A 57,199-nucleotide genomic window follows, 5' to 3' on the forward strand; every position below is an offset into this window, starting at 1 on the left:
AAGTCGACGGCGGCCTGGAGACGATTGCACTGCAGCTGCCGGCGATCGTCACCACCGACCTGCGCCTGAACGAGCCGCGCTATGTGACGCTGCCCAACATCATGAAGGCCAAGAAGAAGCCGCTGGACACGGTCAAGCCGGCCGATCTGGGTGTGGACGTGACGCCGCGCCTGAAGACCCTGAAAGTGTCCGAGCCGCCCAAGCGCTCGGCCGGCATCGTGGTCAAGAGCGTTGAAGAGCTGGTCACCAAGCTCAGGAACGAGGCCAAGGTCATTTAGCAACCTGCTCCCTTCTCCCGCAGGTGTGGGCGATGGCTGGGATGAGGGACACAAGCTTCTTCTGTCTTGGCGATCGCCCTCACCCCCGGCCCCACTCCCCTCTCCCGCCTGCGGGAGAGGGGAGTGGAGCATTTGCGCAGATTTTCGGTACCCCATTTAGGAATCCATCATGACTGCACTCGTCATTGCTGAACACGACAATGCCTCCCTGAAGGGAAGCACCCTCAACACCATTACCGCCGCCGCTGCCTGCGGCGGTGACGTCCATGTGCTGGTTGCCGGCGCCAACTGCGGTGCTGCCGCCGAAGCCGCCTCCAGGATCGCCGGCGTGTCCAAGGTGCTGGTTGCCGATGCGCCTCACTTCGCCGACGGCCTCGCCGAAAACGTGGCCGAGCAGGCACTGGCCATCGCATCCTCCTATTCCCACATCCTGGCCCCGGCCACCGCCTACGGCAAGAACATCCTGCCGCGCGTGGCCGCCAGGCTCGATGTCGGCCAGATCTCGGAAATCACCAAGGTCGCCTCGCCCGATACCTTCGAGCGTCCGATCTACGCCGGCAATGCGATCGCCACCGTGCAGTCGGCCGATGCGGTCAAGGTCATTACCGTTCGCACCACCGGCTTCGACGCGGCAGCCACCGGCGGCAGTGCCGCGGTGGAAACCATCACCGCGGCGGCCGACTCCGGCAAGTCGGCGTTCGTGTCGCGGGAAGTGGCCAAGTCCGACCGTCCGGAACTGACGGCGGCCAAGGTGATCGTTTCCGGCGGGCGCGGCATGGGCTCGGGCGACAACTTCAAGATCCTGGAGCCGCTGGCCGACAAGCTGGGCGCGGCGATGGGCGCGTCGCGCGCGGCGGTCGATGCCGGCTTCGTGCCGAACGACTGGCAGGTGGGACAGACCGGCAAGATCGTGGCGCCGCAGCTGTACATCGCAGTGGGCATCTCGGGCGCGATCCAGCACCTGGCCGGCATGAAGGATTCGAAGACCATCGTGGCGATCAACAAGGATCCGGAAGCGCCGATCTTCTCGGTGGCCGATTACGGCATCGTCGGCGATCTGTTCGAACTCGTGCCGCAACTGGTCAATGAACTCGGCTGAGTGAAACAAGGAAGCGCAGGAGAAGGGCGGTCCTTGAACCGCCCATCCGGTATCAGTTCACATTTCTCGCGCTGCCGCGCCAGTACGGCTCGCGCAGCTGGGTCTTGACCACCTTCCCGGCCGCCGAGAGCGGCATCGCATTGCGGAACTCGACCGTCTTCGGCGCCTTGTAGCCCGCCAGCCAGTGGCGGCAATGCGTGCGCAGCTCCTCTTCACCGGCCTGCATGCCGGGCTTGAGCACCACCACTGCATGCACCGCCTCGCCCCACTGCCGGCTCGGAATGCCGATCACCGCGCAGACCGATACCGCGGGATGCCGCGCGAGCACGTTTTCCACCTCGGCCGAATACACGTTCTCGCCGCCGCTCACGATCATGTCCTTGATGCGGTCGACGATATAGATGTTGCCATCCTCGTCCATGTAGCCGCCGTCGCCGGTATGCAGCCAGCCGTCGCGCAGGGCGGCAGCGGTTTCCTCGGGCTTGTTCCAGTACCCGAGCATCACGCAGCCGCCGCGGATGATGATTTCCCCGACGGAGCCGCGCGGCAATTCCTGGCCGCCGGCATCGACGATCCGGATTTCGCAGGCAAAGCCGGCGCGGCCGACCGAGCGCACCAGTCCGTTCCCGCGCGCTTCGGGACCATGGTTGGCCGGCGGGTTGCCGCATACCGCCGCCGCGGTTTCCGTCATGCCGTAGGCGCTGGCGAACTCCACGTCGGGAAACAGGTCCAGGGTACGCTCCAGCAGCGGCAGCGAGATCGGCGAGGCGCCATAGCTGATGCGCCTGATGGTCGACATTTTGGCGCGCTCGAACCGCGGATGGTCGAGCAGCATCTGCAGCATGGTCGGCACCAGCATCAGATCGCTGACGCCGTGCCGCTCCACCGCCTGCAGCACCGATTCCGGCGTGAAGGCAGGCAGGATGACGACGGTGTTGCCGGCGATGGACTGGCCCGCAAGGCGGCCCGCGCCGCCGACATGGAACAGCGGCGTGGCGATCAGGGAAACGCTGCCAGGCTGACCGCCCATCTCCGCCATGCGGGCGATCGACGAGATCCAGAAATTGTCATGGCTGAGCATCACGCCCTTGGGAAAACCGGTGGTGCCGCCGGTGTACAGGATGGCGGCAAGCTCGCTGCCGCCGCACATGGCGTCCTGCGCCGGCGCGGAGGAGGCAATCAGGTCTTCCCAGGAAAGCATGCCCGGCGGCGCGGCGCCGTCTCCGGCGTGAATGACGGTTTGCACGCAGGGCGCCTGCTCGCGGATCGCATCCACCAGCGGCAGGAACTGGTCATCGACGATCAGTATCCGGCTGTCGCAGTCCTTCAGGGAGTAGGCGATCTCGTGCACGCTCCAGCGGGTATTGACCGGATTGGCCGCCGCGCCCACCCACCACGCGGCCTGGAAATATTCCACGTAGCGGTCCGAGTTCAGCGCCAGCATCGCCACCCGGTCGCCGCGTCCGACGCCGAGGCGATGGAGCGCGCCCGCCAGCCGGGATACGCGGTCGGCAAGCTGGCGGAACGTCTGCCGCCTGTCGGCAAAGATGGTGGCGATCCGCTCCGGATGGTTCTGCAGCGAGCGGTGCAATCCCTGTGTCAGGTACATGCGTGTTGTCTCCTCGTGATTGGCAATTCCGGTGTATTGCGCAGCTTTTGATAATGGCAATCATCGCTCCCCGGCATCGCCCGGGACAATGGCGTTTCTTCCCAAAGCCATTGGCCAAAATATCCAGCGGCGGACGGGCTGAGCGTTTATGCCATCCGGAATTCATGCATCCTGCCATTGGCGGCGGCCGGGGCGCGCCGATAGAATCGACGCATCCAGCCCTCCATGAAGCGAGACACCCATGAGCAACAGACCGCCGCTGCAAGGCGTCAAAGTCCTCGACCTTACCCGCCTGCTGCCGGGGCCGGTGTGCACCCAGCATCTGGCCGACATGGGCGCGGATGTCATCAAGATCGAGGACACCGGCGCCGGCGATTACACCGCGGCGCCGGTCAAGGCGCTGGTCAACCGCAACAAGCGCGGCATCCGCCTCGATCTCAAGCAGCCTGCCGCGGTGCAAGTCTTTCTCGAACTCGCCAAGACCGCCGATATCGTGGTCGAAGGCTTCCGCCCCGGCATCGTCGACAGGCTGGGCATCGGCTATGAACAGGTGGCGGCGGTCAATCCCTGCATCGTGTATTGCAGCATCACCGGCTACGGGCAGACGGGGCCGTTCCGCGACCTTGCCGGACACGACATGAATTACGCCGGCTATGCCGGCGCGGCCGACCAGGTCGGCAGCGACGAGTCGACGCTGGCCCTGTCGAACCTGCCGATCGCCGATCTGATGGGCGGCACGCTCACCTCGGTGATGGGCATCCTGGCGGCGCTCTACGATGCCACGCGCACCGGACGCGGCCGCTATCTCGATGTCGCCATCAGCGACGGCACGCTGGCGCACGCGGTGCTGCCGCTGGCCCGCGTCAACAGCGAAGGCAAGGCGCGGCCCGCGGGCGGCGACAGCATTTCCGGCGGCCTGCACAATTATTCGCCCTACCGCACCCGCGACGGCCGGGTGCTCGCGGTGGCCGCGCTCGAACCGAAATTCTGGGAAACATTCTGCGACGTCATCGGGCGGCCCGACCTGAAATCCGTCGACCGCCATGCCACGCCGGAACAGTCGCTGCAGGCGCGGCGCGAGGTCGCCGCCATCGTGGCCTCGCTCACGCTGGAAGAGTGGCAGGCAAAGCTGGAGGGCGCGGACTGCTGCGTCTCGCCCGTGCTGAAACTCGAGGAGACCCTGCAGCATCCGCAGTTTCGCGCTCGCGGCATGGTGCATGACACCATGCATCCCCGGCTGGGGCCGCTCACGCATGTCGGCTTCCCGGTGAAGATGAGCGGCTTCAGTTTTGCGGTGAAGCGCCAGGCGCCCGCGCCGGGCGAGCATACCCTCGAAGTCCTGCGGGAAGCGGGATATTCGGAAGACAGCATCGCTTCGCTGCGGGAAAGCCGGGCGGTGCAATAGGGCAGGACGGCTGGCTTTCCCGGATGCATCGTTCCTGCAATCCGCTCCAGGCGGCGCGGGCACTTAAGCAATGCTGAACGCGCGCTTTGGTAAAAACGAATTGTTCCGCGCCGCCACTTCGGCGATGCTTACCGCTCCAGAGGCCGGATAGGCAGGGTCCGCTCCGCCTCGCAGACATCGCATCCGACACCGCCGGCAAGACGGCGGCACCGATGCCAGCCTATGGGAGGCATTGCCATGGAGCTATGTGCCGAGCGATCGGATACACTGTGGTTTCCGAAGAAAAAACGGTTGCCCAGGTTTTCGACGAACATGACGGTTACCCACAACACCATTGCGATCGTTCAGGTGGAACAGATCCTGCAGGGCGTGCGCGAACAGGGACGAGACATCAATGCCATCCTGCACCGCTCCGGCATTTCTCCCGCGCTGCTCGAATCGCCGCTGTCCCGCGTTTCGCAGGCCCAGTACACGGCGCTCATCCGCACGCTCACCCGCGTTACCGGCGATGAACTCTGGGGCTTGTGCTCCCATCCCGTCAGGATCGGCAGCTTCGCGCGCAACTGCCGCGCGCTGGTTCACTGCCGCACCCTGCGCGAAGCGCTCGTCGAGGGCTTCCGCTTCTATCACCTGATGCTCCAGGACCTGGTGCCGCGCCTGCGCATCGAGGACGATACCGCGCACGTCGTGCTGCAGGCGCGCGGCGAGCGCAATGCGAGGCTGCGCTATGTCGAGCGCACCTTCATGTTCTTTACCTTCGGACTGGCCTGCTGGCTGGTGGCGAGACGCATTCCCCTGATCGGCGTCGACTACTGCAGCCTCGATCAAAACCAGTCCTCCGACGCATTCCGGGTATTCCAGGCGCCGGTGCGCTACCAGGACAATCAGGTGGGCTTCCGCTTCGAGAAGCGCTGGCTTGACCTGCCTGTGGTGCAGAACGTGCAGAGCGTGGAAGAATTCCTGTGCCAGGCGCCGGCCAGCCTGCTGGTGAAGTATCGCGACCATGCGAATGTCACCGAGCGCATACGGCGCATCCTGCGCCGCCATCTCGAGACGGAGATGCCCTCGCTGGAGGAAGTCAGCAAGTCGCTCGGCGTGACGCCGCAGACGCTGCGGCGTCGCCTGCATGATGAAGGCCAGGGATATCAGGCGATCAAGGATGACCTGCGGCGGGATGCGGCGATCGAATATCTGTCGCGGTCGGATCTGACGCTCATCGAGATTGCGAACCTGGTGGGATTCTCGGAGCCGAGCACCTTTCATCGTGCCTTCAAGAAATGGACCGGCGTCGCGCCGGGGGAGTACCGGAATACGCGACTGCATGCGGGGGATGATGTGCAGGTTCATACCTCTGTCTGATCAAAAATCCTTTTTTGCATTATCGATGCAGGCCCGGCTCCTTCACCCGGCCTGCGGGAGAGGGGCTCCATTCCCCGCAAGGCCGCTTCCCGTCTACGCGAATCACCATACACGCCCGGCCCTGGAATTTTTAGCCAATGCATTTTGTCGCGGTACGCCATTGTTCAAAGGCGGCGACGCAGGCAACCTGCACAGGTAGCGAAACCAGATCAATTGCGAGAGGAGAATCTGCAGTGAGCCGAAAAGTACATGTAGTAGGCGTGGGCATGATCCCGTTCACCAAGCCCGGCGCCAGCGAGCCCTATCACGTCATGGGCGCGCGCGCCGCGAAACAGGCGCTCGAAGATGCGCGTATGGATTTCAAGCTCGTCGAGCAGGCCTATTGCGGCTATGTCTACGGCGACTCCACCTCCGGCCAGGCGGCGGTGTACGGCGTGGGCCTGAGCGGCATTCCGGTATTCAATGTCAACAACAATTGCTCCAGCGGTTCCAGCGCGCTGTTCCTGGGCCGCCAGGCCATCGAGAGCGGCGCGGCGGAATGCGTGCTGGTGCTCGGCTTCGACCAGATGAATCCGGGCGCGCTCAAGGGCGCCTATGACGATCGTCCGTCGCCGATGTCGCGCTTCATCGATTCGATGACGACGGTGCAGGGCTACCAGGAAAACACGCCGCGCGCGGCCCAGTTCTTCGGCGGCGCGGGAAGGGCGCACATGGAGCGCTTCGGCACCAAGGCCGAGACCTTCGCCCGCATCTCGGTCAAGGCGCGCCAGCATGCGGCGCGCAATCCGCTGGCCATCTTCCGCCAGACGGTGACGCTCGATGAAGTGATGGCCGCGCCCAAGGTCTTCGATCCGCTCACCCGCCTGCAGTGCTGCCCGCCGACCTGCGGCTCCGCCGCCGCGATCCTGGCATCGGAAGAGTTTGCCAGGAAGCACGGCCTCGACACCCGCGTCTTCATCGCCGCGCAAGCCATGACGACCGATACCGCCAGCACCTTCGACTCCGGCGACATGCGCCGCGTGGTCGGGTACGACATGACGGCAGCCGCGGCCAGCAAGGTCTATGAAACCGCCGGCGTCAGCCCGGAGGACGTGGATGTGGTCGAGCTGCATGACTGCTTCACCGCCAACGAACTGATCACCTATGAAGGACTGGGCCTGACGCCGGAAGGCACGGCCGAGAAGTTCATCCTCGACGGCGACAACACCTATGGCGGCAAGGTGGTGGTCAATCCATCCGGCGGCCTGCTGTCGAAGGGGCATCCGCTCGGCGCCACCGGCCTGGCGCAATGCGCGGAACTGGTATGGCAGCTGCGCGGACAGGCCGACCAGCGACAGGTGGAGGGCGCCCGCATCGCGCTGCAGCACAACCTCGGCCTCGGCGGCGCCTGCGTCGTCACCATGTATCAGGCGGCATAGCCGCGGAGGGGCGATCATGATCGACAAGAGCTATATCGGACACGCGCTGCCGCGCTTTTCGGTGGAAGTGGAGAAGGGCCGCCTGCGCTTCTTCTCCAAGGCCATCGGCCAGGCCGACCCGGTCTATACCGACGAGTCGGCGGCGCGCGACGCCGGCCATCCGGCGCTGCCGGTGCCGCCGACCTTCCTGTTCTGCCTGGAGATGGATGCGCCCAACCCGGCCGCCCTGCGCGGGCTGCTCGGCATCGACATCGGCAAGGTGCTGCATGGCGAGCAGGTGTTCAACTATCACGGCATGGCCTATGCCGGCGACACGCTGAACTTCGAACCGCGCATCGCCGACATCTATGACAAGAAGAACGGCGCTCTCGAATTCGTGGTGCGCGACACGCGGGTCACCAACCAGCACGGCGCGCTCGTCGCCGATCTGCGCTGCGTGACCGTGGTGCGCAACGGCTAGCGCAATTGAGCCAGGGCAAACCAGCGAACAACACCGGAACAGGAAGACACATGGACCGAATGACATTTGACGCCGTGCGGGTTGGAGACGAGATCGCTTCCTACACCGCCGCGCCGATCACGCGCCACGCGCTGGCGCTGTATTGCGGCGCCTCCGGCGACCACAATCCCATCCACGTCGACATCGACTTCGCCCGCAAGGCCGGCATGCCGGACGTGTTCGCGCACGGCATGCTGTCGATGGCTTATCTCGGCCGCCTGCTGACGAACTGGGTGCCGCAGCAGCGCGTGCGCAGCTACGGCGTGCGCTTTGCCGCCATTACCCACGTGGGCGATGCGATCACCTGCAGCGGCAAGGTGGTGGAGAAATTCGAGCAGGACGGCGAGCAGCGCATACGCCTGGAACTCACTACGACCGACCAGAACGGCGACATCAAGCTCAAGGGCGACGCGGTCATTGCCCTGGCATAAACGAATACTGAACGGATACTGAACGGATACAGGAGACAGCATGAAGAAACTCGAAGGCAAGGTGGCAATCGTTTCCGGCTCCGGCCGCGGCATCGGGCGCGAGATCGCGCTCAAGCTCGCAGGCGAAGGCGCGCGCGTGGTGGTCAATGATCTCGACGCCGCGCCGGCGGAAGAAACGGTGGAAGTGATCCGCGCCGCCGGCGGCGAAGCGCTGGCCTGCGTGGGCAGCGTGACCGACGCCGACTTCGGCAATCGTTTCGTCGCAAGCGCGGTGGATGGCTTCGGCGGGCTGGACATCATCGTCAACAATGCCGGCTACACCTGGGACAACGTCATCCAGAAAATGACGGATGAACAATGGGACGCGATCATGCAGGTGCACCTGACCGCGCCGTTCCGCATCCTGCGCGCCGCATCGGACTTCATCCGCAGCGCCGCCAAGCAGGAAGCCGAGGCCGGCCAGGAAGTGTTCCGCAAGGTGGTCAACATCTCGTCGACGTCCGGCGTCATGGGCAATGCGGGCCAGGCCAACTATGCGGCGGCCAAGGCCGGCATCAACGGCCTGACCAAGGCGCTGGCAAAGGAATGGGGACGCTACAAGGTCAACGTCAACAGCGTTGCCTTCGGCCTGATCAAGACGCGCCTGACCGAAGCCGCGGCGGACGCCGATGCCAGCATCGACATCGAGGGACGCAAGATCAAGGTCGGCGTCAATCCGCAGGTGCTGAAGAATGCGGAAGCCCTGATCCCGATGGGCCGCGCCGGCACGCCCGAGGAAGCCGCGGGTGCGGTGTTCATGTTCTGCATTCCCGAATCCAATTACGTGAGCGGCCAGGTGCTGGTCTGCGGCGGCGGCCGCCCGTAAGCAAGCGTCCCGATTGCGCTCCACCAGGCGCAATCGAATCGAGCCACCTTTCAGCGATTTTCCAGGACTTGCATGAGCACTTATTCCTTCCCATGGATGACCCCGGACCTGGAACTGTTTCGGGACAATATCCGCCGCTTCTTCGACAGCGAAGTCATCCCGCATGAAGACAAGTGGCGCGCGCAGCACCATCCCGACCGCGCCATCTGGCGCAAGGCAGGCGAGATCGGCATGCTGTGCGCCAGCATTCCCGAGCAATACGGCGGCGGCGGCGGCGACTTCCTGCACGAGGCCGTCATCTGCATCGAGCAGAACCGCGCGCTGTCCAACAGCTTCAGCCTGAACGTGCACAGCGGCATCCTCGCCCACTACATCCTGCGCTACGGCACCGAAGAGCAGAAGCAGCGCTGGCTGCCGAAGATGGCCAGCGGCGAGATGGTCGGCGCGATCGCGATGACCGAACCGTCGGCAGGCTCGGACCTGCAGAGCATCAAGACCACCGCGGTGCGCGACGGCGGCGAATATGTGATCAACGGCGGCAAGACCTTCATTACCAACGGCTATCATGCGGACCTGGTCTGCGTCGCCGTCAAGACCGACCCGCAGGGCAAGGGACGCGGCGTATCGCTGCTGATGCTGGAAACCAGGGACCTCAAGGGCTTCCGCCGCGGACGTTTCCTGGAAAAGATCGGCCAGCGCGGGCAGGACACGGTCGAGCTCTTCTTCGATGACGTCCGCGTGCCGGCGGAAAACCTGCTCGGCCAGGAAGAGGGCCGGGGCTTCGCGCAGCTCATGGAGCAGCTGCCGCAGGAGCGCCTGCTGATCGCCATCGGCGCGGTCGCGGTGATGCAGCGCGCGGTACAGGAAACCACCGATTACGTGCGCCAGCGCGAAGCCTTCGGCAAGCCCCTGATCGCCATGCAGAACACCCGCTTCAAGCTGGCCGAATGCAAGACCACCGCCACCATCGCCCAGACCTTCGTCGACCAGTGCGTGGTGCAGCTGATGGCCGGCAGGCTCGACGTGCAGACCGCGGCGATGGCGAAATGGTGGACCACGCAGATGAACTGCCAGGTGATCGACGAATGCCTGCAGCTGCACGGCGGCTACGGCTACATGCTCGAATACCCGATCGCGCGCATGTATGCCGACTCGCGCGTGGGCAAGATCTATGGCGGCTCCAACGAAATCATGAAGGAAGTGATCGCCCGCGCGATCGAGCGCGAATAGCAGGCTTGCCGCGACATGCCGGCGGCAGGATGGCATGGCAGTACCGCAAGCCGACGAAAAATACTGGCAACAGGAGACTTCAACGTGTCGACGCTGCATTACCGGTTTTGGCCGAAAGGCTTTCCAAGAACGCTGCAGGTGCCGGAGACGAGCCTGTACTACAACCTCGAAGCGGCCGCCCGCAGGTATCCGGACAAGCCCGCCATCGTGTTTTACGACACCATCGTCACCTACGCCGAACTGAAACGGGAAACCGATGCGCTGGCGGGCTTCCTGCAGCAGCGCTTCGGCATCCGCAAGGGCGACCGGGTTCTGCTGATGAGCCAGAACTGCCCGCAGTTCGTCATTGCCTATTACGCGATCCTGCGCGCCGACGCCGTCGTCGTTCCGGTCAACGCCATGAGCACCGCCCGCGAGCTGGAACATTATGTGTCCGACTCAGGGGCGAGGGCCGCCATCGTCGGCCAGGAACTTTACAAGTCGGTCGCGCCCTGCATGCATGGTCAAGGCCTGCGCCATGTGCTCCTGCACCGCTATGCCGATTACCTGAGGGAAAAGACCGACATGTCCATCCCTGACGTGCTGCAGCAGCCCGAGCTCGTGGTCGACGCCAAAGACGAAGGCGTGGCACGCTGGAACGACGCGCTGGCCGCCGCCTGCGTGCCGGGGCCGCACCTCGCCGGCAAGGAGGATGTCTGCCTGCTGCCCTATACCTCGGGCACCACCGGCCTGCCCAAGGGCTGCGTGCACACCCATGGCAGCGTGATGGCGGTGATTGCCTTCACCCAGGTCTGGCGGCAGCTGTTTCCGGCGTCGGTCTTTGTCAGCGTTGCCCCCGCCTTTCACCTGCTGGGCATGCAGAACGGCATGAACCTGCCGATCCTGCTTGGCGCAACCGCGCTCCTGCTCACGCGCTGGGACCGCGACAATGCCGCTTCGCTGATCAGCCGCTACGGCGGCACCGTGTGGGCGGCGCCGCCGGCGATGCTGCTGGATTTCTTCGCCAATCCCGACATCGACCGCTACGACCTGTCGAGTCTCTCCCTGATCACCGGCGGCGGCGCGGCGATGCCGGAAGCGGTCGCCACGCTGCTGCGGGAAAAGTTCGGCCTCGAATACATCGAAGGCTACGGCATGACGGAAACCGCGTCGGGCACGCATACCAATCCGCTCTGGCGGCCCAAGCGGCAATGCCTCGGCATGCCGCTGTTCGGCGTCGATTCCCGGGTGATCGATCCGGCGACGCTGGAAGAATTGCCGCCGGGACAGGTGGGCGAAATCATCACCCACGGACCGCAGGTAATGAAGGGCTACTGGAACAACGCGCAGGCCGATGCGCAGGTGTTCGTGGAGCTGGACGGCAAGCGCTTCATCCGCACCGGGGACCTCGGCTATGTGGATGAGGAAGGCTATTTCTTCATGTGCGACCGCCTCAAGCGCATGATCAATGTGTCCGGCTACAAGGTGTGGCCGGCGGAAGTCGAGAACATGATGTATTCCCATCCCTCGGTGCATGAAGCCTGCATTATCGGCACGCAGGACGAGCGGCGCGGCGAGACGGTCAAGGCTTTCCTGGTGATCAAGCCGGAAAGCCGCGGCAGCGTCAGGGAAGACGACATCATCAGCTGGTGCCGCGAGCAGATGGCGGCGTACAAGGTGCCGCGCACCATCGAATTCGTCGACAGCCTGCCCAAGTCCAGCACCGGAAAGATCCTCTGGCGCGAGCTGCAGGAGCGCGAACGCCAGGAAAGCAGGGCGCATTAGTTCCAGCCAAAGCGGTGCTTCCGCAAATGCAAATTGTGACGCGCGCGCAGATGGACGATAGTGAAGACACGGTGAAAGCAGCGAAAGGCGGAATCGAAAATACCGCGCCTGCCCGCTCTGAAAACGACAAACCACATGGAGACAGCTATGGAATTGAGTAAAGGCATGCGTGCAGGAATCGGCTTGCTGGTCAGCGCGCTCACGCTCTCGCTTGGCGCGGCGCATGCGCAGGATGCGAAAAACTATCCGGACAAGACCATCAAGGTCGTCGTGCCCTATCCGGCCGGCGGCGCCACCGATACGCTCGGCAGGATGACCGCCAACCGCCTCGAGGGCGCATGGAAGCAAACCGTGATCGTCGACAACAGGCCCGGCGCCAGCGGCAACATCGGCAGCGACATGGTGGCCAAGGCGGCGCCGGACGGCCATACGGTGCTGGTCGGCATCACGGCCATGATCCAGGCGCCCTTCCTGTACGCGAAGATGCCCTTCGATCCCTTCAAGGCATTCCAGCCGGTTGCGCTGCTGGCGCGCTCGGCCGACCTGTTTGTCGTGCCGGCTTCCAACCCGGCCAATAACCTCAAGGAATTCCTGGCGCTGGTCAAGGCCAGCCCCGGCAAGTACAACTATGGTTCCTATGGCAACGCGACCTCCTCGCATATCCACGGCGAGATGCTCAAGGCGCAGACCGGCGCCGACCTGATGCACGTGCCTTACAAGGGCGCGGCGCCGCTGGTCGCGGATCTGCTGGGCGGACAGGTGACGTCCGCTTTCGTCGATGTCGCATCGATACGCGGCCATCTCGGCTCCGGCAAGGTGAAGGTGCTGGCGGTGACCGGCGCCCAGCGCTTCAAGATCCTGCCCGACGTGCCGACGATGACGGAACTCGGATACAAGTCCTTCGAGCCCTACGGCTGGTTCGGGGTGTTCGTGCCGGCGGCGACGCCGAAGGAAGTCGTCAACAAGCTGTCGGAGGAAATCTCGAAAATGGTGCGCAGCCCGGAAGGCAGCGCCAAGATCGAGGCGCTCGGCCTGCAGGCGGGCGGCGAGAAGGCGGAGGAATTCACCCGCATCATGAAGACCGACTCGGAGATCTGGGGCAGCGTGATCAGGGAAGCGAAGATCGCCATCGAGTAGGCGCGGACCATCGGGTAACTTCATGACAGGCAACGAGAGCAGAACAGGAGCAGGCTTGATGCAGGACATTCTGGATTTCAAGGGGCGCGCGGTCTTCGTGGCCGGAGGCAGCAGCGGAATCAATCTCGGCATCGCGGATGCATTTGCCGCCCGCGGCGCGCGGGTGGCCGTCATGAGCCGCTCGCAGGACCGGGTCGATGCCGCGGTGGCCCACCTCGGGCGGCATGGCGGCATTGCCTGCGGATTCGCCGGCGACGTGCGCAATCCCGCCGCCGTGGCCGAGGCATTGCAGTCGGCGCATGCCCAGCTGGGCGATTTCGATGTGCTGGTGTCGGGCGCGGCCGGCAATTTCGTCTCGCCCGCGCTCGATATGTCGCCCAACGGCTTCAAGACGGTGGTCGACATCGACCTGCTCGGCACCTTCAACGTCTTGCGCCAGGCCCACCAGTTCCTGCGCAAGCCCGGCGCGTCGGTGATCAGCATCTCGGCGCCGCAGTCCTTCAATCCCACCATCTTCCAGGCGCATGTGTGCGCTGCCAAGGCCGGCGTCGACATGCTGACCCGCGTGCTGGCGATGGAATGGGGCGGCGACGGCATCCGCGTCAATTCCATCGTGCCGGGGCCGATCGGCGACACCGAGGGCATCCGCCGCCTCGCGCCCACCGAGGAGACCCGCAGGGCGATGGAGGCGACGATACCGCTGGGAAGAATGGGCACGCGCCAGGAAGTCGCGGACATGGCGATGGTGCTGTCTTCGCCGCTGGCCAGCTTCGTCACCGGCGCGGTCATTCCCGTCGACGGCGGCAGCTCGCTGCTCGGCGGCAGGGACTATCGCGAAACCTACAAGGCAAGCGCAGGCGCTGCCGCGCAACATTCATCACGGTCATCCTGACCGGCGGAAGCAGGAGCAAACATGGAAAGCCATGACAGCATGCAGAACATAGAGGAGGGCGGCGTCGAAGCCGCATATCAGAAGCGGCTCGACGACGGGCGCTTCATGATCCAGCGCTGCGGCGGATGCCGGCAGCATGTCTTTTTCCCGCGCGAACTCTGCCCGCATTGCGGCGCGATGTCGCTGCAGTGGGTCGAACCCGCCGGCACCGGTACCGTGTACGCGGTCACGACCGTGCGCCGCAAGCCGGATGCCGGCGGCGACTATAACGTGTCGCTGGTCGACCTGGACGAAGGCGTGCGCATGATGAGCCGCGTCGAAGGCGGCGCCGCAGTCACCATAGGCGACAGGGTGCGCGCACGCGTGCTGGTCAAGGAAGGAAAGGGCCTGGTAGTGTTTGATCCGATGGCAGGCGAGGGAGGAAGACCATGAGCGCATCATTGCGGGAACTGCGCGGCGCGGCCGCGATCGCCGGCGTCGCCACCTTCGGCTGCGGCGAGGCGAAGGGCTTCACCGACATGGAACTGCTGGCGCGCGCCGCCCATGCGGCGGTGGCCGACGCCGGGCTGAAGATGAGCGACATCGACGGCATCTGCACCGCCAGCGCCAGCGCCACCATGTGGGCGATGCCGGTGATCGAGTATCTCGGCATCCGCCCGACCTATATCGACAGCACCATGCTGGGCGGATCGAGCTTCGTCGCGCACCTCCTGCCGGCGATCCATGCATTGCAGTCGGGCCAGTGCAATGCGGTTCTGGTCTGCTACGGCAGCGCCCAGCGCAGCGCCACCTTCGGCCGCAAGGAAGTGGTGGCCAGCCGCCGCTTCCTCGATCCGCAGCCCTATGAAATGCCCTATGAACCGATGCTGCCGCTGTCGGCTTATGCACTGGTGGCTTCGCGCTACCTGCATGAATTCGGCGCCTCGCGCCGCCATCTCGCCGAGGTGGCGGTGGCGGCGCGCGCCTGGGCGCGGTTGAACCCGGAAGCCTTCATGCGCGATCCGCTGACGATAGAGCAGGTGCTCGACGCGCGCATGGTGTCGGACCCGCTGTCGGTGCGCGACTGCTGCATGGTCAGCGACGGCGCCGGCGCCTATGTGCTGGTGCGCGCCGACCGTGCAAGGGACCTGCCGAAAGAACCGGTGTATGTGCTGGGCAACGGCACGGCGGTATGGAACCGCCAGGTGTCGTCCATGCAGAACCTGACCGTCACCGCGGCGACCCAGTCCGGCAAGGCGGCCTACGACATGGCGGGCCTGAGCGCGAAGGATGTGGACGTGGTCGAGCTGTACGATGCCTTCACCATCAACACGCTGCTGTTCCTGGAAGACCTCGGCTTCTGCGGCAAGGGCGAGGCGGCGGCCTTCGTCGAGAACGGCGGCATCGCGCCGGGCGGGCGTCTGCCGGTCAATACCAACGGCGGCGGCTTGTCCTGCGTTCATCCCGGCATGTATGGCGTGTTCACCATCGTCGAATCGGTGCGCCAGCTGCGCGGCGAATGCGGCGAGCGCCAGGTGCGGGATGCGAAGATCGCGCTGGCGCACGGCAACGGCGGCACGCTGTCGAGCCAGGCGACCGCCATCCTCGGCACCCGGGAAACGCTTTGATTCATTTTGGAACGACACAGTTACAGGGAAGGTAAGACCATGATCCGCGACCAGGAAACCATGAACACGCTGCTCTCCAGCGTCAGCCGCTTCGTCCGCGAAAGGCTGGTGCCCGCCGAAGAGATCGTCGCCGAGACGGACGAGATTCCGGAAGACATCGTGCGCGACATGAAGGAGATCGGCCTGTTCGGCCTGACGATCCCCGAAAACTATGGCGGCCTCGGGCTGACCATGGAGGAGGAAAGCCTGGTGATGTTCGAGATGGGCAAGACCTCGCCCGCCTTCCGTTCGCTGTTCGGCACCACGGTCGGCATCGGTTCGCAGGGCATCCTGATGGACGGCAGCTCGGAGCAGAAGGAAAAATACCTGCCGCGCCTGGCGACCGGCGAAATCATTGCCTCCTTCGCACTGACCGAACCGGAAGCCGGCTCGGACGCCGCCTCGCTGCGCACCACCGCCGTGCGCGATGGCGACCATTATGTGGTCAACGGCACCAAGCGCTACATCACCAATGCGCCGCATGCCGGCATCTTCACGCTGATGGCGCGCACCAATCCGCAGGACAAGGGCGCCGGCGGCGTATCGGCCTTCATCGTCGAAGCCGATACGCCTGGCATCACCATCGGCAAGTACGACAAGAAGATGGGGCATCGCGGCGCGCACACCGCCGACGTGATCTTCGAGAACTGCCGGGTGCCGGCCGCGAACATCATCGGCGGCGTGGAAGGCAAGGGATTCAAGACGGCGATGAAGGTGCTGGAAAAGGGCCGCATCCACATTGCCGCGATCGCCGTCGGCGTGGCCGAGCGCATGCTCGACGACGCGCTGAAATACGCGGTGGACCGCAAGCAGTTCAACCAGCGCATCGCCGATTTCCAGCTGGTGCAGGCGATGCTGGCCGACAGCAAGGCGGAAGTGTATGCGGCCAAGTGCATGGTGATCGATGCCGCCCAGCGCCGCGACCGCGGCGAGAACGTGAGCACCGAGGCATCCTGCTGCAAGATGTTCGCCACCGAAATGTGCGGCCGGGTCGCCGACCGGGCGGTGCAGATCTTCGGCGGCGCCGGCTACATGTCGGAGTACGGCATCGAGCGCTTCTACCGCGACGTGAGGCTGTTCCGCATCTACGAGGGTTCGACCCAGATCCAGCAGATCGTCATCGCGCGCAACATGATCAAGGAATGCGGCTGATGCCGGTGTCTCATGTGGGTGACGCCCATGACGTCCGTGACGCCCATGACGCCCATGACGCCCATGACGTCCGTGACGAGCGCGACGACGAGGCCGCGCCGTTTTATCCGCTCGATAATCCGGCGCTGGAAAGCATGGGCGTGCGCATCACCATGTGGTCGGAAGACAGGGTCGAACTGGCCCTGCCCGTGGGACCGACGATGCTCAACCGCAGCGGCGTGGTGCATGGCGGCACGCTGTGCGCGCTGCTCGATGCGGCGACGGGATATTCCGGCCTGTATTCCGCCGACGCGGGCGTCAAGCTGCATGCGGTGACGCTGTCCCTGACGACGAATTTTCTTGCCAATGGCGTGGGGAGCATGCTGACCGCCGTCGGCGTGGTCGAGCGGCGCGGCAAGTCGATTTTCTTTTCCCGCGGCGAGGTGTGGCTGGATGGAGAGCTGCTGGTGGCGACGGGGGTAGCTACGATGAAGTATCTCAAGTAAGAGGCAATGCGGGGAGGGGGAGGGGCCGGATGCAGTTTGCTAGGAGCGTCCATCAACTTGCCGCTTGCAGCGTTGCAACGCCTTGCCGTACCTCCGTACTGTCTTCGCCGGCGCGCCTTGCCATCGTCATGTGACCGGCGCTCTTATTTCTTTCCCCCGCCGCCACGCGTAGCATCCCCGTCCGCCACCAGCAATTCCACCAGCTCGCGCGCAAAGCCCGGCAGCGCATCGAGGTCGCGCACGCAGATGATCAGATTGCGCGTCGCCCAGTCATCGTTCAACCGCAGGATCTTCAAGTCCAGGCTTTTCGCATGGCGTCGCGCGGCGGATTCGGGCAGGATGCCGATGCCGACATTGGCTTCGATCATCCGGCATACCGAATCGAAATTGCTGACCTGGATGCGCGTCTTGAGCGACTTGCTCATCGGGCCGGCAGCCTGGTGCACGAAGGAGTGAATGACGCTGCCTTCGTACAGGCCGATGTATTCATATTCCAGCGTATCCGCGAAATGGATGTCGTCGCGCGCCGCCAGCGGATGGCCGGTCGCGGTGGCCACCACCAGCCTGTCGTTGCGATAGGGAATGACCTGCAGGCCCTCGGTGCGCACGCTGCCGGCCGCCACGCCGATATCGGCGATGCCTTCATTGATGGCACGCACCACATCATTGCTCAGATGCTCGCGCAGATCGATGTTGACATCCGGATGGCTGACCAGAAAGCTGCGCAGCACGGCCGGCAGGAACTCGGCGGTCGCGGTGGTATTGGCGAAGATGCGCACATGCCCCTTGATGCCTTGCGCATATTCCTGCATGTCGCCGCGCAGGTTTTCCAGCTGCGCCAGCACCAGCCGCGCATGCTGCAGCAAGGCTTGCCCGGGCGGGCGCAGGGTGATGCCCTGGGTGTCGCGGTTGATCAGCTTGGTGCCGATCGAATCTTCCAGGTTCTTGATGCGGATGCTTGCCGCCGGCAGGGACATGTGGGCGCGCACCGCCGCCCGCGTCAGGCTGTTCTCTTCGGCGATGTAGACAAACAGGCGCAGGTCGGTGAGATCGAAATGGATGGCCATGGCAGATGATTGGTTGGGCGGGCTCTGGCATTGTATCGGAAACGCGTTTCCATTCGTTTCCACTCGTTTCCATTAGGCAGGCGCCGGTTCGCGTTATGACACGGTGCCGTTCGCGTAAAGGAGGTCGATCTCCGCTTCGCTTTTGCCGAGTTCCTGCAAGACGGCGCGGCCATGCTCGCCGGCATGCGGAGCCTGCAGGAAATCCGGATTGCGGCTGGAGCCGAACAGCGCCGCCGCGCGGGGAAGCCGTACTTCGCCGAGGTCCGACATGGGATAGCGGGAAACGGTCCGGTTGTGCACCACCTGCGGATCGGCGCACAGCCCGGCGCGGTCGTTGACCCTGCCGACCGGCGCGCCTTCGCGCACCAGCGTTTCCACGAATTCCGCCACCTCGCGCTGCAATGCGATCGGTTCGAGGATGGCGCGCAGTTCCCGGTAATGCCGCCGCCGCCCTTCCATGCTGGCGAAGCGCGCATCCTCGATCAGGTCGGGGCGGCCGAAGCCGCGGCAAAGCGCGGCGAATTCGTCGTTCTGCGGCGTCATCGCGGTGAACCAGCCGTCGCGGCATTTCCATGGCTTCTGGTTGGCGCCGAACTCGGGCGCGGGCGCGGGCGGGTCTTCAAGGAAACCGTGGTTGTACATCGCTTCCGGCCAGAGAAAGGCGACGCTGGCATCCAGCATGGACAGTTCGATCTTTTGTCCCTCGCCTTGCGCATGGGTATGCCGTGCATGCAGTGCCGCGCAGATCGCCTGCGCCGCGGTGAGCGCCGTCAGCTTGTCGCACAGCAAGGTGGGCAGCAGGCCCGGCTCGCCGCTGGCCGGATCGCCATGCGCATCGGCAAACCCCGATGCCGCCTGGATCACATAGTCGTACACCCGTCCGTGCGCATAAGGGCCGGTCTGGCCGAAGCCGGAGATGGAAAGATAAATCAGCTTCGGGTTGACGAGCTTCATCCGCTCATAGCCGAGCCCGAGGCGGGCCATGGTTCCCGGCCGAAAATTCTCGACCAGCACATCGGCCTGCGCGATCAGTTCTTCCAGGATGGCGCGCCCGTCGGCGGATTTCAGGTCCAGCATGATGGAGCGCTTGCCGCGGTTGATGGCCATGAACAGCGCCGAGATATCGCCCTTGGCAGGACCTACCCGGCGGCTCATGTCCCCGCCCGGCGGTTCCACCTTGATCACATCCGCGCCCTGATCCGCCAGCATGCCGGCGGCCATCGGCCCCGACACGACAGCGGACAGATCGATCACGCGCACTCCGGCCAATGGTCCATTCATGTTCGCGTCTCCTCATTGTTTGGCTAGCATCTTAGAGAACCGCGCCGCGATTGGAAAGCCGATTGCGGCAGAATTTGCGGCAAATCCGGTGCCGCCGGCAATTTGAGAATTTTTGCCAATCAAATTGGAAAACGCGGCCATTGAGCCCGGCGGCCACAAGCGGCTAACCTCCATTCAACAGCACGACAAGTCCGATCCCGCAGATCCATTTGCCGGGATTCCGAGAACAGAGCGTTATGTGAGGAGACCCATGCCACTGCCCAAGGCCCTTGAAGGAAAGCTTGACCTGCCGGTCATCGCTTCTCCGCTTTTCATCATTTCCAACCCCGAGCTCGTCATTGCCCAGTGCTGCGCCGGCATCGTCGGTTCCTTTCCCGCGCTGAACGCCAGGCCGCAGGAAGAGCTTGGCAAATGGATCGTCCGCATCAAGCAAGGCATCGCCGATTTCGAGGCGGCCAATCCCGGCAGGAAGGCGGCGCCGTTCGCGGTCAACCAGATCGTGCACCAGTCCAACAGCCGGGTGGACGCCGACATGGCGGTCTGCGTCGAGCACAAGGTGCCGGTCATCATCACTTCGCTGCGCTCGCCGGCGTCCCTGGTCGACCAGGTGCACGGCTACGGCGGCATCGTCCTGCATGACGTGACCAATGTGCGGCATGCGAAAAAAGCGATCGAGGCAGGCGTGGATGGCCTGATCCTGGTGTGCGCCGGCGCCGGCGGGCATGCCGGCGTGCTCAGCCCGTTTGCGCTCGTCAATGAAATCCGTTCCTTCTACAGCGGCCCGCTGGCGCTGTCGGGTTCCATCACCAACGGCAGCGGCATCTACGCGGCGCAGGCCATGGGCTGCGATCTGGCCTATATCGGCACGCGCTTCATCGCCACCGAGGAAGCCAACGCCAGCCAGGAATACAAGGACATGCTGATCGATTCGAGCGCCGCCGACATCGTCTACACGCCTTACTTCACCGGCGTTCCGGGCAACTACCTCAAGCCGAGCATCGCCCGGAACGGGCTCGATCCGGACAACCTGCCTTCGGCCGATCCGTCGAAGATGAATTTCGACAATCGCCACAACAAGCCCAAGTCCTGGAAGGAAATCTGGGGCGCCGGGCAGGGCGTCGGCAACATCAGCGCCGTCGAGCCGGCGGCAACGCTGATCGGCCGCATGAAAGCCGAATACCAGGAGGCGCGTCAGAGAATGGGCGCGCTGGCGGCATAAGCGGGGCTCATGACCCGGGCCGTACCGACAAAAACAATCCGAGGAGACGACAATGAAGATGGCGACACAGTGGATGGCCCGCATCGCAGTGACGGCGACAGCGGCGGCAATGGCATCGTTGCTGGCGGCGGCTCCGGCGAGCGCGCAGACGGAAACGGCATCGGCATCGGCATCGGCATTCCCCAGCAAGCCGCTGAAGATCGTGGTGCCGTATCCGGCCGGCGGGGCGACCGACATGCTGGCCCGGATGATCGGCCAGAAATTCAATGACATGTGGCGCCAGCCGGCCATCGTCGAAAACAAGCCGGGCGCCAACGGCTGGATAGGCAACGGCATGGTCGCCAAGGCCGCGCCCGACGGCCACACGCTGCTCCTGACGATTTCCACCATCGTCTATGCGCCTTACCTGTATGAAAAGATTCCCTACGATGTGAACAAGGAACTGACGCCGGTCGCCATGCTCACCCGCACGCCCAACCTGCTGGTGATTCCCGCATCGGTGCCGGCAAACACGCTGGAGGAGTTCGTGGAACTGGTGCGCAAGAATCCGAAGAAATACAGCTACGGCTCCTACGGCCAGGGCTCGACCGCCCATGTCGGCGGCGAAACGCTGAACCGGCAGGCCGGGCTCGACATGGTGCATGTGGCGTACAAGGGCGCGGCGCCGCTGGTCAATGATTTGCTGGGCGGGCAGATCCCGGCCGGCTTCGTCGATGCCAGCACCATCCGGCCGCATGCGCGCAGCGGCAAGGTGCGCATACTCGCGGCGAGCGGCACCCAGCGCGTGAGCTACCTGCCGGAGGTGCCGACCTTTGCCGAGCGCGGCTACAAGGGCATGGAACTGGTGGGCTACTTCCTCATGATGGCGCCGGCCGGCACGCCCAGGGAAGTCGTCAGGAAGGTATCCGATGCCGCCGCGGCGGTGCTGCGCATCCCCGAGAACAAGGCGCGCATCGAGGAGCTCGGCATGACGGCGGTAGGCGGCACGCCGGAGGAACTGGCCGCATCGATGAAGTCGGATGCGGAAACCTTTTCCCAGGCGGTCAGGCAGGCCAACATCAAGATTGAAAACTGAAAACTGAAAACTGAGCGGGCCAATGATGGATGACACAAAGCGAGCGCCGTTCCGCGACGATCACGAGGAATTCCGCACCCAGGTCCGGCGCTTCGTCGAGCGCGAGATCAAGCCGTTTCATGCGGACTGGGAAGACCAAGGCATTGTTCCGCCGTCGCTGTGGCGCCGGGCCGGCGAGGAGGGGCTGCTCAACTGCATGCTGCCCGAGCCGTACGGACAGGGCGGCGACTTCGGGCATTCCGCCGTGGTGATCGAGGAACTGGCGCGGGTCAATGCCAGCGCGCTCGGCTTCAGCGTGCATTCCGAAATCGTGTCCCCCTATCTGCATGCCTACGGCACCGAGGAACAGAAGCAGCGCTGGCTGCCGAAGATGGCGCGCGGAGAGATGATCGGCGCCATCGCGATGACGGAACCCGGCGCCGGCAGCGACGTCAAGGCGGTGCGCACCACCGCGCGGCGCGAGGGCGATCATTTCATCCTGAACGGACAGAAGACCTTCATCTCCAACGGCCACAACGCCGGCATCGTTATCGTCGTCGCCAAGACCGATCCCGAACTGGGGGCCAAGGGCATCTCGCTGCTTTGCGTCGAAGACGGCACGCCCGGCTTCGGCAGGGGCAAGCGCCTGAAGAAGATCGGCCTGCGCGGCCAGGACACGGCGGAACTGTATTTCGAGAACGCCCGCATACCCGCGGCCAACCTGCTCGGCGAGGAAAACCGGGGCTTCGCCTACCTGATGCATGAGCTGGCGCAGGAGCGGCTCATCATCGGCGTCAGGGCAGCGGCATCGATAGAGTCCTTCCTGGAACGCACCATTGCATACACTCGCGGCAGGAAGGCATTCGGGCAATCGGTGTTCGACTACCAGAACACCCGCTTCAAGCTGGCCGAAGCCAAGGCGCAGCTGACGATGCTGCGCACCTTTGTCGATGACTGCATCGCGCGCCATCTGCGCGGCGAACTGACGCCGGAACGGGCGGCAATGGCCAAGCTCAACGGCTCGGAAATGCAGAACCGGCTGCTGGACGACTTCCTGCAGCTGCACGGCGGCTACGGCTTCATGTCGGAATACGAGATCGGCGGTGCCTGGATCGATGCGCGCGTCGGCAGGATTTACGGCGGCAGCAACGAGATCATGAAAGAGATCGTCGCGCGCGGCCTGTAACGGCGGCGCGCGGCAACGCGGACACCATTTGAAAAGAGACGAGTGAAGATGAACAGCATAGTCGATAAAGCAAGCATGGAAGTCCTGCATGATCCGGTCAACAGGAATCCCTTCCTCAAGATGCTGGGGCCGGAACTCGTTGAATCGGCCAGCGGACATTCCTACTTCATCCAGAATGATTACCCGCACATCAGGAACATCTACGGCGTGGCCCACGGCGGCGTCATCATGGCCCTGTTCGATGCGGCGCTGGCCAGCGCCGCGCTGTCGAGAGTCGAGTTCACCATGGGCATCGTGACGCTCGACATGTCCATCAATTTCATCGGCCCGGGAGCGGGCAGGCTGCATGTGCGCGGCCACGCGACCGGCGGCGGTTCTTCCGTCTGCTTCTGTGAAGGCGAGATCCATGACGATGCCGGCAAGCTGGTGGCAAAGGCGATCGGCAGCTTCAAATACCGGCGCAAGAAGCCGGCCGGCAATGATGCGGCTGCGCGATCGGATTAAGGTCTTTCTCCGCCAGTCCACTCCCTGTTTCGACAATGTTGAGAAAGCCTGACATGACAACGCATGAAACCGCAGACGCCGCAGTGACCACAGTGGCCACAGTGGCCACAGTCGCCGAACTTCTCGCGAAAGACTTCGGCACCGTCGCCGACCTGATCCGGCTGCATGCGACGCATCGCCCGGAACATCCCGCCTTCATTCTCGGCGGACGGCAGATAAACTATATCGGCCTGGACCGGATGATGGACCGGATCGCGTCGGCGCTGCAGCGCGACGGTCTTGGCGTCGGAGACTGCATTGCGATCTGCGCGGGAACCTCGATCGACTACGCGATGCTTTACCTCGGCGCGCTGCGCGCCGGCGTGACGGTTGCGCCGCTGCCGCCGTCGAGCGCGCCGGAAGCCCTTGCCGGCATGATTCAGGACTCCGATGCGCGGATGCTGTTCATCGACGAGGATGCCGCCGGCGCAATGGCATCTATGCTGCCGCGCCTGGCGGCACGCCGGGTGACGATCGACGGCAAGGCTGGCGGCGCCTCCCTCCATGCGTGGCTTGCCTCATCTACAGCGGCGCCCGCGACGGCGGCAATCCTGCCCGGAACGGCTTTCAACATCATCTATTCATCGGGCACCACCGGCGTGCCGAAAGGCATCGTGCAGCCGTTCTCGCTGCGCTGGGCGCAGCTGCAGCGCTCGGTGGTGCTGGAATACAGCGGCAATGCCGTCACCCTGCTGTCGACGCCGCTCTATTCCAACACCACGCTGGTCAGCTTCTTCTCCACGCTGGGCATGGGCGGCAGCGTGGTCCTTCTCGAAAAGTTCGACGCCCGCAGCTATCTCGAACTGGCCGAACGCCACCGGGTAACGCATACGATGCTGGTGCCGGTGCAGTATCAGCGCCTCATGGCGGTGCCCGACTTCGATCAATACGACCTGTCTTCCTACCGGATGAAGTTCTGCACCAGCGCGCCCTGCAGTGCCGCATTGAAGCAGGACGTGCTGGCGCGCTGGCCGGGCGGGCTGGTGGAACTGTATGGCATGACCGAGGGCGGCGGCAGCTGCCAGCTGTTCGCGCACCTGCATCCCGGCAAGCTGCATACCGTCGGCACGCCGGCGCCCGGCAGCGAGTTCAGGGTGATCGACGAGCAGGGCAGGGAACTGCCGGCGGGAGAGACCGGCGAGATCGTCGGCCGCTCGGGCGGCATGATGAGCGGTTATCACAAGCAGCCGGAAAAGACGGCCGAGGCGGAATGGCATGATGCCGCCGGAGTGCGCTTCATCCGCACCGGCGATATCGGCCGCTTCGACGCGGAAGGGTTCCTGACGCTGCTGGACCGCAAGAAGGACATGATCATTTCCGGCGGATTCAATATCTATCCGAGCGATCTGGAGGCCGTGCTGCGGCAACATCCGGCGGTCGAGGATGTTGCCGTCGCAGGAGTGGCTTCCGAGCGCTGGGGCGAAACGCCGGTGGCGTTCGTCGTGCTTCGCGCGGCGGCGATGGAAGAGGGTTCCCCGCTGCTGTCGTGGGCCAATGAGCGGCTTGGGAAAATGCAGCGGCTGGCGGCGGTCGAGATCGTTCAGGCGCTGCCGCGCAGCGCCATCGGCAAGGTACTCAAGCGCGAGCTACGGGACCAATATGCCGGCATGGTGAAGCAGGCGGCCTGAACGCATACCTTTGAAAAAACACTCTGAAATTACCAATACAAAAACGTTCGGCGCCGCCCGGCGCATCCATTCACAAGGAGACAATGATGCAAGGATTAAGGAAATGCTTTCAATGGCTGCGAAGCGTTAAATCGCAAGCCCTGCGTGGATTTGTCGCAGGGGCCGCCGCCATGGCGCTGCTTCCCGCGGCTTTCGCGGCCGGTCCGTTCCCGTCGCGGCCGATTGAATTCTGGATTCCCTTTCCGCCCGGCGGGCCGACCGATGCATCGCTGCGCACGCTGCTCAACGCGGCCAGCAAGGAAATCGGGCAACAGATCATTCCCGTCAACAAGCCGGGCGCGGGCGCCACGCTTGCCGCCTCGGTGATGGCGCAGTCGGCGGCGCCGGACGGCCATGTCCTGTCCATGGTGGCATCCAACATCTTCCGCATGCCGCATCTGCAGAAGACGCCCTATGATCCGCTCAAGGACTTCACTTACATCATGGGACTGACCAACTACCGCTACGGCATCGTCGTGCGCGCCGACGCCAAGTGGAAGAACCTGGAGGAATTCCTTGCCGATGCCAAGGCCAATCCGCGCAAGATGACCTACGGTTCCGTCGGCATCGCCTCCTCCGGCCATATCGCGATGGAAAAGCTGGCCAAGGCCGCGGGCGCGTCGATGACGTTCGTGCCCTACAAGGGCGGGGCGGAAGAACTGACCGCGCTGATGGCGGGCGAAGTCGATGCGGTGCTCGATCCCGGCTGGGGACAGTATGTGACCAGCGGCAAGCTGCGTCCGCTGGCCATCGTCGGCGAGGCCCGCTTTCCGAGGTTCAAGGACATTCCCACGCTCAAGGAGCTGGGTTATGACGTCACCGCCAGTTCCATGGTGGGCATCGTCGGCCCGAAGGGCATGGATCCGAAGGTGGTGAAGACGCTGCATGATGCGTTCAAGAAGGCGACCCAGGACCCGGCCTATCAGAAGGCGCTGCAGGTCATCGACCTCGAGGAGGTCTACCTGAGCAGCGAGGACTACACCAGGTTTGCCGGCGAGCAGTATGAACGGGAGAGGCGTGTTGTGCAGCAGCTCGAGATCAAGCTGAATTGAATGCAGCGGTGTAGCTGACGGCGCGTTGGCATGCTCCATGCGCCGAATTCGTTTGCAGGTATCGGGCAGCGGGAAGCTGCCCTTTTTCATGATCAGGCACGCAAGGAAGCAATACTCAGCGGGGACCGGCAGAACTTCTGCGCCGCGCGAGTTCGCGGTCGAGCGCATTGGCGAAGTGCTGGCGGTCGGCCTGGCTGAACGCGGACGGACCGCCGGTGTCAACCCCGCCGCTGCGCAGCTCTTCCATGAAAGCCCGCATCGTCAGCTGCTGGGCGATGGTGTCCTTGGTGTACCAGTCGCCGCGCGGATTGAGCGGCATGCCGCCCTTTTCCAGTACCAGCGCGGCCAGGGGAATGTCGCCGGTCACGACGATGTCGCCGGGGCTGACGCGCTCGACGATTTCGGCGTCGGTCGCATCCGGGCCGGCCGGAACCTGCAGCGCGCGGATGAAGCGCGAGCCCGGCACGCGGATCAACTGGTTGGCAACCAGTGTGACATTGAGCTGCAGGCGCTCGGCCACCCGGAACAGGATGTCTTTAATGACGGCGGGACAGGCGTCGGCGTCAACCCAGATATGCATGAGGAATTGGAGTAGTTCGGCGGGATCACGCATTATAGCGACAAGCCCGCGGCCGTACTCGCGCTGCGGCGCGTTGCTTGCCGCAGCGCGGGAACGCAATACTACGCCGCCTGCACCTGCCGCAGCGCAAGGCTCCGGTCAGGCAGGCGAAGCGATATGAATGCGGCGGCCAGCAGCAATATCCCGGACGCGCCGAAAGCGATCCAGTGGGTGCCGTACATTTCGTAGCCCCATCCGCCCAGCCATGAACTGATCATCGCGCCGATCTGGTGCCCGAGGTAGGCCCATCCATACATCACGCCGACCAGGCGCACTCCATACACGTCGGCCAGAATGGCGGACGAGGTGGCGATGCTTCCCGCCCATACCATGCCGCCGATGGCGGCCGCCAGATACAGTTCCCAGTGCGTGCCCACCAGCAGCAAGGCAAAGAAGCCGAGGCCACGGATGAAATAGATGGCAAACAGGATATTGCGGCGCGGCATCTTGTCGGAAAGACGCCCGAGAATCATGGTGCCGACGATCGCGACCAGGCCGATCAGGCCTATGCCGGTCGAACTCGTCATGGCATCGAATCCGTGATCCATCAGCATCGGAACGCCATGCGTGCCAAGCAGGTTCATGCTGAAGCCGCAGGCGAACAGCCCGATGAAGATTTTCCAGAACGGCGATGTGCGAACGGCTTCGCCGAAACCGAGCAGGTCGTTTTGCGCCGCCGCGGCGGCGGCCTTTGCCCCGGACTGCCCCGGCAGCAGGTCGGTGCCGGGCGGCGCGTTATCGCGGATGACGAGCAGGGCGGCGGGTATCGTGACAAGCACGAAGGCGGCGGCAAACCCGAGGAGCGTCCCTTGCCAGCCGTAGGCTTCGATGGCAAAGGTCAGGATGGGAGTCATGAAGGCCATGCCGGCCATGGAGCCGGTCGACAGGAAGAACAGGGCGGTGCCGCGCTGGCGGGTGAACCAGCGGCTGATGACCGGCGTGAGCGCGACGGGGCTGGTGAAGGCCAGGCCGACCGACATCAGCACGCCGAACGAAAGCAGGAAGGTGAGCGGCGTCCTGGCGAACACGGTCCAGATGGTGGAGCCCGCCACGATTGCCGTGCCGAGCAGCAGCACCGCGCGCGTGCCCCAGCGGCCCACCAGGTAGCCCGCCAGCGGCATCGCCAGGCCGTAAAACAGCATGCCGATGGCGATGATGCCGGCCAGCAGGCTGCGGCTGAAACCGAGGTCGTCCGACATCGGCAGGAAGAAGGGGCCGATGCCCAGGCGCATGCCTACCGTCAGGCAGGTCAGCAGCGTCGCCGCCGCCACGATATTCCATCCGAAATACCAGCCTTGTCTTGTCTCGTCCGTAGCCATTGCTCGTTATCCTTTATGTGGCAGGCCGGTGGCTCGCAGGGCGGGTCAACCGGTATCGGCAGTATCCCGCATTTCCGCGCCTCATGCCGAACTTCGTAGCGAAGCTCATGGCGGCGCAGTGCGGCAATCGGGAAGCAGGAGGGCAAGTAGAGATGGAGGGACCATCAGGCAGGGAAGCAGGCGGCATGTCGCCATATCCGGCATATCCGGCATATCGGGCATGCCGAGCCATCGCCGCCCTTGCTTGCCGGACGGCTCCGCACGCATCGGCATTTCCCTGCTTCAGGTATCAGTCCGGCGGCGCATAGTGTTCCAGCAGATTGCGCTTGAGCACCTTGCCGCTGAGCGTCATCGGCAGGCTGTCGAGGCGGATGACGCGCGCGGGGCGCTTGTACGGCGCGAGGCGCGCGCTCAGATGGCGGTCGAGCGCCTGCAGGTCGATCTGCGCGGCGGCATCGGTTTCGACGAAAGCCAGCACCTCTTCATTGCCGTCGCGCTCCTTGCGGCCGACCACCGCCGCGCGCTGGATGCCGGGAAACTCGTTGAGCACGGCTTCCACTTCGCCGGGATAGACATTGAACCCGGAACGGATGATCATTTCCTTGAGGCGGCCGACCACATGCAGCGCACCGTCGGGACCGATGGTGCCGATATCGCCGCTGGTATACCAGCCCCCCGGCCGCATCACGGCCGCCGTGGCCTGCGCATCGCGGAAGTAGCCGGGCATGAGGCCGATGCCCCTGATCCAGATTTCCCCGCGCTCGCCGTCGGGCAGCGGCTTGCCATCGTCTGCCGCAATCATCACTTCGCCGCCTTCCACCTGGTAGCCCGCCGCCGTATCGTCGCGCCGTTCGCCCATGGGAACGAGGCAGACCGAGCCGGCATATTCCGACAGGCCGTAGCCATGATGCAGCGGCTGGCCGAAGCGGCGTTCGATCTCCCGCTTCAGCGTCATGTCCAGCGGCGCGGCGCCGGTGTAAAGGTAGCGCAGCAATGGGCAGGGCGGACGCTCGATGTCATGCGCATTGAGCCATGCCAGCAGGCGCGAGAACATCGCCGGCGGTCCCTGCAGATTGGTCACGCCTTCCTGTTCGAGGGCGGCGAAGACGTCGGCCGGATCGAAGCGGCTGCGCATCACCAGTGCCGAACCGGCATGCAGCGAGGCGGCCAGCACCGTCCCCAGGCCGAAAATATGGGTCATCGGCAGATAGGCGTAGGAGCGGTCGGCGGGCCCCAGCTTGCGCGACTCGGCCGATACCCTTCCGAAGTGGGTGAGGCCCGCATGCGACACCAAGACGCCCTTGGGCGTTCCGGTGGTGCCCGATGTGAAGATGATCGCGGCGATTCTGTGCGTCAGCTCATCGTCCTGGACGCTGGCTTCTTTCCTGGGCAAGCCATGAGCGAGGCCCGATAGAACGGAAGGCGCCGCGCCGGCGGCCTGCGCATGCGCCGCCGCCGCGTCGGAAACCCGGGAGGTGTAATACACCAGGCGCGGGTCGGCCTTTTCCACGAAAGCCCGGATCTCGCCTTCCGACATGCGCGCATTCACGCCGCATGACCAGGCGCCGACGCGGCTGCAGGCCAGGATCAGCGCCACATGCTCGGGGCAGTTCTCCGCGACCGCCATCACCCGGTCGCCGGGCAACACGCCGCCGGCCCGCAGTTCCGCTTCCAGCGCGTCGGTCATCTGCCCGAGCCGGGCAAAGCTGAATTCACCGTCGGCCGCGTAGAGAAAGGTCCTGCCGGGTTCGGCCGCGAGCTGTCGGTCGAACAGATCGTGAAGCCGGGTATCAGAAGTGCGCGTCATTCGAATTTCATTCCTTTCGTGACCGTCGCCCATAGCGACAACTCCTTGCGAACACGGTCGGTCACATCCTGTGCCGTGCCGGACCACAGGTCGTATCCCTGCTCGATGAGCTTCTGCTTGAGTTCTTCGCTGGCAAGCGCCTTGCGAGCCGCTTCCTGGTAGCGGGCAAGCCGGTCGGCGGGCAGGCCGGGCGGACCGTAGAGCGCATACCAGCCCTGCACATCGTAGCCGGAGATGCCGGCTTCCTGCATGGACGGCACATCGGGCAATGAGGCGTTGCGTCCGGGCGAAGTCACCGCCAGCACGCGGACGCGCCCGGCGCTGATGTAATTGCGCGCGGTGCCGATGATGTCGAACATCATGGCGATCTGGCCGGAGATCACGTCCGTCATCGCGGGCGCATTGCCCTTGTAAGGCACATGCGTGAGACTGATGCCGGTGCGCTGCGCGAACAGCTCGCCGCTCAGGTGATTGGACGCCCCCATGCCGGCGGAGCCGAAGGCCAGCTGGCCGGGATGCGCCTTGGCATGGGCCACCAGTTCGGGAAGCGTCTTGAACGGCTGGTCCTTGTTCACCACCAGCACATTGGCGTAGGTGAGGATGGGGGCGACGGGAGCAAGATCCTTGATCGGATCGAAAGGCATGCTGCGCACCACGTTGGGCGTGATGGTCAGGGTGGGGCTGGCCGCGAAATACAGCATTTGCGCATTCGGTTCCGACTTCGCAACCGCCGCTCCGGCGAGCGCGCCGGATACGCCGGGCCGGTTCTCGACAATCACCGGCATGTCGAGCGCCTTCGAAAACGCCGCGGCGAACTGCCGGGCCGCGGTGTCCACCGGACCGCCGGCGGCGTAACCGACCAGCAGTTTCACCGGCTGGGAGGATTGCGCCGATGCCGGCCCCGCCAGAATGAGCGTGGCTATCAGGCCGGCACCCATGCTGCGGATGACACGGAAAAACTCGTAAGATCGCATGCTTGTCTCCTTGTTTTATGGGGCTGCGGCATACCTGTGATACGGTTTCGTTGCTGCGGCTCTTCCTGGCGATTCTGCTGCTGAGAATACGGGCGGAATACCGCCGTCACAATTTGGTTTTCGTTAAGGGACTGTTTGCGGGAGACGAACCCGGGGCGGCTGGCGCACGCCGGCGCCGGAGAAATACCGTTTCATACCGGCAATGCGGTCGGCTGGCATTCCGCTGCCGCCGGCCGCAAGACCGGTCATGCCGGGCGCTTGGGATGATGCAGGTCCGGCATGACGGGCATGGCGGATCACTTCGCGTTCATCGTGATCCGGTGGATCAGTTCCGCCCGGTTGGTGACATTGAATTTGGCAAAGCTGTGGGTAAGGTGGGTGCGCACCGTCGGAAAGCTGATCGCCAGTGTCTTCGAGATTTCCTTGTCGGTAAGGCCTTGCATCACAAGCGCACAGACATCCGCCTCGCGCTGGGTCAGGCCGAACATGCTGATCAGTTCGGCGGCTGCGGGAGCAGGAGACTTCCTTGCCGCGAGCTGCACCATGTAGACGCCGCCGTCTTCCCGCGTTTCGAAGTGCTCCGGAACACTGACGGTGACGAGAAACTCCTGCCACAAGTCCGGGCTCGCGGGCTTGTGCCGCGCATCGCGCAACAACGCGGGCAATTCCCGCTTCTGCTGTGGACTGAGCTGGCTCATCAGGCGGATCGCGCTTGGATTGCGGTCGGTCTCCCTGCCGCTGCCATCCATCATGAAGCTGGCATGCGGATGCTGCATCCATACCGCTTTCCAGTCGCGCGCCTGCGCGCGTTCCCGGGCCAGCTCGTTGAGCCGGCGCAGCGTGCCGATCAAATGCGGGCGCAGTGTTTCGAGCAGCGTCACTTCGCGCGGGCCGAATTCGGGCCGGCCGCGCGAGCGCCAGATGCGCAGGTCGCCGACATGTTCGCCATCGCCGCCGAAGAGATGCATGTCCATGCCATGATGCAAGCCCGCGACGATCAGGAAGTCGTTGAAGAATTCCGTTCGTTCCAGCTCCCGCTGGCTGATCACTTCCGACACGATGGTGGCCCGCTGCTGGAGGCGGATGCGCGGCGAAATCGGATCGCAATGCTGGAAATGGCGGTCATAGCTCTCCAGATGCGCGGGCGCAATGTTCAGCGCAACGCAGTCCTCGAACCTGCCGGCATCGCCGTTCCAGGTATAGGAAGCCAGGTAATCCGCGTCCAGCAGGCGCAGCAGGTCATCGGAAATGTCGCGCCGCGAGGTGCGGGCGGAATCCGCCTGGCCAAGCTTGGCGATGATTTCCAGCAAGGCACTGAGTTCGTTCCGGGTCGGAGTGTACATGCGGTGCGGAACCTTTCCCATGGGCGCGGAGATGCGGCGTGTCGTGATGTTTCGTAGCGTTATCCGGCCGCTTCAGCCGCCTGCATAGCCGAGGTGATAAGAGACCGACGCGGTGCAGTTCTTCAGTTCACGGGCGACAGGGCCGTCCCATTCGGGCGGGAAGGTGCCGGTGGATCCTATGACGGTAATCGCCAGCGCGAGTGCCTGCCTGTCGTCGAATACCGGTGCGCTGAATGCATTCACGCCGGGTATCGGATTGCCCTCTACCCGGGCCAGTCCGCGGCGCCGGACATCCGCCAGCAAGCCCTCATGCTTCTGAAATGCATCTTGCGCCGTCGCCTGCGCAAGGACCGCCGAATCCTGCAGTTCGCGCGCGATCGCATGTTCCACCAGTTTGGGAGGCAGATAGGCCGAAAAGATCTGGCCGGTCGCGGTGCCCAGCATCGACATGACGGTGCCGGGGCGCATGTTGACGTGGACGGGACGGCTCGATTCGGCAATATAGACCACGGTCGGGCCATGGGTGCCCCATACCGTGATGGCCACCGTCTGCTCGATGCGTGCCGCCAGCTCTTCCGCCAGCGGGGTTGCCAGCTTGATCGGGTTCTGCTGCAGAAGGCAAACAAGGCCGATCTGGAAGGCAAACGGCCCGAGGCCGTAATTGCCGCTGACCGGGTCTTGCACGGTAAGCCCCACCGCGCCGAAGCTGGCCAGGTAAGGATGCGCCTTCGACGGCGTCATGTTCGCTTCCCTGGCGAGCTTGGACAGGGACATCGGCTTGCGCGACTGGACGAGGGCCATCAGCAGCTGGCTGCCCACTTCTATGGCCTGGATACCCCGGCTGGTTCTCTGTATTTCCATTGCTGTCTCAACCCATGGCGTCGGTATGTCAAACAGGCTTGCCGCGGGAGAAATTGCATCCGCTGCAACATTCCCCTTCCAAGCCGGCGTCGGCTCATTATGACTAAGAAGTTCGGATATCTCAACAATTTTGATGATATCAAACGCATTCAACTTAATACAAAATATGATCCAGCAAAGCCGGGATGCGGAGCGTCACCGGCTTCATAGACGGAAATCCATGCACGGCCTTACCGAAAAGGATGAAAGATGACCAAGAAGTTCGCTTCCCAAGCCGATGTTGTTGAAAAGAAAACCAGCTTCGTCAAGCTGTCCGACAATGCCTACGCCTACACTGCCGAGGGCGATCCCAACTCCGGCGTCATCATCGGCGACGACAGCGTCATGGTGATCGACACCACCGCCACGCCCATCATGGCGCAGTCGCTCATCCGTCACATCCGCGAAGTCACCGACCTGCCCATCAAGTACGTGGTGCTGTCGCACTACCATGCCGTGCGCGTGCTCGGCGCCTCGGCCTACTTCAAGGAAGGCGCCGAGCAGATCATCGCCTCGCGCGGCACCTATGAACTCATCGTCGAGCGCGGCGAACACGACATGAAGTCCGAGATCGAGCGCTTCCCGCGCCTGTTCGCCGGCGTCGAGTCGGTGCCGGGGCTGTCGTGGCCGACCATGGTGTTCGAGAAGGAAATGACCATCTTCATGGGCAAGCTCGAAGTGAAGCTCATGCATATCGGCATGGGCCATACCAAGGGCGACACCATTGCCTGGATTCCGTCGCAGAAGATCTGCTTCTCGGGCGACCTGGTCGAGTACGATGCCGCCGCCTATACCGGCGATGCGCAGCTGGAGGAATGGCCGCAGACGCTGGAGGCATTGCGCGCGCTGGGCGCGGAAAAGCTGGTGCCGGGACGCGGACCGGCGCTGATGAATCCGGACGAGGTCAACAAGGGCATCGACTACACGAAGGACTTCGTAACGACGCTGCTCGACTGCGCGAAGGAAGCGGTGGCGCAGGGCAAGGACCTGAAGGCGGCGATGGCGCATACGCGCAGCAAGATGGATCCGAAGTTCGGGCATGTGTTCATCTACGAGCATTGCCTGCCGTTCGATGTGACGCGCGCGGTGGATGAGGCCAGCGGCATCAAGCATCCGCGCATCTGGACCGCCGAGCGTGACAAGGAAATGTGGTTCGCGCTGCAGGAATAGGCGTTACGGGGCAGGACTGGCGCCGACACTGGCAGCGGCCGATCGGCCGTTGCCGTATGGAGCATTCGACAGCGGATCAGCAGTTCAACACCCGGGCGGGACAAGCCAGGGGGACTGCGGCAGGGCGGCCATCGGCATGCCGACAGGCGCTCCAAGTCTGCAAACCGCCCGCCGTATCGCGGGAATATCAATATCAAGGAGATACCAATGAATCACTTATCCAACATGCGCCGCCGCCTCATCAAGGCGGCTTGTTCAGTCCTGGCAATCTCGCCGATGCTGGCAATGGCACAGGGCAAGCCTCTCGAATGGGTGGTCGGCTATGCCGCCGGCGGCGGCTCCGACGTGGTGGCGCGCACCGTCGCCGCCCAGATGTCGCAATCGCTTGCGCGCCCCATCGTCGTCAACAACAAGCCCGGCGCGGCTACCAATCTGGCCGCGGGGTATGTCGCCAAATCCAAAGATGCCGGCAATGTCATGCTGACCGCCGATTTCGCAACCCTGGCGGCCAATCCGTCACTGTTCGGCAAGCTGCCTTACGACGCCGAAAAAGACTTCAAGCCGGTCGGCCTGCTGGCGCGGTTTCCCCTGCTTCTGGTCGTCGGTCCCGATGTGCCGGCAAAGAATTTCAAGGAGTTCACGGCATGGGTCAAATCCAGTCCTGAAGGCGTGAGCTATGCGTCGGCCGGCATCGGCAGTCCGCATCATCTGGCCGGAGAATTGCTGCGCGAACGTACCGGATTGAAGTTCCAGCACATCGCCTATCGCGGCGCGGCGCCTGCCGTACAGGATCTGATCGGCGGACAGGTGCCGTTCGGCATGATGGATACGGCCAGCGTTCAGCAGTATCTGACGAACGGCAAGCTGCGCGCCATCGGCGTGGCGAGCCCCAAACGCCTGCCCAGCTTTCCCGATGTGCCGACACTGTCGGAACAGGGCGTGAGCGACTTCGAAGCCTATGCGTGGCAAGGCCTGGCGGTACCCGCCGACACGCCTGCACCGGCCGTCGCCGAGCTGGCGAAGGCCTTGCAATCGGCGCTGGCATCCGGACCGGTCAGGGAGCGCTTCCAGAGCCTGTCGCTGGAGGCCTTGCCAGGCACCCCGGAACAAATGGCGACCTATGCGCGCAGCGAGCGCGAGCGCTGGGGCAAACTGATCCGCGCCAACGGAATCAAGCTTGACTGACCGGCTTCCCGCACTGCACCGGCTTGCGGAGCCGGGCATGCTCACCAGATATTGAAGGCGCCAGACCATGGAAAACAACTATCAGACACTTGAACTGCAATACCGCGCGCCCCGCCGTGCCGGCGGCGATGCCGATCCGATCCATCCGGTCATTGTCGTCGGCGCCGGCCCGGTCGGCCTGTCGGCCGCGATCGATCTGGCACACCAGGGCGTGCGCACGATCCTGCTGGATGATGACAACAAGCTGTCCGTCGGCTCGCGCGCAATCTGCTTTGCCAAGCGCACGCTTGAAATATTCGATCGCCTCGGCTGCGGCGACCGCATCGTCGACAAGGGCGTCAGCTGGAACCTGGGCAAGGTCTTCTTCAAGGACCAGCCCGTCTACAGCTTCAATCTGCTGCCCGAGCAGGGCCACCGCCGGCCGGCATTCATCAACTTGCAGCAGTACTACGTCGAAGGTTATCTCTACGAGCAGGCGCAGCAGGAAGAGAACCTCGACCTGCGCTGGAAGAGCAAGGTGATTGCAATGGAACAGCGCGAGGATTGCACCATGCTCACCGTCGAAACGCCGGACGGTACCTATACCTTGCGGGCGGCGTACGTGATTGCTGCCGACGGCAGCCGCAGCACGATGCGCAAGCTGATGGGACTGGAGAGCAAGGGTCAGGTATTCAAGGACCGCTTCCTGATCGCCGACATCAAGGTGACCGCCGATTTTCCGGCCGAGCGCTGGTTCTGGTTCGATCCGCCGTTCCATCCGAACCAGTCGGTGCTGCTGCACAAGCAGCCGGACAATGTCTGGCGCATCGATTTCCAGCTTGGCTGGGATGCCGACCCCGTGGCGGAGAAGACGCCGGAACGGGTTATCCCGCGGGTCCAGGCCCTGCTGGGCAAGGATGTGGAATTCGAGCTGGAGTGGGTAAGCATCTATACCTTCTCCTGCCTGCGCATGGACAAGTTCCGTCACGGCCGGGTGCTGTTCGCGGGCGATGCGGCGCACGGCGTATCGCCGTTCGGCGCGCGCGGCGCCAACAGCGGCGTGCAGGACGTCGACAATCTGGTGTGGAAACTGAAGCTGGTGCTCGATGGCAGGGCGCCCGACGCATTGCTCGATACCTATGGCAGCGAACGCGAACAGGCCGCCGATGAAAACATCCTGAACTCGACCCGCGCCACCGATTTCATCACGCCGAAGAGCAAGATCAGCCGCGTGTTCCGCGATGCCGTACTCTCCCTGTCGAAAGAGCATGCGTTTGCAAGAAGGATCGTCAACAGCGGCCGGCTGTCGCTGCCCACGACCTACAGCGGTACCCGCTTGAGCACCGCGGATGCCGACAGCTTCGCCGGTGCGATGACGCCGGGCGCCCCCTGCGCCGATGCGCCGCTGCGAATGAAGGATCGCGACGAATGGCTGCTGGCGCTGCTTGGGAACGAGTTCAACGGCTTGTTCTTCACCGGAGACGGACAGGTTCCGGCGAAGCTTGCGGACGGGCTGCAGTCATTGGCGCAGATGCGCATTCCGGTCAAGACCATCGTCGTCGCGCCGGCCGATGCGCAATTGCCGCAGATCGACGGGTTGACGATGGTTCATGATGTCGATGGCTTGATGAAGGAGCGCTACGACGCAACGCCGGGAACGTTCTACCTGCTGCGTCCCGACCAGCACGTCTGCGCGCGCTGGCGCCATCTCGATGCCGATGCGGTGCGCGCCGCCGTGCTCCATGCCACATGCAACGCTGAATGAGGAATGATGATGGCCATGCAATTGAACACCGAACCCAACCTGTCACATACCGACGACTTCTATCAGGCATTGATTGACATGCACCAGGGCTTGAGCGAAGAGCAAAGTCATGCCGTCAATGCAAGGCTGATTCTGCTCCTGGCCAACCATATCGGGGATCTGACGGTACTCAGGCAGGCGATGCAGATCGCCAGCGCATCCGATTGATTCGGCCCGGAAAATGGATCGGTTTCCGGGTCATTGATCTCCCCTCTACCTCTGGAAAAGGGCCGGGGTGCGAGGGGAGCAGGCCTAACCTATTCTCGGGCCGAATTTATAGAGGATTGCAAGCAAAGCCCGCGGGGCCGCGAAGCCGGCATCAGGGTCGATTGAACAGCGCGCCACGCGCTATCCACTCCCGCTCTCCCGAGCGGCTGATGACCTCCGCCTCGCCGGCCACATCCAGTGCCTCGCTCAGATGGCGACATCGAGCTGGCCGAACTGGGCGGGATTCACGTTGATTTTCGGTATGGCGAAGTTGGGGCCGATGGAGCCGACGTTGTTCAGCGTATTGACTTCAACGTTCTGCAACTGCGTCAGATTCTGGGTGACGCCGACGTTGACGTTGGCGATGGGGCCCAGGCCTGCAAGCCATGAATTTCCGCCGCGCACCGCAGCCATGCTGGCGTGGTCAAGGTCGTTGTCTCTGGCGAGGTCGCTGATCTGGATGGACATGAAATGCTCCTGGATGATGAATGGATGCCTGCTATCTGTCGCGCTGCGCGGTGCGGCGGAGGACGGGCCTCTGCCGGTGCGCCATGCTTACGACATGAAGTTGATGGTGTTCTTGCCGGTCTGAGTCGGATTGACATTGGACTTGATGCCGGAAGCGAAGGCCACGTTGTTGCCGTTGTTGACCAGGGTGTTCTGGCTCTGGCCCATTGCCTGCTCGGCGCCGAAGTGGATTTCGCTCTTGGAGGCGCTGAACAGCGGACCGGCGAACAGGGCGGGGAAGCGGACGGCGCCGTGGCCGCCGCGAACGGAAGTCATGGATTTGGCATCGAGTTCGGAAGTGACGGACAGGTCCTTGATGGTCAGTGCTTTCATGATGGTTCTCCAAAAGAGTGATGGGGTAAATGGATTGCTTCGTTGGGTGGAGGGCGCTTCGTCGCGCTTGAAGGAGATATAGCAGGGGCCGTGCCAGCGGCGCAGTCGTCGAGGAGAAATCGCCGCAAAGGCTTGGTAGATAAGGGCGTTGCGCGATTCGTCGACATGCGTTGCCGGCGTTGCCGAGAATTGCCGCAGATGGAATGACGGCTGCGATCCAACACCTGGCAGTTGGATTGCCGCTGCATGTGAGGATAAAAGCGACACTTGGTGGCGCTGACCGGGATTCGCATTCGCCTTGAGGCCGCTCAATGCGGCTTCCTCCATTTGAACAAGCATAGGACCGGACCAGACAAGCTTTTCACGAGCGAGACGGAGGTAACCATGACGACCTATGCGGTACAAAGAAACCTGAGCGGCATCAGCATGGAACAGCTTGCCGCTGCGCAGGCCGCGGCGATCGAGGCAAGCAGGCGGGCCACGGAAAGCGGCACGCCGGTGACTTACCTGCGCAGCAATTTCTATCCCGCGGATCAGCGTTGCACATGCCTGTTCGATGCGCAGGACAGGGAAGCGGTCGAGGGCGTCAACAGGGCGGCGTCACTGCCCTTCGACAAGGTGGAGGAAGTACTGGACTTGCCCAATCCGGGAAGCTGAGGAGAGCTTGCCGCAATCCCGGGCTTCCTGCATGGACGGATGAAAAGGAAGCAGGGGCAATGCGCGGCCTGCCGCTGCCGCTACTCATTTCGCCGCCATCGTCTTCATGTGCGGCGCAAGGACTGTGCTGATCATTGCATGAGCAAGTCGCCGCCGAGTTCGCATTCTTCATGCGGGAAGGGCGCGGTCCTTATCGTTGCTTCTTTGCCGTCATCACCTAAAAAGGCCCAATACCCGTCCAATACCTGCTACGGGTATTGGGCAATCCACCTGAGGCAGGTGGAGGAGACAACGGGAGACAACGGTGAACCGGTTAAAGGGCGGACAGATCGAACCCTGTCCCATCAGCCCCCATGATATAAATTGAGCTGGCCTGTGCGCGGATTGATCACGGAATTATTGATGCTGTTCCAGTTGTTCCGGTCTTCCATCCCGTAGCTGCCGGTGCTGCCGGAAAAATGACTCATTCCGGAACCTCCGGAAGACATGGCGCCCATACCTGAACAGCCGGTGGCGGAAACGACGAGCAAGCTTATTATTACAAACGTTCTCATTGCAATCTCCTGATGACGGGAAAGCCCCCCTGCACGACTTGTACCAATCCCGCGTTATCCCATGCTCGACAAGACCAATCGGTCTTTTTTTCGATCGAAGCGCCGATGCGCGTTGTCGGGAATCCATGGCGAGGCTATGGATAAAGAGCGCAACGCGGCCAGGCACAAGAGACGCGGTCTCACGGCATGCGATGACTTGGATTCGTCTTATGTGCGGCGCACGATCAAATGGAAGGCGTAGGCTCACCATAGATCGCCTGCCGAAGAATGCAAGTGTTTCGCATCCCTGTTTTTCATGCCGATATGAGATAGAACAGTGTTGGTTCGGAATACCGCGTGCGGGCGGCGCAATTGTTTCCAGTTGAACCGAAGGTGCATGCGCATTTACATGCACATGCGGCACGACGGGCCATATCAATTAAGTTAAATCTGATTTAACTCATTCTTCTGGCTGGGGCCACTTGCATATCGGATGTTGTGGAGCACACTGGAGATGCTCTGCGGATGGGCTGCATGATTGTTGATCAGCGGGTTCTCCGGACCGGGCTGCCATTCCCCCGCAGTGTTTTCGCAGTGCCATGTTGGCGAGCGCATCCGGACAGGATAAGCAAGGCGCTGGCCAGGCATTTGCAGTCGCCGGCTCTTCTCCATGGCTGCCTTCGCTGCCATGCTCCTTTTCGGGAGAAGACTCCGATTGCCATGTCGATTTGCATGTTGCGATTAGAGCGTCTGTCAACATGCCGCGTGCGCGTTGCACCTCCCTGCCGCATGTGCATACCGTTTTCGTCGGCACGCCTTGCATAGGCTGATTGATGGACGCTCTTCATGTTGTATTCCAGCGGCTGGCTGGAAGCGGAGAGCCTGTATCGGGCTCCTTGGCATGGATTTAACAAAAGCGGATCCGGCTCGGATAATTCGGGCCGAACGATTGGCGCGGTGCGCCGATCTCGCGCCTGCCCGTCGCTCCTTTATCGGCGTTAACGCTGACGGGTATAGGCGCATTTATCCATCGGCGGTTCAAGCAGCAAGACGTTCTTCCTGTCGAACGCGCCACTGATCAGGAGAATCAGATTGATGAAGCGAAAACTCATGCCTTTGCTTGCATCGGCAAGCCTGAGTTCGGTGATGGCGCCGATATCGGCGCAGACCGTGCGGGCTCCCTTTCCCGACGAGCCCGCGCAGGCCGGGAACACCTTCACACGCATGTTCCCTGATCTGCCTGCGTTTGCAGAACAGAATGACCAGGTGCGGGAAAAGATGCGAATGCTTGCGATGCGGCACGGTATTCTCGATGCCGAGGATAACCTGACCGATCCCGTCCGGTCCATCCTCGATCCGGCCGTGTTCAGTCCGCGCAACCGGGACAATCCGAACATGACGGCAGGCGTCACCTTCGTGGGCCAGTTCCTCGACCACGATCTGACGTTCGACAGGAACTCGCGCCTGAGCGTGGCAAGCGCTCCGGAAGCGACGACGAACTTCCGGACCTCCGCGCTCGACCTCGACACGATATACGGCAAGGGACCGCAAGGCTCGCCGGAACTGTACGATGCGGGCGAGCGCCTGATCAAGTTCCGCGTGCAGGCCATCCTCGGCTCGGAGCACGCATCGAGGGATGGAACCGTGCGCTATGACATCCCCCGCGATGCTACGGGAGCCGCAGTGATCGGAGATTCCCGCAATGACGAGCATGTCATCATTTCGCAAATGCATCTGGCCCTGCTGTTGTTCCATAACGCGGTCACCGATCATCTCGCCGCACAAAGGCCCTACGAGGACTGGTCGGCCGAAGCGCTTTTCAACGAGACGCGCCGCATCGTCACCTGGCACTACCACTGGATCATCCTGCACGAGTATCTGCCGGCGGTCATCGGCCAGGACCGCGTTGATCGGCTGCTTGAAGAAGGTCCGAGGTACTACAAGCCGGATCATCCGTCCAGGGTTGCGCCCGGTCATGGCGAGCCCGACAAGGCGCGCATCCCGGTCGAGTTCGCGATCGCGGCGTACCGCTTCGGTCATTCGCAGGTGCGGCCAAGTTACCGCGTCAATTTCGGGCCGGGCGGAGGTGCGCCATTCTTCGCTTTCGTGTTCGATGACACCCAGGACCCGAAAGCGGCCGATCCCGAAGACCTGAGGGGAGGCAAGCGCGCTCCGCGCAGGTTCGTCGACTGGCAGACGTTCTTCGATTTCGGAGACGGCAATGTGCGACCCAACAAGCGCATCGACAGCAAGCTGTCTTCCGTGCTGATGGCCCTGCCCGGTGCGCGCGGGCCCGCGCCGGGGCTGCCGCCCGATGGCGTGCAATCGCTGCCGGCGCGGACACTGATCCGCCATGTGGATTTCGGCCTGCCGTCGGGGCAGGCCATCGCGGACAGGATGCACATGCGGGCGCTCGGCGCCGATCAACTGCAGGAGCTTGCCCATCTGTCCCTGGATAGCCGCCATACCATGGATACCTCCACGCCTTTGTTCTTCTACGTCCTCAAGGAAGCGGAAGTGATGGAAAACGGCATGCGCCTCGGGCCGGTCGGCGCGCGACTGGTGGGCGAAGTGTTTGTCGGCTTGCTGAAGGCGGACAAGGCTTCCTACCTGAGCATGAAACCGGACTGGCGGCCGAGCCTGCCTGGCTCGGGGGAGGGAAGTTTCACCATGGCGGATCTGCTCCGGTTCGCCGGCGTGGTGCATGCGGTATGAGCGGACATGGCTGAATGCGGCGGCGATCCCCGCCGCACAGGCGCGGCGGGGAGTCGAGCGCGGCGGTTCCCGCCGCCGTGGTGCCTACGCCGGCCTATCGCAGGTGATGCACCTCTCCCTTGCCATATACCGGCGTGGGAATCCCTTCCATCCTTGCCTTCAGCTGCAAGGCGAGATAGCGCGAATAATGCCGCGACTGATGCAGGTTCCCGCCGTGGAACCACATCTGTTCCTGGGCGGTCGGTTTCCACATGTTGCGCAGTTCGCCTTCCCACGGACCGGGGTCCTTCGTCGTATCGGAACCCAGTCCCCAGCACTTGCCGACCCTGTCGGCCACTTCCTGCGATACCAGCTTCGCGACCCAGCCGTTCATCGAGCCGTAGCCTGTCGCATAGACCAGCAGGTCGGCGGGCAATTCGGTGCCGTCGGTCAGCTCCACCGAATGCTCCTTGATGCGCCGGATGTTGACGCCGCTCTTGAGCTTGATGCTGCGGTTGGCAATGAGTTCGGATGCGCCGACATCGATGTAATAGCCGGAACCGCGGCGCAGGTATTTCATGAACAGGCCGGAGCCGTCGTCGCCGAAATCCAGCATGAAGCCGGCTTCCTCCAGCCTGCGGTAGAAATCCGCATTGCGCCGTTTCATTTCCTCGTACACGGGAATATGGAAGCGAGGCATGATGCGATAGGGCACCGATGCAAAAATCAGGTCGGCCTTGTCGGTGGTAATGCCCCTGGCAAGCGCCTCCTCGGAGTAGAGTGGCCCAAGCGCCAGTTCCATCAGCGAATCGGAAGGCGCGATATGGGTCGACGAGCGCTGGATCATCGTGACGTCCGCGCCGTTCTCCCAGAGGTCGGCGCAGATGTCATGCGCCGAGTTGTTGGAGCCGAGCACCACCGCCTTCTTGCCCTTGAAAGCCTCGCCGCCGGGATGCTTGCTCGAATGGTGCTGCACGCCCTTGAAGCTTTCCATGCCCTCGATCTTCGGCACATTGGGAAAGCCGGATACGCCCAGCGCGAATACCAGCTGCCTGGGCCGCAGCACGACTTGCCGGCCGTCCCGGCTGACAGTGACTTCCCATTCCTTCTTCTGTTCGTCGAAGCGCGCATTGAGCGCTTCGGTCCTGTTCCAGTAATTCAGCTCCATCACCTTGGTGTACATCTCCAGCCAGTCGCCCACCTTGTCCTTCGGCGCGAACACCGGCCAGTCGTCGGGAAAGGGCAGGTAAGGCATATGGTCATACCAGACCGGGTCATGCAGGCAGAGCGACTTGTAGCGGTTGCGCCAGGAATCGCCGGCGCGCTCATTGCGTTCGATGATGAGCGTCGGCACGCCGAGCCGCTTGAGCCGCGCACCCAGGCCGATGCCGCCCTGGCCGCCGCCGATGATCACGCAGTAGGGCTGCTTGTCATAGCCGAGCTCCGCTTCCTCCTGCCGCCGCTTTTCGAGCCACGTCTGGCGGCCGCGCTGCACGCCGTGTTCGGCGCCCTTGATGCGGTTCGCTCCCTTCTTTTCCTCATGCCCCTTGAGCTCGGCCATGGTGGTGAGCAGTGTCCAGGCGCGTCCGTCCCTGAGCCGGAGATGGCCGCGTCCACGCGCGACCGCGGTGTCGAAGGTGAGCCAGGCTTCAACCACGCCGTCGGCCTCGGTTGCCTCTTCTTCCAGCTTCCAGTTCGACGGCGCTGCATGCGCGAGCGTGGCGTTGAGCATGTCGCGGATGCCATCCCTGCCTTCGACCGTCTTGATGTTCCAGGTAAAGCTGATCAGGTCGCGCCAGTAGCATTCCTCCTGAAACAATGCGGCGGCGGCTTCCACGTCATGCCGTTTCAGGGCGGCGCCGAAACTTTCCAGCCAGTTGTTCACTTGCAGCGAGGGGGTGTTTTCCATGGTGTCTCTCTCCGAATTGATGTTGGCCGGTCATGCAGGCAGGCTGGCGCCGACCCCTTGGCCTTCGAAGGGAGATCGTTCACCTGCGGATCAATGCGCTACTGCTCATGCGCCTGGCCTGCGTTCGCCGGCAAGGAGTCAATGGCAAGCGGCGTGCCATGCGCTGGCGCGCCCGCGAGTGCGATGCAAGTCATTGAATTGATTGCGGGTTTTGGCCTGGAGCGGCGGCGTGGCATGCCCTGCGCGGGGCAATCTCCGCGACAGCTGTCACAGCACCGGGTGTGACAGCTGTAACACCCGGTGTAACAGCAAAGGAACAAGAGAAACGGCAATCCGCGTTCAGTTCCTGTCGCGCTGGTTGGGCGTGGCGATGCCAAGGCGCTTCATGCGCCGGTACAAGGTCATGCGCGCGATGCCCATCTGTTGAGCGGCGGCCGAGATGTTCCAGCCGCAGGCGCGCAGCTGGGTGAGCAGGCGTTCGGCTTCCGGCAGCGTTGCCGCGGCGCCCTGCGCATGCGCCGGCAGCGGCAAGGCAAGCCGGCAGGCATCGTTTCCATGAAACTGTTCAGGCAGATCGTCGGGCTGTATCAGGCCATCCATGCAGACGGCGGCGGCATATTCGATGACATTGCGCAGTTCGCGCAGATTGCCCGGCCATGGATAGCCGCGCATCAGGGCCAGCGTGGCCGGAGCCAGGTCCGGCGGCGCAGGCAGGTCATGCTGCCTGGCGTGCTGGCGCAGCATGTGGCGCACCATGTGGCTGAAGTCCTGCCGCTCGCGCAAGGTCGGCAGCAGGATGTGCGCGCCGTTGAGCCGGTAGTAGAGGTCGTCGCGGAAACCGCCCTCGCGCACCAGTTTTTCCAGGTTGCAGTGGGTCGCGGCGATGACCCGGATATTGACCGATACCGGGCGCGTCCCACCGATCGGCAATACCTCCTTCTCCGCCAGTACGCGCAGCAGCCGCGCCTGCAGGGGCCTTGGCATGTCGCCGATTTCATCGAGGAACAGGGTGCCGCCGTCGGCTTCCGCGATCAGGCCGCGCTTGCCGCGCGCCGACGCGCCGGAGAAGCTTCCCGGCAGGTAGCCGAACAGTTCGCTCTCGATCAGGGATTCGGGAATGGCGGCGCAATTGACGGCGATGAACGGACCACGCCGGCGTTCGCTGCTCTGGTGGACCGCCTTGGCAAAATACTCCTTGCCGGTCCCGGTTTCGCCGTTGAGCAGCAGGCTGACCGGCGAGTTGAGCAGCCGTGCGACGCGCGCGATCTGCCGGTCGAGTTGCGGGTCGCCGCCGGACAGGGCCGCCAGCGGCGCTGGCACCTGGGCAGCCTGGGTCTGGTTGCGCGGCGCCCCGCTTGCCGATTGCGCCGGTGCCGGGAGCGTTGACAGCGGCGACAGCGGCGATAGCGGCGGCGAAGCGAGAAGGAACAGCAGCCGCGTGCTGCCGGCCAGCTTGACCGCGCGCTGATCGACCGGCTGCATGCGCACGAAACGGCCGAGTTCATTGAAGCGGACATCGAAGAGGTGCTCGAAGCCGCGTCCGACCAGCGGCCCGCCGCCGTCGGCCTCGAACAGCATCTGCGCGCGGCGGTTGTGCCCGATGACGCGGCCGCCGGCATCGATGGCCAGCAGGTATTCCGGATTGACATCAAGGAATTGCGGCGCGCCCGACAGGCGCAGCACCCAGTCCCGGCGATAGCGCTGCAGGAAGCTGGCGTTCTCTATCTGGTGCGCGTACATCTTCACCATCTGCAGCGCCAGGTGCTGGCTTTCCTTGGCCTGCGGCGATGTCAGCGCGGAGATGTCGAGCACGGCGCTCAGCCTGCCCAGGGTGTCGAAGATCGGTGCGGTGGTGCAGGTGAGCGGTATGTGGGTGGCGTCGAAATGGTCTTCCTGATGCACCGTCAGCGCCTCGCCGGTGGTGATGCAGGTGCCGACGCCGCAGGTGCCGGCATGGCGCTCGCTCCAGTCGGCGCCGAGGTAGAGTCCGGCGCGCTGCAGCTGATGGTCGAGCTGGATGTCGCCGAGAAAGTCCACCGTGACGCCTCGCGCATCGGTCAGCAGCACGACGTAACCGAGACCGGCCACCTGCTGGTACAGCGATTCCAGTCCATGCCGCGCAATCTGCAGAAAGTCTTCCAGCTGGTCCTGGTGTTCCCTGACGCGCTCTCCCGGCAGGATCACGGCTTCCTGCATGCGGGCCGGATCGAGCCGGTGCTCGTGCACGCAGCGCAGCCAGGAACTGCGTATGACTTCATCATGATGGCGCGCCCAAGGCGAAGCCAGTCCTGCGTCCGCGACCTGCATCACGGTCGCAATATGTTCGCGTTGCCGATCCTGCATCTGTGTCTCCTGTCGAGCACTTCATCGCCTCATCCTGCGCGGCGTGCCAGCTTTCCTTCTTGTTCGGCAAAGTGTAGTGGAGCCGGGACCGGCATGTCCAGCATGGCTGTACGGCATGGCGGCGGCATTTACCGCAAGCAATGTCTTCTTCCCAGCAGGCGTGGCCGACTGCGCCTCAGGCCGCCAGCTCCGCGGGCGGGAAGCTGCAGCTGCGGATGCCATGGCCGTTCTGCGTGATCTGCACTTCGACCTGCGTCAGCAGGCCCGCGGCAAGCCGTGCGGAAAGAATCTTGAAGGTATCCATGTCCAGCTGGGCGCTGCGCGGGAGCCTCAGCGCCGGCTGGCATTCCGACAAGCTTCCCAGGTAGGCCCAGCGCTCGATCACATGCACCTGATGCAGGTTCCCGTCACTTTCAAAAATGCCGATCGGCCCGGCATAGGGCCATACGTACTGGCCCAGCTGCTTCAAGGCCTTATGCACCCGCCGTGTGTGAGCCAGCGGGGTTTCCAGGCCGATGCAGGCGCCGCGGCATTGGCCGAGTTGATACGCAAAACATCCGCGCCCGTGGGTGGTCTTTTCAATGCCGAGCAGGGAAGGACACAAGCCATGCCGCCGGACCTGGGCCCGCCAGCCTGCTTCCGCTGTCCTGCGCGACGCAAACAGCCCGTGAGCGGGATAGCGGCCATTGTCCTCGTAATCGACCACCCGCGGCTGAAGAGTGCCCTTTGGCAGATGCAGCGCATAGGCGGGAGCATCGGATTTCAGCAGCACGTTATACGGCGGCTGCCATTGCTTGATGAGTTGCGATTCGAGCAACAGCGCACCGGTTTCCCCCGCCATGCGGACAAAGTCGATGCGCCGCGTCCTGCGGAGCAGCGCGCGTTCCTGCGGCGTGCGCAAATGGGCCTGCACCCGGGAGCGGATGCTGACACTCTTGCCGATATACAGCGGAGAGCCTGCCGCATCCAGGAAACGGTAGATGCCGGCGCCATCCGGCAAGGCTTCGAGACTCGCGGGATCGATGCTGCCGCTGCTGTCCGTGGGATGGATGTCGCGAGGCGGGGACTGCGGCATCAGTAGGCCGACCGAGCTGATGCGAGCGCGCATGTTCGTGTGTCTGGTTCTGTCGATGTCTTTGGAAGGCGAATGCAGCAACCAAGGACCGGATAAAAAGATGTCGCTTTGAGAGACTGTCCGGCTGATAGTTCCGGGTGGTGCAATGCGGTGCGCCCTGGCGGACATCCGCACCGCGCGACCGTGATCATTCAGCAATCATTCAGCCATCAATTCAATGAGAAGCGGCGGAGTGTTCCCGATACCAGGCCGCGAAGCGATTGCCCACCACCGGCTTGCAAACATGATATCCCTGCGCCTGGTGGCATCCATGGTGGCGCAGATACTGCAATGTCGAATCGGACTCGATGCCTTCGGCCACGATTTCCAGACGCAGCGTGCGGCCCAATGCAATGATGGCTTCGATGATCGCCCGGCTCGCGGTGTCGTGCTGAAGCCGGTGCACGAAGGACTTGTCCACCTTGATCTTGTCCAGCGGCAGGCGACTCAGATAGCTGAGACTGGAATAGCCTGTGCCGAAATCGTCGAGCGAAACCTTGATGCCCTTGCCGCGCAGTTCATTCAATACGGTAATGGCATGATCGATATCTTCCATGACCGCGGTCTCGGTGAGCTCGATCTGCACGCCGGCGCATCCAATGCAGTGATCCCGGATGGTGTTCTGCAGATAGCTTGCGAAGTCCTTCTTCCGGAACTGCATGGGCGATACATTGACCGCGATCGGGATCGGCGGCAAACCTTCCTCTATCCATGCCGAATGCTGTTCGCATGCCTGGCCGAAGACCCATTCGCCGAGGCGGCCAATGAGGCCCGTGGCTTCGGCCACATGAATGAAGCGGTCCGGCCCCATGCCGTTGCCCGGCCAGCGCAGCAGCGCTTCCACACTGACCACGTCGTTCGTCTGCATATCGATCACGGGCTGGTAATACAGGGAAAACTCATCGCGCTTGAGCGCGGTCTTGATGCCCTCCTCGATGAGGGATTGCATATACACGCGTTCGGCCAGCGACGAGGTGTAGAGCTGTATCGTGCTGCGGCCCATCTGCTTGGCCACGTACATCGCCGCATCCGCATGGCCGATCAGCATGTCGACGTCGACGCCGTCGCGCGGATAGATGCTGATGCCGATGGAACATGACAGCGACGCTTCCACCGACCCGACATGGTAGGGCCGGCCGATGGCTTCCATCAGGTGCTGGGCAACTTTTTCTCCCGCGATGTCGTCATTGTGGTGGGGTACGAGTGCAAGAAATTCATCGCCTCCCAGCCTGAATACCATGTCCTCGCCACGGATGCTGCCGCGCAGCCGGCCGGCAACCTGCCGCAGCACGGTGTCGCCGACTTCATGACCGTGGATATCGTTGATGGGCTTGAAACGGTCGAGGTCGATGAACAGCACCGAGACTTCCTGCGTTGCCCGGTTCGCCGCGGCGAAGGTATGGCGGGCATACTCGTAAAGAAGGGAGCGGTTGGGCAGGCCGGTCAGCGGATCATGCAGCGCGGCCTGCCGGATTCTTTCCTCGGCCTGCCGCCGCTCGCTGTAGTCATGGCAGATGACCATGACCTCGCGCACGGTACGGCCTTCTTCGGTAATCGGAACGCAGGTCACTCTCAGGTTGCGCAAGCCGGTCTCCGAGGCGAAATCGAAATCGTCCGCCTGCAGGGCGGCCGTCACGAGCGCCTCCTCCAGCAAGGGCTGCCACAAGTTCAGGATGGACTGGTTTGATGCATTCCTGGCATGCCGGCCGATCAGGCCCCTGTCATTCTCGCCGATGCTGTGCGCCGCCGCCAGGTTCACATACTGGATGCGCTGGTCGGGATCGTAGATGACGACCATGTCGGGGATATGGTCGAACGCCAGGCGCAGGCGCTGTTCGCTGACCCGCAAGGCGGTCTCCGCCATCAGGCGCTTGGTGACATCCTCGACGGTCAATACCGCAAGCGGGGCCGACAACTGCGGCGATTCGACCAGCGTGCCGGAGATGCTGGCAATCCAGGATCTTCCGGTATCCCGGCGGTGCACCACCATCTCGGCATTGGAGACGATCTCGCCGTGCAATAGCCTGTACACAGGCCAATCCTCCACCGGAAGCGGCTCGCCATCCAGGGTACTGACTTCGAAGGTATCGGCGAGCAGTTCGGCCTCTGAAGCAATGTCGCTCGGGGTCTTGTATTCGAACAGCCGCATTGCCGCCGGATTGGCTTCCAGCAGCTTGCCTTCACTGGAAAAAACGATCACGCCTTCGCTGAGGCTGTCGAGTACCGCGCGCAAGCGCGCACGGCTTTGCCCGCCCTGGTCCTGGGCCCGGATGCGGGCATCGATATTCTTGATGATGGAAATGAAGTAGCTCGGCAATCCCCATGCATCACGCACCAGTGAGACGCTGAGGTGGCCCCAGACCAGCTCGCCATTCTTTTTCACATAGCGTTTCTCGATGGCATAGGAGGTTCGCTTGCCACGCAACAACTCATTGACCAGTGCGAGATCAGGCGCCAGATCCTCGGGATGGGTCAATTCCTGGAAGGTCTTGGTCTGCAGCTCTTCCCTGGTGTACCCGAGCATCTGGCAGAGGAAGGGGTTGATGCGCAGCCATTGCCCGTTCAACGTGATATGCGCAATGCCAACCGCGGCAAGATCAAATGTGGTCTGGTAAATCTGCGTGATTTCCTCGATCTTTGCTTCAGCCTGCACCAATGCCGCCTGCGCGGAGGACAATTCAGAAAGGTTTTTTTCCAGCAAACCTTCGAGCTTTGCAATATGCCGCTGCAGCTCTTCCATAGTGGTACCCATCATTAGTACCTCGGAGTCGAATAAGCAAAATCAAAGCAACGCAACGATCAAAGCGACGTTGTCGGCGTTCCTCATCCTCATTAATGAAGTGACAGTCACCATGTTGACACAATGATTTTCCCATTATATGAACGGGCGATACAGCAGTTCAGTCGCACGAGGCGATTTTTGGCAAAAGTCGGGCAGGGCAGGCCGGGATTTGGTTTCCCGGATTAAATTCATGGCGTGACGGCAGTGTTTCATCTGGAAAAATAACGGGGGCCATCTTGTGCCGCCGCCGGCGCTTCAGGTGAGGGACGGGAAAGAGGCCGGGGTGCCGGCGGGATGCCCGCGGAGTGTCCGGAGACTTGAGTGCCTTGACCGAAGGCACGGCTGCATCGGCCTCGATCGGGAACGCATGCCTTGCCCGCACTCCGCGTTGTGGCGGCGGGTTACGAAGGGAAAATGGAAGCTTGATTGGGCGAAAACGCTCTAACCGCCAAGATACGCGCCGCCGTTAACGTGGATCACCTGTCCGGTGATGAAGCGCGCGTTGTCGCCTGCAAGCCAGGCTACCGTCTCGCTGACGTCCATTGCGGAGCCGTTGCGGCCGAGCAGCGTGCGGCGGCTGCCATGGTGGCCGGGAACCGCGGAGGAACTGGCGCTCTTGCGCACGGTATCGATCATTCCGGGCGCGACGCAGTTGACCGTGATGCCGTGTTCCGCCAGGTCGTTCGCCAGCGCGCGCGTCATTCCCACCAGTCCCGCCTTCGCCGTCACCACGTGCACACGGTGTTCAGCGCCCGTATGTGCCGTCAGCCCGCCGATATTGATGACGGCGCCGAAAGCCGAGCGGCTGAGCAGGGGCAAGGCCGCCTGGGTGCAATGGAATGCGCCGTCAAGTACGACGGCAAGCGTTCTATGCCATTCGGCGGCGGCCATCCCGGAGAAGGGGACTTCCTTGCGCACGGCGGCGTTATTGACGAGGATGTCCAGCCTCCCCCAGCGCAGTTCGATAGCGGCGATCATCCTGTCGACCGAGTCCCTGTCGGTGACATCGCCGGGACACAGCATGGCGCTTCCGCCCTGCCTGATGATCTCATCGGCCACCGCCTGGCCCTCGTCGACGGATTCCCGCACGTTGACCGCAACGGCGACACCCTGGCGCGCGAGAGACAATGCGATTTCCCTGCCGATATTGCGGCTTGCGCCGGTTACCAATGCAATTTTTCGGGGCTGGTCGGTGCTGGTCATGATGTGGTCCTGCGGAGTGAAGATTCGGAAGTCGTTCTTGCGCGCGAACGAAACGATTCAGCGCGTTAGCGGAAGCGGGGGCGGAAGCAGGGCCGGCATGCGTGCCTGCGCTGCTTCCAGCCGGCTGCCGTCAAGCCGGCGTTGCCGCGCCCAGCAGGTTCTTGACGCTGGACAGCGTCGCAAGCTGCATCGATAGTGTCCAGGCCTGCTCGGCCTTTTCCCTGCCGATGACCGGCTCGCTCTGATCGACGAATTTCGCCTTGAGCTGTTCATCGGTCATCGGACGTTCGACGCTGCCCACGGCATGCTCGACAAACACGTGCAGCGTTCTGCCGTCCGTGGTTTCGATGGTGACGTCGGACGATGCTTCATCAATGCTGTCGTCGACGATCGCTTCCACTTTCGAACGCAGCGCAACCACGTCCTCGCGGTTGACGACTTCATCGGAATACTCGTGCTCTCCTGCGCGGCCGAAGATGATGCCCGCCGCGCAGGAGTGGTACACGCTGAATTTGCCTTGCAGGCCATCGGCGGGCGTCTTCTTGCCGGTCAGTTCCAATACCAGGGAATGCACCTTGATGGTGACCTTGCTGATGTCTTCCGGCTTCAGATTGTGCTGGTTGCGCAGCTGCACGCAACCGTCGATGCTCGGATGGATCACGATGCCGCAGGCGAACGGCTTGTAGGTATTGATCTCGATTTCCCAGGTTTCGCCGAGCTTTTCGGTGACTTCGGCCCAGTCGGTCTTGTCCGAAAAAACCTGCAGCAGTCCGCGCGGTGCTTCGAGCGCCCGCTTCGATGCCGTGTAGCCGTGCTTGGCCATCAGCGCCGCCATCAGGCCGGCCTTCGCCGCGCCGCCGGGATGGAAGGGCTTGGTCATGGTGCCGAACTGTTCCCGCAGGCCGATCGGCTGGGAGGCGGCGATGCCAAGCGCCATCTGGGTGCGGGCGGCGTCGAGCTTCAACAGGCGCGAACAGGCGGCCGCGCTGCCCAGCATGCCGGTGGAACCGGTGATATGCCAGCCGCGGTCGTAGTGATTGGGATAGACCGCATTGCCGAGCCGGCAGGACACTTCAATGCCGAGCACCAGCGCATCGATCATTTCGCGGCCTGTCGAGCCGATATGCTCGCCGAGCGCGAGCACCGCGGAGGCGACCGGACCGGCGGGATGGATGATGGTCTTCAGGTGCGTATCGTCGAAGTCGAAGGTATGCGAGCTGATGCCGTTGATCATCGCCGCGTTGGCGATGTCGACCCGTTCCCTGCGCCCGAGGATGGCGGCCTGCGGCGCCGGCGACAGTTCGCTGACGGCGGCCAGCGCGGCGTGCACGGTTTCATGCTGCGACGGACCGATCGCACAGCCGAACCAGTTGGCGAACGTGCGGTGCGCCTCGTAGTCGACCTTGTCGCTCCAGCCTTTCGATGGATGGTTTACAACGAATTTGGCCAGGAGTTCGGTAATCGCCGGCGCGTTATGGTCTGCCTTGACGGTGGTGTTGCGTGCCATGGAAATGTTCTCTCGAGTTGGGATGGGTTATTCGATTTCTATTTTTCGTGCCTTGACGAGCTCGCTCCATTTGGCGATGTCGTTCCTGACGTAATCGCCGAACTGCTCGGGTGTCATCGGCATGGTTTCCAGCGCTTCGCCGGCCAGTTTCTGCTTGAGCTCGGGCGTGTTGATCTGCTTGTTGATCTCGCTATTGAGGCGGGCGACGATCGGCTTGGGCATGTTGGCCGGGCCCATGATCCCGTACCATTGCACTCCCGTGAAACCCTTGTATCCGAGTTCCTCGAGCGTGGGCACGTCGGGCAGCAATGGGTGACGGGCGGCGCCGGTGATGGCGATGGGCTTGACCTTGCCGGCCCGCAGATGGGGCAGGGCGGCTGCCAGCCCGGGGAACATCGCCTGCGTCTGGCCGGCCAGGACGTCGGTGATGGCAGGGCCGATGCCGCGGTAGGCCACATGCACCATGTCGGACTTGGTCTCTTCTTTCAGTTGTTCCATCACCAGGTGCGTCAGGGTTCCCTGTCCCGCCGAACCATAGCTGACCTTGTCCGGGTTGGCCTTCACGTAGTCGATGAATTCCTTCAGGTTCTTCGCCGGGATGCTGGGCGATGTCACCAGCACGTTCGGCGTGCCGCCAACCATCGCGATCGGCGTAAAGCCCTTGATCGCGTCGTAAGGCAGCTTGCGCACCGCCGGGTTGGTGCCATGGGTGCCGACATAACCCAGCAGCAGGGTGTAGCCGTCCGGCGCCGCACGGGCGACCGCCTGCGACGCGATGATGCCGCCGCCGCCGCTCTGGTTTTCAACGATGAAGGACTGCCCCATGGATTTGGTGAGGCGTTCCGCCACGGTTCGCGCCACCAGGTCGACGCCGCCCCCGGGCGCCACCGGCGCAATGATGCGTACCGTCTTTGTCGGATAGGCGTCCTGTGCCGACGATCCCATGGGCAAAGCGACGGCGCCGATGGCGCCGATGGCGGCCAGCAGCTTAAGTGTCCTTCTCTTTATCGATCTCTTGTTCACGTTGGTCTCCTTCAAGATTGAGTCTGGATAGCCGCTCTCCGGCGGCCTTGACATGGTTGGCCATCAGGGCTTCGCAGACCTCCGGCTGTTTTGCGCGAATGGCATCGACAATCGCGTGGTGCTCCCTGATGGAATTGAGCATGCCCACGTCGGTGGACAGGTTTTTGAGCCGCGCGAGATGGAGCTTCTGCACCGCGCCGCGGTAAACGGAGCGGATCTGTTCGTTGCCGGCGGCATCGATGACGTCCCAGTGGAAATGGAGATTGGCCTCGTAATAGGTCACGACATCCTTGGAGATCGCGGCCTGTTCCATCAGCTGCAGGTGCCGTTCGAGCTTTTCCACCAGCGCAGCATCGCCCCTGGCGGCGGCGGCGCGTCCGGCAAAGGCGTCAAGGACGCTGCGCAGCTCGTACAGATCCTCGGTTTCCTTGCGGGAAAGCTGGCGCACGAACACGCCGGTGTGCTTGCGGGACTCGACCAGGCCGGTGCTTTCCAGATCCCTCAATGCCTCGCGCACCGGCACGCGCGAAACGCCCAGTCTGCCGGCGATCATCGGTTCGGTGATCCGGTCTCCCGGCGCCAGCTCGCCGCGCAGGATGAGCGCAAGCACCTCGTCGCGGATCACGCGTGCCAGCGGCACGTCCCGGATGTGCTGCAGCAAGGTTTCTCCAAGATCGCCCTTGGCCCATGGCATGGCAAAGCTCATGTTTCTCCTTTTGTACATCGTATACGATGTACGTTAGTCGAGCTAATAAGCCATTGTCAAGGTGTTTTTCGATGACGGGCGAATTGCATTTTTGCAATGCGGACGCCCCGTTGTCCGGGGCGGCATCCGATCGTGACCCGGAACCGGGTGCGATGCTTCAGGTTTCGGCCCGGGCCAGCGCTGCGCGCTTCATCCATTCATATCCGCTGACCAGAACGATCCCGGCCAGCACCAGCAATGCGCCGGCGATGAAGCGCGGTTCGATCTTTTCGTTGAGAATCCATGCGCCGAGGGCTACGCCGAAAATCGGTGTCATGAACGAGCAGACGCCGAGGCGGGAGGCGAGGTAGTGACGCAGCAGCCAGAACCACACCAGGAAGCTGATGAACGACACGACCAGCGTCTGGAAAATCATGGCGCTCCAGACAAGCGGCGTCGGGTTGACGGACATCTCGCCGCTGCTCGCCGCCGCCGCCAGCAAAATGATGAAAGCGCCAAGAAGCTGATACAGCAAGGTCTGGGTTGCGGGTATGCGCGAGAGGCCGGTGCAGCGGATCACCACGCTGGTCGCCCCATACGAAGCGCCGGCGGCGAGTGCCAGCAGATCTCCCCACAGCACGCCGCCGATGCTGCCCGAGAATGCCGGCAGCCCATGTCCGGAGAACGACATCACGATGCCGACGAAGGCGATGCCAATGCCCAGCCACTGCATCGGGGCAAGGCGCTCGGCGGGCATCTTCCAGTGCAGGCCGAGCGCCGCGAATATCGGAGCGGTATAAAGAAAAACCGCGGTGTGGGCCGCGGAGGTATGGCGCAGCGCCTCGGCCACGAACAGATACTCCATCGCGAACAGGACGCCGACGATCAGTCCGGGACGCCAGAGACCGCCGGCCATCGACAGCGTCTCCCTGCGCGCGATCATCACCAGCCCCACCAGCACCGCGGCGATGCCCGAGCGCAGGGAAATCTGCAGCAGCGGACTGATGTCGTCCGCCGTTGCCTTGAGAGCCACCTGCTGCAGGCCCCATACCATGCAGAGGACAACCATGAGTCCGATGGCCTGTCCATCGAGTGCCTTACGCGCATCCACAAGAATTCCTGTCGCTTGGTCAATGTGGCGGCAATTATGCGCTTGGCGGAAGCAATGGATATACTGGGAAACTGACATTCGATCGCGTTAATCCGCCAAGCGACGGAATCCAACCTGTTGCCTCCGTCATGACGCTGGAAAAATCATCATGAAGACAAAAGCAAAGCATCTGTTTCCGCCCCAGGTAAGCGGATCGCTGCCGGTGCCGGTCTATTTCCGTTCCGCCTCCGTCCCCGCCAACGCCGCCACGCACCAGCATCATCACGCATGCGGAGAACTGGTGTATTCCTTCAGCGGCCTCATGGAGGTGAAGCTGGCCAACAACCACTACCTGGCACTGCCGCAGTATGGAATCTGGCTGCCGCCGTATGTCGAGCACGTTGGCCTCAACAGGTACGAGACCAGTTTCTGCTCGGTGTACATCGCAGAGGAATTCTGCGCGGCGCTGCCGCGAACCACATGCGCCATTACGGTCAATCCACTGGTCCGGGCGATACTTGAACATCTTCGCGACCATCCGCCGGCGCCCGAAGCGCAGCGAACCGAGGAAGATGACAGGCTGTTGCGCGTCCTGCTGGACCAGATCGTCAAGGCCGAATATGCGGGAAGCTATCTTCCGACGTCGGACGACCCTGTTCTCGGGCCCGTGCTGCAGGCCCTGGAAGCCAACCCCGGCGACACGCGCACGCTGCCCGAACTGGCGCGCCAGGCGAATACGACGGAGCGCACGCTGATACGCCGCTGTCAGCGCGAACTGGGAATGTCGCTGGCGGAGTGGAGGCAACGGCTTCGCGTCGTGAAAGCCATGCCGCTGCTCGAGGCGGGACGGACGGTGGAAAGCATCGCGCTCGACCTGGGATACGGCAGCGCGTCGGCATTCATCACCATGTTCCGCCGCATGGCGGGCATGACCCCGGATGAATGCCGAAAGGGCGGCTGAGGCAGGCAAGGGTCATGCAGGACATGCGGCCTCGCCAGTTTCCTGTCCTGCAATCCGCGCTATCCGCCTGCGAGGAAGGGAAGCGCCCTGGCGAGCAATGCGGCAGGCGCTTCCTCCGGCACATAGTGGCCGCAGGCCAGCGCCTCGCCCTCGACCCGCGTGGCAAGCCTGCGCCACTCCTTGAGCGGATCGAAGCAGCGGTGCACCACGCCA

52 protein-coding genes (1 of these 52 cut by a window edge) are annotated in these 57,199 nt (G+C 63.4%); 29 read left to right on the forward strand and 23 right to left on the reverse strand.

Annotated elements, in window-relative coordinates:
• Together FH061_RS24825 and FH061_RS24830 are read left to right on the forward strand one after the other, a co-directional pair.
• On the forward strand, nt 1-278 hold a 278-nt coding region (locus FH061_RS24825; protein WP_404822510.1), incomplete at its 5' end, for an electron transfer flavoprotein subunit beta/FixA family protein.
• A gap of 169 nt (nt 279-447) precedes the next feature.
• Nucleotides 448-1,377, forward strand: coding sequence for an electron transfer flavoprotein subunit alpha/FixB family protein (locus tag FH061_RS24830; protein ID WP_151638520.1), 930 nt, complete (start codon nt 448-450; stop codon nt 1,375-1,377).
• Nucleotides 1,378-1,429: 52 nt separating this feature from the next.
• Here FH061_RS24830 and FH061_RS24835 read toward each other — a convergent pair whose 3' ends face one another.
• Complete coding sequence (locus tag FH061_RS24835) at nt 1,430-2,986, reverse strand: long-chain-fatty-acid--CoA ligase (RefSeq protein ID WP_151638521.1); 1,557 nt, start codon at nt 2,984-2,986, stop codon at nt 1,430-1,432.
• A gap of 241 nt (nt 2,987-3,227) precedes the next feature.
• Here FH061_RS24835 and FH061_RS24840 point away from each other — a divergent pair, with 241 nt between their 5' ends.
• The 14 genes from FH061_RS24840 to FH061_RS24905 all read left to right on the forward strand — a co-directional run bounded on the left by FH061_RS24840 (nt 3,228) and on the right by FH061_RS24905 (nt 17,269).
• Nucleotides 3,228-4,391 (forward strand): CaiB/BaiF CoA transferase family protein, encoded by a 1,164-nt coding sequence (locus FH061_RS24840; RefSeq protein WP_151638522.1) that lies wholly within the window; start codon nt 3,228-3,230, stop codon nt 4,389-4,391.
• Nucleotides 4,392-4,703: 312 nt separating this feature from the next.
• On the forward strand, nt 4,704-5,750 hold the full coding sequence (locus tag FH061_RS24845; protein WP_151638523.1) for an AraC family transcriptional regulator: 1,047 nt from the start codon (nt 4,704-4,706) through the stop codon (nt 5,748-5,750).
• 233 nt (nt 5,751-5,983) lie between these two features.
• Nucleotides 5,984-7,168, forward strand: coding sequence for a lipid-transfer protein (locus tag FH061_RS24850; RefSeq protein WP_192805242.1), 1,185 nt, complete (start codon nt 5,984-5,986; stop codon nt 7,166-7,168).
• Nucleotides 7,169-7,184: 16 nt separating this feature from the next.
• Entirely contained in the window at nt 7,185-7,628 is a 444-nt protein-coding gene (locus FH061_RS24855; protein WP_151638525.1) for a MaoC family dehydratase N-terminal domain-containing protein, read from the forward strand.
• Between the two features lie 50 nt (nt 7,629-7,678).
• Nucleotides 7,679-8,098: a MaoC family dehydratase gene (locus FH061_RS24860; protein ID WP_151638526.1), complete on the forward strand. Its 420-nt coding sequence runs from the start codon at nt 7,679-7,681 to the stop codon at nt 8,096-8,098.
• A gap of 40 nt (nt 8,099-8,138) precedes the next feature.
• Nucleotides 8,139-8,963 (forward strand): SDR family NAD(P)-dependent oxidoreductase, encoded by an 825-nt coding sequence (locus FH061_RS24865; RefSeq protein ID WP_151638527.1) that lies wholly within the window; start codon nt 8,139-8,141, stop codon nt 8,961-8,963.
• A 72-nt stretch (nt 8,964-9,035) separates the two neighbouring features.
• The gene (locus FH061_RS24870) at nt 9,036-10,193 is read left to right on the forward strand and encodes an acyl-CoA dehydrogenase family protein (RefSeq protein ID WP_151638528.1); all 1,158 of its coding nucleotides are present in this window, start codon (nt 9,036-9,038) and stop codon (nt 10,191-10,193) included.
• Between the two features lie 84 nt (nt 10,194-10,277).
• Complete coding sequence (locus tag FH061_RS24875; RefSeq protein ID WP_225984866.1) at nt 10,278-11,957, forward strand: long-chain fatty acid--CoA ligase; 1,680 nt, start codon at nt 10,278-10,280, stop codon at nt 11,955-11,957.
• A 147-nt stretch (nt 11,958-12,104) separates the two neighbouring features.
• Entirely contained in the window at nt 12,105-13,094 is a 990-nt protein-coding gene (locus tag FH061_RS24880) for a Bug family tripartite tricarboxylate transporter substrate binding protein (protein ID WP_225984867.1), read from the forward strand.
• 58 nt (nt 13,095-13,152) lie between these two features.
• Complete coding sequence (locus tag FH061_RS24885) at nt 13,153-13,986, forward strand: SDR family oxidoreductase (RefSeq protein WP_151638531.1); 834 nt, start codon at nt 13,153-13,155, stop codon at nt 13,984-13,986.
• A 21-nt stretch (nt 13,987-14,007) separates the two neighbouring features.
• Nucleotides 14,008-14,418, forward strand: coding sequence for a Zn-ribbon domain-containing OB-fold protein (locus FH061_RS24890; protein ID WP_225984868.1), 411 nt, complete (start codon nt 14,008-14,010; stop codon nt 14,416-14,418).
• Complete coding sequence (locus tag FH061_RS24895) at nt 14,415-15,593, forward strand: thiolase (protein WP_151638532.1); 1,179 nt, start codon at nt 14,415-14,417, stop codon at nt 15,591-15,593. Before FH061_RS24890 ends, FH061_RS24895 begins: the two co-directional genes overlap by 4 nt.
• Nucleotides 15,594-15,632: 39 nt before the next feature.
• Nucleotides 15,633-16,784, forward strand: a complete 1,152-nt coding sequence (locus FH061_RS24900) for an acyl-CoA dehydrogenase family protein (protein WP_151638533.1) — start codon at nt 15,633-15,635, stop codon at nt 16,782-16,784.
• Entirely contained in the window at nt 16,784-17,269 is a 486-nt protein-coding gene (locus tag FH061_RS24905; RefSeq protein ID WP_151638534.1) for a PaaI family thioesterase, read from the forward strand. The genes FH061_RS24900 and FH061_RS24905 overlap by 1 nt, the downstream gene beginning before the upstream one ends.
• Before the next feature lie 143 nt (nt 17,270-17,412).
• Here the strand turns inward: FH061_RS24905 and FH061_RS24910 are convergent, their stop codons facing one another.
• A complete protein-coding gene (locus FH061_RS24910) occupies nt 17,413-18,330 on the reverse strand; it encodes a LysR substrate-binding domain-containing protein (protein ID WP_192805249.1) in 918 nt (305 codons plus the stop codon).
• A 99-nt stretch (nt 18,331-18,429) separates the two neighbouring features.
• A complete protein-coding gene (locus FH061_RS24915; RefSeq protein WP_151638536.1) occupies nt 18,430-19,617 on the reverse strand; it encodes a CaiB/BaiF CoA transferase family protein in 1,188 nt (395 codons plus the stop codon).
• Between the two features lie 250 nt (nt 19,618-19,867).
• On the opposite strand from FH061_RS24915, the gene FH061_RS24920 reads away from it, so the two are divergent.
• The 6 genes from FH061_RS24920 to FH061_RS24945 all read left to right on the forward strand — a co-directional run bounded on the left by FH061_RS24920 (nt 19,868) and on the right by FH061_RS24945 (nt 26,338).
• Entirely contained in the window at nt 19,868-20,836 is a 969-nt protein-coding gene (locus FH061_RS24920) for an NAD(P)H-dependent flavin oxidoreductase (protein WP_151638537.1), read from the forward strand.
• A 52-nt stretch (nt 20,837-20,888) separates the two neighbouring features.
• Complete coding sequence (locus FH061_RS24925) at nt 20,889-21,911, forward strand: Bug family tripartite tricarboxylate transporter substrate binding protein (RefSeq protein WP_151638538.1); 1,023 nt, start codon at nt 20,889-20,891, stop codon at nt 21,909-21,911.
• A 22-nt stretch (nt 21,912-21,933) separates the two neighbouring features.
• Nucleotides 21,934-23,076, forward strand: a complete 1,143-nt coding sequence (locus tag FH061_RS24930; protein WP_151638539.1) for an acyl-CoA dehydrogenase family protein — start codon at nt 21,934-21,936, stop codon at nt 23,074-23,076.
• Between the two features lie 48 nt (nt 23,077-23,124).
• A complete protein-coding gene (locus tag FH061_RS24935; protein ID WP_151638540.1) occupies nt 23,125-23,580 on the forward strand; it encodes a PaaI family thioesterase in 456 nt (151 codons plus the stop codon).
• A 53-nt stretch (nt 23,581-23,633) separates the two neighbouring features.
• The gene (locus FH061_RS24940; RefSeq protein ID WP_151638541.1) at nt 23,634-25,247 is read left to right on the forward strand and encodes a class I adenylate-forming enzyme family protein; all 1,614 of its coding nucleotides are present in this window, start codon (nt 23,634-23,636) and stop codon (nt 25,245-25,247) included.
• Nucleotides 25,248-25,417: 170 nt separating this feature from the next.
• On the forward strand, nt 25,418-26,338 hold the full coding sequence (locus FH061_RS24945) for a tripartite tricarboxylate transporter substrate binding protein (protein WP_151638542.1): 921 nt from the start codon (nt 25,418-25,420) through the stop codon (nt 26,336-26,338).
• A gap of 115 nt (nt 26,339-26,453) precedes the next feature.
• On the opposite strand, the gene FH061_RS24950 is transcribed toward FH061_RS24945, so the two are convergent.
• The 6 genes from FH061_RS24950 to FH061_RS24975 all read right to left on the reverse strand — a co-directional run bounded on the left by FH061_RS24950 (nt 26,454) and on the right by FH061_RS24975 (nt 33,261).
• Nucleotides 26,454-26,918: a YaiI/YqxD family protein gene (locus FH061_RS24950; protein WP_151638543.1), complete on the reverse strand. Its 465-nt coding sequence runs from the start codon at nt 26,916-26,918 to the stop codon at nt 26,454-26,456.
• A gap of 101 nt (nt 26,919-27,019) precedes the next feature.
• The gene (locus tag FH061_RS24955) at nt 27,020-28,276 is read right to left on the reverse strand and encodes an MFS transporter (protein ID WP_151638544.1); all 1,257 of its coding nucleotides are present in this window, start codon (nt 28,274-28,276) and stop codon (nt 27,020-27,022) included.
• A gap of 289 nt (nt 28,277-28,565) precedes the next feature.
• Nucleotides 28,566-30,083: a class I adenylate-forming enzyme family protein gene (locus FH061_RS24960; protein WP_151638545.1), complete on the reverse strand. Its 1,518-nt coding sequence runs from the start codon at nt 30,081-30,083 to the stop codon at nt 28,566-28,568.
• Nucleotides 30,080-31,057: a Bug family tripartite tricarboxylate transporter substrate binding protein gene (locus FH061_RS24965; RefSeq protein WP_192805243.1), complete on the reverse strand. Its 978-nt coding sequence runs from the start codon at nt 31,055-31,057 to the stop codon at nt 30,080-30,082. Before FH061_RS24965 ends, FH061_RS24960 begins: the two co-directional genes overlap by 4 nt.
• Nucleotides 31,058-31,353: 296 nt before the next feature.
• Nucleotides 31,354-32,400, reverse strand: a complete 1,047-nt coding sequence (locus FH061_RS31255; protein ID WP_225984869.1) for a helix-turn-helix transcriptional regulator — start codon at nt 32,398-32,400, stop codon at nt 31,354-31,356.
• 72 nt (nt 32,401-32,472) lie between these two features.
• Nucleotides 32,473-33,261, reverse strand: a complete 789-nt coding sequence (locus FH061_RS24975) for an IclR family transcriptional regulator (RefSeq protein ID WP_151638547.1) — start codon at nt 33,259-33,261, stop codon at nt 32,473-32,475.
• A gap of 249 nt (nt 33,262-33,510) precedes the next feature.
• On the opposite strand from FH061_RS24975, the gene FH061_RS24980 reads away from it, so the two are divergent.
• From FH061_RS24980 to FH061_RS24995, 4 genes are all read left to right on the forward strand, one after another.
• On the forward strand, nt 33,511-34,470 hold the full coding sequence (locus FH061_RS24980) for an MBL fold metallo-hydrolase (protein WP_151638548.1): 960 nt from the start codon (nt 33,511-33,513) through the stop codon (nt 34,468-34,470).
• Between the two features lie 207 nt (nt 34,471-34,677).
• Nucleotides 34,678-35,655 carry a Bug family tripartite tricarboxylate transporter substrate binding protein gene (locus FH061_RS24985; RefSeq protein WP_225984870.1) on the forward strand — a complete coding sequence of 326 codons (978 nt, stop codon included), beginning with the start codon at nt 34,678-34,680 and terminating at the stop codon, nt 35,653-35,655.
• Between the two features lie 67 nt (nt 35,656-35,722).
• Complete coding sequence (locus tag FH061_RS24990) at nt 35,723-37,399, forward strand: FAD-dependent oxidoreductase (RefSeq protein WP_151638549.1); 1,677 nt, start codon at nt 35,723-35,725, stop codon at nt 37,397-37,399.
• A gap of 15 nt (nt 37,400-37,414) precedes the next feature.
• A complete protein-coding gene (locus tag FH061_RS24995) occupies nt 37,415-37,606 on the forward strand; it encodes a DUF2783 domain-containing protein (RefSeq protein WP_151638550.1) in 192 nt (63 codons plus the stop codon).
• A gap of 246 nt (nt 37,607-37,852) precedes the next feature.
• Here the strand turns inward: FH061_RS24995 and FH061_RS25000 are convergent, their stop codons facing one another.
• Nucleotides 37,853-38,113, reverse strand: coding sequence for a hypothetical protein (locus tag FH061_RS25000; RefSeq protein ID WP_151638551.1), 261 nt, complete (start codon nt 38,111-38,113; stop codon nt 37,853-37,855).
• 87 nt (nt 38,114-38,200) lie between these two features.
• Nucleotides 38,201-38,485, reverse strand: coding sequence for a hypothetical protein (locus tag FH061_RS25005; RefSeq protein ID WP_225984871.1), 285 nt, complete (start codon nt 38,483-38,485; stop codon nt 38,201-38,203).
• Between the two features lie 384 nt (nt 38,486-38,869).
• Between FH061_RS25005 and FH061_RS25010 the strand changes: the two genes are divergently transcribed.
• Complete coding sequence (locus tag FH061_RS25010) at nt 38,870-39,142, forward strand: nickel-binding protein (protein WP_151638552.1); 273 nt, start codon at nt 38,870-38,872, stop codon at nt 39,140-39,142.
• Nucleotides 39,143-39,486: 344 nt separating this feature from the next.
• On the opposite strand, the gene FH061_RS30700 is transcribed toward FH061_RS25010, so the two are convergent.
• Nucleotides 39,487-39,696, reverse strand: coding sequence for a hypothetical protein (locus tag FH061_RS30700; RefSeq protein WP_192805244.1), 210 nt, complete (start codon nt 39,694-39,696; stop codon nt 39,487-39,489).
• A gap of 423 nt (nt 39,697-40,119) precedes the next feature.
• Nucleotides 40,120-40,365: a hypothetical protein gene (locus FH061_RS30705; RefSeq protein WP_192805245.1), complete on the reverse strand. Its 246-nt coding sequence runs from the start codon at nt 40,363-40,365 to the stop codon at nt 40,120-40,122.
• Between the two features lie 420 nt (nt 40,366-40,785).
• On the opposite strand from FH061_RS30705, the gene FH061_RS25015 reads away from it, so the two are divergent.
• A complete protein-coding gene (locus FH061_RS25015) occupies nt 40,786-42,390 on the forward strand; it encodes a peroxidase family protein (RefSeq protein WP_192805246.1) in 1,605 nt (534 codons plus the stop codon).
• 94 nt (nt 42,391-42,484) lie between these two features.
• Here FH061_RS25015 and FH061_RS25020 read toward each other — a convergent pair whose 3' ends face one another.
• From FH061_RS25020 to FH061_RS25060, 9 genes are all read right to left on the reverse strand, one after another.
• Nucleotides 42,485-44,278, reverse strand: coding sequence for an NAD(P)/FAD-dependent oxidoreductase (locus FH061_RS25020; RefSeq protein WP_151638554.1), 1,794 nt, complete (start codon nt 44,276-44,278; stop codon nt 42,485-42,487).
• Nucleotides 44,279-44,617: 339 nt separating this feature from the next.
• Nucleotides 44,618-46,621: a sigma-54-dependent Fis family transcriptional regulator gene (locus FH061_RS25025; protein ID WP_151638555.1), complete on the reverse strand. Its 2,004-nt coding sequence runs from the start codon at nt 46,619-46,621 to the stop codon at nt 44,618-44,620.
• Nucleotides 46,622-46,796: 175 nt separating this feature from the next.
• Nucleotides 46,797-47,729 (reverse strand): endonuclease, encoded by a 933-nt coding sequence (locus FH061_RS25030; protein ID WP_151638556.1) that lies wholly within the window; start codon nt 47,727-47,729, stop codon nt 46,797-46,799.
• A 181-nt stretch (nt 47,730-47,910) separates the two neighbouring features.
• Entirely contained in the window at nt 47,911-50,490 is a 2,580-nt protein-coding gene (locus tag FH061_RS25035; RefSeq protein ID WP_151638557.1) for a sensor domain-containing protein, read from the reverse strand.
• A 468-nt stretch (nt 50,491-50,958) separates the two neighbouring features.
• Complete coding sequence (locus tag FH061_RS25040) at nt 50,959-51,720, reverse strand: SDR family NAD(P)-dependent oxidoreductase (RefSeq protein WP_151638558.1); 762 nt, start codon at nt 51,718-51,720, stop codon at nt 50,959-50,961.
• A gap of 130 nt (nt 51,721-51,850) precedes the next feature.
• A complete protein-coding gene (locus tag FH061_RS25045; protein WP_151638559.1) occupies nt 51,851-53,227 on the reverse strand; it encodes an MmgE/PrpD family protein in 1,377 nt (458 codons plus the stop codon).
• 27 nt (nt 53,228-53,254) lie between these two features.
• Complete coding sequence (locus tag FH061_RS25050) at nt 53,255-54,250, reverse strand: Bug family tripartite tricarboxylate transporter substrate binding protein (RefSeq protein ID WP_225984872.1); 996 nt, start codon at nt 54,248-54,250, stop codon at nt 53,255-53,257.
• Nucleotides 54,216-54,956 (reverse strand): GntR family transcriptional regulator, encoded by a 741-nt coding sequence (locus tag FH061_RS25055; RefSeq protein ID WP_225984873.1) that lies wholly within the window; start codon nt 54,954-54,956, stop codon nt 54,216-54,218. The genes FH061_RS25050 and FH061_RS25055 overlap by 35 nt, the downstream gene beginning before the upstream one ends.
• Before the next feature lie 157 nt (nt 54,957-55,113).
• Nucleotides 55,114-56,046: a DMT family transporter gene (locus FH061_RS25060; protein WP_151638560.1), complete on the reverse strand. Its 933-nt coding sequence runs from the start codon at nt 56,044-56,046 to the stop codon at nt 55,114-55,116.
• Nucleotides 56,047-56,194: 148 nt separating this feature from the next.
• Here FH061_RS25060 and FH061_RS25065 point away from each other — a divergent pair, with 148 nt between their 5' ends.
• Nucleotides 56,195-56,986, forward strand: coding sequence for an AraC family transcriptional regulator (locus FH061_RS25065; protein ID WP_151638561.1), 792 nt, complete (start codon nt 56,195-56,197; stop codon nt 56,984-56,986).
• A gap of 59 nt (nt 56,987-57,045) precedes the next feature.
• Here FH061_RS25065 and FH061_RS25070 read toward each other — a convergent pair whose 3' ends face one another.
• Nucleotides 57,046-57,199, reverse strand: partial view of an alpha/beta fold hydrolase gene (locus tag FH061_RS25070; RefSeq protein WP_151638562.1) — the final stretch only. Its footprint extends 743 nt past the window's final position; 154 of the gene's 897 nt are visible here — the last part of the coding sequence; its start codon lies off the right edge, out of view; the stop codon is at nt 57,046-57,048.

This window comes from Noviherbaspirillum aerium (assembly GCF_008929045.1).
Classification (GTDB): domain Bacteria; phylum Pseudomonadota; class Gammaproteobacteria; order Burkholderiales; family Burkholderiaceae_D; genus Noviherbaspirillum; species Noviherbaspirillum aerium.

What these genes read in the sequence shown, in the direction of transcription:
- FH061_RS24990 (WP_151638549.1), top strand. Translation starts at nt 35,723, where the DNA reads ATGGAAAACAACTATCAGACACTTGAACTGCAATACCGCGCGCCCCGC.
- FH061_RS24840 (WP_151638522.1), top strand. Translation starts at nt 3,228, where the DNA reads ATGAGCAACAGACCGCCGCTGCAAGGCGTCAAAGTCCTCGACCTTACC.
- FH061_RS25000 (WP_151638551.1), bottom strand. Translation starts at nt 38,113, where the DNA reads ATGTCCATCCAGATCAGCGACCTCGCCAGAGACAACGACCTTGACCAC.
- FH061_RS24940 (WP_151638541.1), top strand. Translation starts at nt 23,634, where the DNA reads ATGACAACGCATGAAACCGCAGACGCCGCAGTGACCACAGTGGCCACA.
- FH061_RS24960 (WP_151638545.1), bottom strand. Translation starts at nt 30,083, where the DNA reads ATGACGCGCACTTCTGATACCCGGCTTCACGATCTGTTCGACCGACAG.
- FH061_RS25045 (WP_151638559.1), bottom strand. Translation starts at nt 53,227, where the DNA reads ATGGCACGCAACACCACCGTCAAGGCAGACCATAACGCGCCGGCGATT.
- FH061_RS31255 (WP_225984869.1), bottom strand. Translation starts at nt 32,400, where the DNA reads ATGTACACTCCGACCCGGAACGAACTCAGTGCCTTGCTGGAAATCATC.
- FH061_RS24925 (WP_151638538.1), top strand. Translation starts at nt 20,889, where the DNA reads ATGAAGATGGCGACACAGTGGATGGCCCGCATCGCAGTGACGGCGACA.
- FH061_RS24860 (WP_151638526.1), top strand. Translation starts at nt 7,679, where the DNA reads ATGGACCGAATGACATTTGACGCCGTGCGGGTTGGAGACGAGATCGCT.
- FH061_RS24965 (WP_192805243.1), bottom strand. Translation starts at nt 31,057, where the DNA reads ATGCGATCTTACGAGTTTTTCCGTGTCATCCGCAGCATGGGTGCCGGC.
- FH061_RS24880 (WP_225984867.1), top strand. Translation starts at nt 12,105, where the DNA reads ATGGAATTGAGTAAAGGCATGCGTGCAGGAATCGGCTTGCTGGTCAGC.
- FH061_RS24950 (WP_151638543.1), bottom strand. Translation starts at nt 26,918, where the DNA reads ATGCATATCTGGGTTGACGCCGACGCCTGTCCCGCCGTCATTAAAGAC.
- FH061_RS25005 (WP_225984871.1), bottom strand. Translation starts at nt 38,485, where the DNA reads ATGAAAGCACTGACCATCAAGGACCTGTCCGTCACTTCCGAACTCGAT.
- FH061_RS24915 (WP_151638536.1), bottom strand. Translation starts at nt 19,617, where the DNA reads ATGAATGGACCATTGGCCGGAGTGCGCGTGATCGATCTGTCCGCTGTC.
- FH061_RS24865 (WP_151638527.1), top strand. Translation starts at nt 8,139, where the DNA reads ATGAAGAAACTCGAAGGCAAGGTGGCAATCGTTTCCGGCTCCGGCCGC.
- FH061_RS25040 (WP_151638558.1), bottom strand. Translation starts at nt 51,720, where the DNA reads ATGACCAGCACCGACCAGCCCCGAAAAATTGCATTGGTAACCGGCGCA.
- FH061_RS24935 (WP_151638540.1), top strand. Translation starts at nt 23,125, where the DNA reads ATGAACAGCATAGTCGATAAAGCAAGCATGGAAGTCCTGCATGATCCG.
- FH061_RS24885 (WP_151638531.1), top strand. Translation starts at nt 13,153, where the DNA reads ATGCAGGACATTCTGGATTTCAAGGGGCGCGCGGTCTTCGTGGCCGGA.
- FH061_RS24995 (WP_151638550.1), top strand. Translation starts at nt 37,415, where the DNA reads ATGCAATTGAACACCGAACCCAACCTGTCACATACCGACGACTTCTAT.
- FH061_RS25025 (WP_151638555.1), bottom strand. Translation starts at nt 46,621, where the DNA reads ATGCAGGATCGGCAACGCGAACATATTGCGACCGTGATGCAGGTCGCG.
- FH061_RS24975 (WP_151638547.1), bottom strand. Translation starts at nt 33,261, where the DNA reads ATGGAAATACAGAGAACCAGCCGGGGTATCCAGGCCATAGAAGTGGGC.
- FH061_RS24985 (WP_225984870.1), top strand. Translation starts at nt 34,678, where the DNA reads ATGAATCACTTATCCAACATGCGCCGCCGCCTCATCAAGGCGGCTTGT.
- FH061_RS25020 (WP_151638554.1), bottom strand. Translation starts at nt 44,278, where the DNA reads ATGGAAAACACCCCCTCGCTGCAAGTGAACAACTGGCTGGAAAGTTTC.
- FH061_RS24895 (WP_151638532.1), top strand. Translation starts at nt 14,415, where the DNA reads ATGAGCGCATCATTGCGGGAACTGCGCGGCGCGGCCGCGATCGCCGGC.
- FH061_RS25010 (WP_151638552.1), top strand. Translation starts at nt 38,870, where the DNA reads ATGACGACCTATGCGGTACAAAGAAACCTGAGCGGCATCAGCATGGAA.
- FH061_RS24845 (WP_151638523.1), top strand. Translation starts at nt 4,704, where the DNA reads ATGACGGTTACCCACAACACCATTGCGATCGTTCAGGTGGAACAGATC.
- FH061_RS30700 (WP_192805244.1), bottom strand. Translation starts at nt 39,696, where the DNA reads ATGAGAACGTTTGTAATAATAAGCTTGCTCGTCGTTTCCGCCACCGGC.
- FH061_RS24855 (WP_151638525.1), top strand. Translation starts at nt 7,185, where the DNA reads ATGATCGACAAGAGCTATATCGGACACGCGCTGCCGCGCTTTTCGGTG.
- FH061_RS24835 (WP_151638521.1), bottom strand. Translation starts at nt 2,986, where the DNA reads ATGTACCTGACACAGGGATTGCACCGCTCGCTGCAGAACCATCCGGAG.
- FH061_RS25055 (WP_225984873.1), bottom strand. Translation starts at nt 54,956, where the DNA reads ATGAGCTTTGCCATGCCATGGGCCAAGGGCGATCTTGGAGAAACCTTG.
- FH061_RS25030 (WP_151638556.1), bottom strand. Translation starts at nt 47,729, where the DNA reads ATGCGCGCTCGCATCAGCTCGGTCGGCCTACTGATGCCGCAGTCCCCG.
- FH061_RS24920 (WP_151638537.1), top strand. Translation starts at nt 19,868, where the DNA reads ATGCCACTGCCCAAGGCCCTTGAAGGAAAGCTTGACCTGCCGGTCATC.
- FH061_RS24955 (WP_151638544.1), bottom strand. Translation starts at nt 28,276, where the DNA reads ATGGCTACGGACGAGACAAGACAAGGCTGGTATTTCGGATGGAATATC.
- FH061_RS30705 (WP_192805245.1), bottom strand. Translation starts at nt 40,365, where the DNA reads ATGGCAGCGAAGGCAGCCATGGAGAAGAGCCGGCGACTGCAAATGCCT.
- FH061_RS24930 (WP_151638539.1), top strand. Translation starts at nt 21,934, where the DNA reads ATGATGGATGACACAAAGCGAGCGCCGTTCCGCGACGATCACGAGGAA.
- FH061_RS24900 (WP_151638533.1), top strand. Translation starts at nt 15,633, where the DNA reads ATGATCCGCGACCAGGAAACCATGAACACGCTGCTCTCCAGCGTCAGC.
- FH061_RS25035 (WP_151638557.1), bottom strand. Translation starts at nt 50,490, where the DNA reads ATGATGGGTACCACTATGGAAGAGCTGCAGCGGCATATTGCAAAGCTC.
- FH061_RS25015 (WP_192805246.1), top strand. Translation starts at nt 40,786, where the DNA reads ATGCCTTTGCTTGCATCGGCAAGCCTGAGTTCGGTGATGGCGCCGATA.
- FH061_RS25065 (WP_151638561.1), top strand. Translation starts at nt 56,195, where the DNA reads ATGAAGACAAAAGCAAAGCATCTGTTTCCGCCCCAGGTAAGCGGATCG.
- FH061_RS24890 (WP_225984868.1), top strand. Translation starts at nt 14,008, where the DNA reads ATGGAAAGCCATGACAGCATGCAGAACATAGAGGAGGGCGGCGTCGAA.
- FH061_RS24830 (WP_151638520.1), top strand. Translation starts at nt 448, where the DNA reads ATGACTGCACTCGTCATTGCTGAACACGACAATGCCTCCCTGAAGGGA.
- FH061_RS24905 (WP_151638534.1), top strand. Translation starts at nt 16,784, where the DNA reads ATGCCGGTGTCTCATGTGGGTGACGCCCATGACGTCCGTGACGCCCAT.
- FH061_RS24980 (WP_151638548.1), top strand. Translation starts at nt 33,511, where the DNA reads ATGACCAAGAAGTTCGCTTCCCAAGCCGATGTTGTTGAAAAGAAAACC.
- FH061_RS24870 (WP_151638528.1), top strand. Translation starts at nt 9,036, where the DNA reads ATGAGCACTTATTCCTTCCCATGGATGACCCCGGACCTGGAACTGTTT.
- FH061_RS24945 (WP_151638542.1), top strand. Translation starts at nt 25,418, where the DNA reads ATGGCGCTGCTTCCCGCGGCTTTCGCGGCCGGTCCGTTCCCGTCGCGG.